Origin of the sequence: Streptomyces sp. NPDC013455 (assembly GCF_040632975.1) — a bacterium.
Taxonomy (GTDB): Bacteria; Actinomycetota; Actinomycetes; order Streptomycetales; family Streptomycetaceae; genus Streptomyces.
In genome coordinates this window covers 44,711-100,414 of sequence record NZ_JBEYCX010000014.1, presented here as the reverse complement: position 1 = coordinate 100,414, position 55,704 = coordinate 44,711, and the positions used below count along the sequence as shown (strand labels likewise).

At 72.1% G+C, this 55,704-nt stretch carries 54 protein-coding genes (1 of these 54 running past the window's edge); 33 read left to right on the top strand and 21 right to left on the bottom strand.

From position 1 onward, the window contains the following. Window positions 1-772, bottom strand: partial view of a D-aminoacylase gene (locus tag ABZ576_RS22755; protein WP_360743623.1) — the beginning only. It extends 839 nt beyond the left edge of the window; only the first 772 of its 1,611 coding nucleotides appear in the window; its start codon is at window positions 770-772; the stop codon falls past the left edge of the window. A gap of 9 nt (window positions 773-781) precedes the next feature. After that, the gene (locus ABZ576_RS22750) at window positions 782-2,077 is read right to left on the bottom strand and encodes an amino acid deaminase (RefSeq protein ID WP_360743620.1); all 1,296 of its coding nucleotides are present in this window, start codon (window positions 2,075-2,077) and stop codon (window positions 782-784) included. Window positions 2,078-2,251: 174 nt separating this feature from the next. Between ABZ576_RS22750 and ABZ576_RS22745 the strand changes: the two genes are divergently transcribed. From ABZ576_RS22745 to ABZ576_RS22725, 5 genes are all read left to right on the top strand, one after another. Further along, a complete protein-coding gene (locus ABZ576_RS22745) occupies window positions 2,252-3,382 on the top strand; it encodes a sugar kinase (RefSeq protein WP_360743617.1) in 1,131 nt (376 codons plus the stop codon). After that, window positions 3,379-4,140, top strand: a complete 762-nt coding sequence (locus ABZ576_RS22740) for an IclR family transcriptional regulator (RefSeq protein ID WP_360743614.1) — start codon at window positions 3,379-3,381, stop codon at window positions 4,138-4,140. Before ABZ576_RS22745 ends, ABZ576_RS22740 begins: the two co-directional genes overlap by 4 nt. A 10-nt stretch (window positions 4,141-4,150) precedes the next feature. After that, window positions 4,151-4,561: a RidA family protein gene (locus tag ABZ576_RS22735; protein WP_360743611.1), complete on the top strand. Its 411-nt coding sequence runs from the start codon at window positions 4,151-4,153 to the stop codon at window positions 4,559-4,561. A gap of 107 nt (window positions 4,562-4,668) precedes the next feature. After that, entirely contained in the window at window positions 4,669-6,189 is a 1,521-nt protein-coding gene (locus ABZ576_RS22730) for a gluconate:H+ symporter (protein ID WP_360743608.1), read from the top strand. A 129-nt stretch (window positions 6,190-6,318) separates the two neighbouring features. Then, entirely contained in the window at window positions 6,319-6,864 is a 546-nt protein-coding gene (locus ABZ576_RS22725) for a hypothetical protein (RefSeq protein ID WP_360743606.1), read from the top strand. A 3-nt stretch (window positions 6,865-6,867) separates the two neighbouring features. Here the strand turns inward: ABZ576_RS22725 and ABZ576_RS22720 are convergent, their stop codons facing one another. After that, complete coding sequence (locus ABZ576_RS22720) at window positions 6,868-8,211, bottom strand: M14 family metallopeptidase (protein ID WP_360743603.1); 1,344 nt, start codon at window positions 8,209-8,211, stop codon at window positions 6,868-6,870. 172 nt (window positions 8,212-8,383) lie between these two features. Further along, on the bottom strand, window positions 8,384-9,640 hold the full coding sequence (locus ABZ576_RS22715) for a DUF1266 domain-containing protein (RefSeq protein ID WP_360743600.1): 1,257 nt from the start codon (window positions 9,638-9,640) through the stop codon (window positions 8,384-8,386). A 352-nt stretch (window positions 9,641-9,992) separates the two neighbouring features. Between ABZ576_RS22715 and ABZ576_RS22710 the strand changes: the two genes are divergently transcribed. Both ABZ576_RS22710 and ABZ576_RS22705 read left to right on the top strand, forming a co-directional pair. Then, window positions 9,993-10,661: a hypothetical protein gene (locus ABZ576_RS22710; protein WP_360743597.1), complete on the top strand. Its 669-nt coding sequence runs from the start codon at window positions 9,993-9,995 to the stop codon at window positions 10,659-10,661. 98 nt (window positions 10,662-10,759) lie between these two features. Beyond that, window positions 10,760-11,068, top strand: a complete 309-nt coding sequence (locus ABZ576_RS22705; protein ID WP_360743594.1) for a hypothetical protein — start codon at window positions 10,760-10,762, stop codon at window positions 11,066-11,068. Between the two features lie 204 nt (window positions 11,069-11,272). Here the strand turns inward: ABZ576_RS22705 and ABZ576_RS22700 are convergent, their stop codons facing one another. Then, window positions 11,273-12,997 (bottom strand): glycoside hydrolase family 18 protein, encoded by a 1,725-nt coding sequence (locus ABZ576_RS22700; RefSeq protein WP_360743591.1) that lies wholly within the window; start codon window positions 12,995-12,997, stop codon window positions 11,273-11,275. A gap of 336 nt (window positions 12,998-13,333) precedes the next feature. On the opposite strand from ABZ576_RS22700, the gene ABZ576_RS22695 reads away from it, so the two are divergent. From ABZ576_RS22695 to ABZ576_RS22630, 14 genes are all read left to right on the top strand, one after another. Next, entirely contained in the window at window positions 13,334-14,161 is an 828-nt protein-coding gene (locus ABZ576_RS22695) for a hypothetical protein (protein WP_360743875.1), read from the top strand. 60 nt (window positions 14,162-14,221) lie between these two features. Beyond that, window positions 14,222-14,926: a Flp pilus assembly protein CpaB gene (gene cpaB, locus ABZ576_RS22690; protein WP_360743588.1), complete on the top strand. Its 705-nt coding sequence runs from the start codon at window positions 14,222-14,224 to the stop codon at window positions 14,924-14,926. Between the two features lie 12 nt (window positions 14,927-14,938). Further along, window positions 14,939-16,177 carry an AAA family ATPase gene (locus ABZ576_RS22685; protein ID WP_360743585.1) on the top strand — a complete coding sequence of 413 codons (1,239 nt, stop codon included), beginning with the start codon at window positions 14,939-14,941 and terminating at the stop codon, window positions 16,175-16,177. A 7-nt stretch (window positions 16,178-16,184) separates the two neighbouring features. Further along, window positions 16,185-16,565 carry a pilus assembly protein gene (locus ABZ576_RS22680; RefSeq protein WP_360743583.1) on the top strand — a complete coding sequence of 127 codons (381 nt, stop codon included), beginning with the start codon at window positions 16,185-16,187 and terminating at the stop codon, window positions 16,563-16,565. 1 nt (window position 16,566) lies between these two features. Beyond that, a complete protein-coding gene (locus ABZ576_RS22675) occupies window positions 16,567-16,908 on the top strand; it encodes a TadE/TadG family type IV pilus assembly protein (RefSeq protein WP_360743580.1) in 342 nt (113 codons plus the stop codon). An 18-nt stretch (window positions 16,909-16,926) separates the two neighbouring features. Next, the gene (locus ABZ576_RS22670) at window positions 16,927-18,264 is read left to right on the top strand and encodes a CpaF family protein (RefSeq protein WP_360743577.1); all 1,338 of its coding nucleotides are present in this window, start codon (window positions 16,927-16,929) and stop codon (window positions 18,262-18,264) included. Window positions 18,265-18,275: 11 nt separating this feature from the next. Then, window positions 18,276-19,220 (top strand): type II secretion system F family protein, encoded by a 945-nt coding sequence (locus ABZ576_RS22665; protein ID WP_360743574.1) that lies wholly within the window; start codon window positions 18,276-18,278, stop codon window positions 19,218-19,220. 13 nt (window positions 19,221-19,233) lie between these two features. Beyond that, a complete protein-coding gene (locus ABZ576_RS22660; protein ID WP_360743571.1) occupies window positions 19,234-20,121 on the top strand; it encodes a DUF5936 domain-containing protein in 888 nt (295 codons plus the stop codon). Between the two features lie 284 nt (window positions 20,122-20,405). After that, entirely contained in the window at window positions 20,406-21,653 is a 1,248-nt protein-coding gene (locus tag ABZ576_RS22655; RefSeq protein ID WP_360743872.1) for a histidine kinase, read from the top strand. A gap of 14 nt (window positions 21,654-21,667) precedes the next feature. Next, window positions 21,668-22,432, top strand: coding sequence for a response regulator transcription factor (locus ABZ576_RS22650; RefSeq protein WP_360743568.1), 765 nt, complete (start codon window positions 21,668-21,670; stop codon window positions 22,430-22,432). A 125-nt stretch (window positions 22,433-22,557) separates the two neighbouring features. Beyond that, window positions 22,558-22,755, top strand: coding sequence for a hypothetical protein (locus ABZ576_RS22645; RefSeq protein ID WP_360743565.1), 198 nt, complete (start codon window positions 22,558-22,560; stop codon window positions 22,753-22,755). Next, window positions 22,752-23,339 (top strand): pilus assembly protein TadG-related protein, encoded by a 588-nt coding sequence (locus ABZ576_RS22640; RefSeq protein ID WP_360743869.1) that lies wholly within the window; start codon window positions 22,752-22,754, stop codon window positions 23,337-23,339. Before ABZ576_RS22645 ends, ABZ576_RS22640 begins: the two co-directional genes overlap by 4 nt. Window positions 23,340-23,377: 38 nt before the next feature. Next, window positions 23,378-23,959 (top strand): hypothetical protein, encoded by a 582-nt coding sequence (locus tag ABZ576_RS22635; RefSeq protein ID WP_360743562.1) that lies wholly within the window; start codon window positions 23,378-23,380, stop codon window positions 23,957-23,959. Window positions 23,960-24,023: 64 nt separating this feature from the next. Then, the gene (locus ABZ576_RS22630; protein ID WP_360743866.1) at window positions 24,024-24,590 is read left to right on the top strand and encodes an OmpA family protein; all 567 of its coding nucleotides are present in this window, start codon (window positions 24,024-24,026) and stop codon (window positions 24,588-24,590) included. Window positions 24,591-24,640: 50 nt separating this feature from the next. On the opposite strand, the gene ABZ576_RS22625 is transcribed toward ABZ576_RS22630, so the two are convergent. Beyond that, window positions 24,641-25,021 carry a DUF192 domain-containing protein gene (locus tag ABZ576_RS22625; RefSeq protein WP_360743559.1) on the bottom strand — a complete coding sequence of 127 codons (381 nt, stop codon included), beginning with the start codon at window positions 25,019-25,021 and terminating at the stop codon, window positions 24,641-24,643. Between the two features lie 50 nt (window positions 25,022-25,071). On the opposite strand from ABZ576_RS22625, the gene ABZ576_RS22620 reads away from it, so the two are divergent. From ABZ576_RS22620 to ABZ576_RS22590, 7 genes are all read left to right on the top strand, one after another. Then, window positions 25,072-25,977, top strand: a complete 906-nt coding sequence (locus ABZ576_RS22620) for an LLM class flavin-dependent oxidoreductase (protein WP_360743557.1) — start codon at window positions 25,072-25,074, stop codon at window positions 25,975-25,977. A 107-nt stretch (window positions 25,978-26,084) separates the two neighbouring features. Further along, window positions 26,085-26,600: a GNAT family N-acetyltransferase gene (locus ABZ576_RS22615; protein ID WP_360743863.1), complete on the top strand. Its 516-nt coding sequence runs from the start codon at window positions 26,085-26,087 to the stop codon at window positions 26,598-26,600. A gap of 4 nt (window positions 26,601-26,604) precedes the next feature. Beyond that, window positions 26,605-27,390 (top strand): class I SAM-dependent methyltransferase, encoded by a 786-nt coding sequence (locus ABZ576_RS22610; protein WP_360743554.1) that lies wholly within the window; start codon window positions 26,605-26,607, stop codon window positions 27,388-27,390. Window positions 27,391-28,233: 843 nt separating this feature from the next. Next, on the top strand, window positions 28,234-29,007 hold the full coding sequence (locus ABZ576_RS22605) for an isoprenyl transferase (protein ID WP_360743551.1): 774 nt from the start codon (window positions 28,234-28,236) through the stop codon (window positions 29,005-29,007). A gap of 348 nt (window positions 29,008-29,355) precedes the next feature. Beyond that, a complete protein-coding gene (locus ABZ576_RS22600) occupies window positions 29,356-30,681 on the top strand; it encodes a PhoH family protein (RefSeq protein WP_360743548.1) in 1,326 nt (441 codons plus the stop codon). Window positions 30,682-31,063: 382 nt separating this feature from the next. Then, window positions 31,064-31,795: a transglycosylase SLT domain-containing protein gene (locus ABZ576_RS22595; protein WP_360743545.1), complete on the top strand. Its 732-nt coding sequence runs from the start codon at window positions 31,064-31,066 to the stop codon at window positions 31,793-31,795. A 137-nt stretch (window positions 31,796-31,932) separates the two neighbouring features. Continuing rightward, window positions 31,933-33,354, top strand: coding sequence for an AI-2E family transporter (locus tag ABZ576_RS22590; protein ID WP_360743543.1), 1,422 nt, complete (start codon window positions 31,933-31,935; stop codon window positions 33,352-33,354). A 21-nt stretch (window positions 33,355-33,375) separates the two neighbouring features. Here the strand turns inward: ABZ576_RS22590 and ABZ576_RS22585 are convergent, their stop codons facing one another. Both ABZ576_RS22585 and ABZ576_RS22580 read right to left on the bottom strand, forming a co-directional pair. Next, the gene (locus ABZ576_RS22585; protein ID WP_360743540.1) at window positions 33,376-33,909 is read right to left on the bottom strand and encodes an alkyl hydroperoxide reductase; all 534 of its coding nucleotides are present in this window, start codon (window positions 33,907-33,909) and stop codon (window positions 33,376-33,378) included. 3 nt (window positions 33,910-33,912) lie between these two features. After that, window positions 33,913-34,467 carry a peroxiredoxin gene (locus ABZ576_RS22580; protein ID WP_360743538.1) on the bottom strand — a complete coding sequence of 185 codons (555 nt, stop codon included), beginning with the start codon at window positions 34,465-34,467 and terminating at the stop codon, window positions 33,913-33,915. Between the two features lie 138 nt (window positions 34,468-34,605). On the opposite strand from ABZ576_RS22580, the gene ABZ576_RS22575 reads away from it, so the two are divergent. Continuing rightward, the gene (locus ABZ576_RS22575; protein WP_360743860.1) at window positions 34,606-35,607 is read left to right on the top strand and encodes a LysR substrate-binding domain-containing protein; all 1,002 of its coding nucleotides are present in this window, start codon (window positions 34,606-34,608) and stop codon (window positions 35,605-35,607) included. On the opposite strand, the gene ABZ576_RS22570 is transcribed toward ABZ576_RS22575, so the two are convergent. The 5 genes from ABZ576_RS22570 to ABZ576_RS22550 all read right to left on the bottom strand — a co-directional run bounded on the left by ABZ576_RS22570 (window position 35,567) and on the right by ABZ576_RS22550 (window position 40,461). Beyond that, complete coding sequence (locus ABZ576_RS22570; RefSeq protein WP_360743536.1) at window positions 35,567-37,912, bottom strand: FtsX-like permease family protein; 2,346 nt, start codon at window positions 37,910-37,912, stop codon at window positions 35,567-35,569. The two genes, ABZ576_RS22575 and ABZ576_RS22570, sit on opposite strands and share 41 nt — an antisense overlap. Then, complete coding sequence (locus tag ABZ576_RS22565; RefSeq protein ID WP_360743533.1) at window positions 37,909-38,598, bottom strand: ABC transporter ATP-binding protein; 690 nt, start codon at window positions 38,596-38,598, stop codon at window positions 37,909-37,911. Before ABZ576_RS22565 ends, ABZ576_RS22570 begins: the two co-directional genes overlap by 4 nt. Then, complete coding sequence (locus ABZ576_RS22560) at window positions 38,595-39,119, bottom strand: PadR family transcriptional regulator (protein WP_360743530.1); 525 nt, start codon at window positions 39,117-39,119, stop codon at window positions 38,595-38,597. Before ABZ576_RS22560 ends, ABZ576_RS22565 begins: the two co-directional genes overlap by 4 nt. 197 nt (window positions 39,120-39,316) lie before the next feature. Then, window positions 39,317-39,553 carry a hypothetical protein gene (locus ABZ576_RS22555; protein WP_360743527.1) on the bottom strand — a complete coding sequence of 79 codons (237 nt, stop codon included), beginning with the start codon at window positions 39,551-39,553 and terminating at the stop codon, window positions 39,317-39,319. After that, a complete protein-coding gene (locus tag ABZ576_RS22550) occupies window positions 39,550-40,461 on the bottom strand; it encodes an SPFH domain-containing protein (protein WP_360743524.1) in 912 nt (303 codons plus the stop codon). Before ABZ576_RS22550 ends, ABZ576_RS22555 begins: the two co-directional genes overlap by 4 nt. Window positions 40,462-40,678: 217 nt before the next feature. Between ABZ576_RS22550 and ABZ576_RS22545 the strand changes: the two genes are divergently transcribed. Further along, complete coding sequence (locus tag ABZ576_RS22545; protein ID WP_360743521.1) at window positions 40,679-43,039, top strand: transglycosylase domain-containing protein; 2,361 nt, start codon at window positions 40,679-40,681, stop codon at window positions 43,037-43,039. A 67-nt stretch (window positions 43,040-43,106) separates the two neighbouring features. On the opposite strand, the gene ABZ576_RS22540 is transcribed toward ABZ576_RS22545, so the two are convergent. The 4 genes from ABZ576_RS22540 to ABZ576_RS22525 form a co-directional block, all read right to left on the bottom strand. Continuing rightward, window positions 43,107-45,236, bottom strand: a complete 2,130-nt coding sequence (locus ABZ576_RS22540) for a SpoIIE family protein phosphatase (protein ID WP_360743518.1) — start codon at window positions 45,234-45,236, stop codon at window positions 43,107-43,109. Window positions 45,237-45,540: 304 nt separating this feature from the next. After that, window positions 45,541-46,230: a DUF402 domain-containing protein gene (locus tag ABZ576_RS22535; protein WP_360743515.1), complete on the bottom strand. Its 690-nt coding sequence runs from the start codon at window positions 46,228-46,230 to the stop codon at window positions 45,541-45,543. Between the two features lie 83 nt (window positions 46,231-46,313). Next, entirely contained in the window at window positions 46,314-47,711 is a 1,398-nt protein-coding gene (locus ABZ576_RS22530) for a class II fumarate hydratase (RefSeq protein ID WP_360743512.1), read from the bottom strand. Window positions 47,712-47,975: 264 nt separating this feature from the next. Beyond that, window positions 47,976-49,646: a fumarate hydratase gene (locus tag ABZ576_RS22525; protein ID WP_360743509.1), complete on the bottom strand. Its 1,671-nt coding sequence runs from the start codon at window positions 49,644-49,646 to the stop codon at window positions 47,976-47,978. A 145-nt stretch (window positions 49,647-49,791) separates the two neighbouring features. Between ABZ576_RS22525 and ABZ576_RS22520 the strand changes: the two genes are divergently transcribed. After that, window positions 49,792-50,493: a DUF1707 domain-containing protein gene (locus ABZ576_RS22520; RefSeq protein ID WP_360743506.1), complete on the top strand. Its 702-nt coding sequence runs from the start codon at window positions 49,792-49,794 to the stop codon at window positions 50,491-50,493. A gap of 220 nt (window positions 50,494-50,713) precedes the next feature. Continuing rightward, window positions 50,714-51,088, top strand: a complete 375-nt coding sequence (locus tag ABZ576_RS22515; RefSeq protein WP_360743503.1) for a WhiB family transcriptional regulator — start codon at window positions 50,714-50,716, stop codon at window positions 51,086-51,088. Between the two features lie 77 nt (window positions 51,089-51,165). Here ABZ576_RS22515 and glpX read toward each other — a convergent pair whose 3' ends face one another. After that, on the bottom strand, window positions 51,166-52,200 hold the full coding sequence (glpX, locus tag ABZ576_RS22510; protein WP_360743500.1) for a class II fructose-bisphosphatase: 1,035 nt from the start codon (window positions 52,198-52,200) through the stop codon (window positions 51,166-51,168). A gap of 128 nt (window positions 52,201-52,328) precedes the next feature. Between glpX and ABZ576_RS22505 the strand changes: the two genes are divergently transcribed. After that, window positions 52,329-52,856, top strand: coding sequence for a DUF4245 domain-containing protein (locus ABZ576_RS22505; protein ID WP_360743497.1), 528 nt, complete (start codon window positions 52,329-52,331; stop codon window positions 52,854-52,856). A gap of 82 nt (window positions 52,857-52,938) precedes the next feature. Here the strand turns inward: ABZ576_RS22505 and ABZ576_RS22500 are convergent, their stop codons facing one another. From ABZ576_RS22500 to xseA, 3 genes are all read right to left on the bottom strand, one after another. Continuing rightward, entirely contained in the window at window positions 52,939-53,529 is a 591-nt protein-coding gene (locus ABZ576_RS22500) for a malonic semialdehyde reductase (protein WP_360743494.1), read from the bottom strand. 351 nt (window positions 53,530-53,880) lie between these two features. Further along, on the bottom strand, window positions 53,881-54,105 hold the full coding sequence (locus tag ABZ576_RS22495; protein WP_360743491.1) for an exodeoxyribonuclease VII small subunit: 225 nt from the start codon (window positions 54,103-54,105) through the stop codon (window positions 53,881-53,883). Continuing rightward, window positions 54,102-55,310: an exodeoxyribonuclease VII large subunit gene (gene xseA, locus ABZ576_RS22490; protein WP_360743486.1), complete on the bottom strand. Its 1,209-nt coding sequence runs from the start codon at window positions 55,308-55,310 to the stop codon at window positions 54,102-54,104. Before xseA ends, ABZ576_RS22495 begins: the two co-directional genes overlap by 4 nt. Window positions 55,311-55,704: the final 394 nt, after the last annotated feature.

The window sequence follows — 55,704 nt, the reverse complement described above, 5'->3', positions numbered from 1 at the left end:
TCGTCGCGTGAGCCAGGTGCAGCGGACAGCCCGCCTCCCGGGCGAGGGCGACCATCTCGGCGTACGCCTCCAGTGCGCCGGCGCCGTAGGAGCGGTGGTGGGGGCAGTAGTAGCCGCCGTACGAGGCCACCACCCGGCACAGCTCGGTCAGTTCCGCGTCGCCGGCGTACATGCCGGGGGTGTACGTCAGCCCCGAGGACATGCCCACCGCGCCCTGCCGCAGCCCCTCCGCCACCAGCTCCCGCATCCGGTCCAGCTCCCCGGCGGTGGCCGCGCGGTCCTCCCAGCCCACGACGAGCGCCCGGACGGTGCCCTGCGGGATCAGGTAGGCCGCGTTCACGGCGATGCCCCGGTCGAGCCGGTCGAGGTACTCGCCGACGCTGCGCCAGTCGAAGTCGACGTCGTCGCCGTACCCGTTCCAGCCGGTGATCGCCCGGCGCACCTCCTCCAGCGTGCGCTCGTCCACCGGCGCGTACGACAGGCCGTCCTGCCCGAGCACCTCCAGCGTGACCCCCTGCGCGGCCTTCGCGCTGTGGTCGGGGTCGCGCAGCAGGGCCAGGTCCGAGTGGGCGTGCATGTCGATGAAGCCGGGGGAGAGGACCAGGCCCTCCGCGTCCAGTTCGCGCACCGCGCGCGGCCGCTGGCAGCCCGCCGCGGCGGCCTCCTTGACGATCGAGACGATCCGCCCGCCGTCGACGACCACGTCGGCGCGGTAGGAGTCCGCACCGCTGCCGTCGACGACGTCCGCGTCCCGGATGACGAGCTGCTCCACGCGGTCCTCCTAGAAGAACGTACGGATGTAGTCGACGACCGTCCCGTCCGCCTGGGCCACCGGGATCAGCTGCCACTTGTCGAAGGACGTGCACGGGTGGGACAGGCCGAAGCCGATCCAGTCGCCGACCTCGACGTCGGCGCCGGGGCCGGTGCGCAGCCACAGGTGCTGGTCGGACAGGGCGGTCACCTCGACGTCCGTCGCCGGACGCTCGGTGCCGTCCCGGCGTACCACGTGCGCCACCGGCCGGTCGAGGTCGTAGGCCGCGTCCCGCTTGCCCGCGTTGACGAACGCCTCCGCCTCCGACGGCCGGGACACCACCTGCGCCCACAGCCGGAACGCGGGCTCCAGTGCGCCCTCCTCGGGCACCCGGTTGAACGGCGTCAGCCTGCGGTAGTGCAGGTCGTCGTGCGAGACGTAGGCACCGGAGCGCAGCAGCCGCAGCACCGGCAGCGAGAGATCGGGGACGCCGGCGAAGACGTCGGCGACCGCGTCGAACCACTCGCTGCCGCCGGCGCTCACCACGATCTCGTCCGCCCCGGCGAAGCGCCCGGCCCCGTCGAGCCGCACGGCGAGGGCGACCAGCCGCCGGAGCCACTCGCGCACCCGCTCCGGGGAGGCGTCCGGCACCTGGGCCTCGTACCCCGCCACGCCGACGAGCCGCAGCGTCCGCGTGCCGGCCACGGCCTCGGCCACGGCCAGGGCCTGCGCCTCGGTGCGCACACCGGTCCGGGCCCCGTCCCCCGCCCCCAGTTCGATCACGACGTCCACGGGCCGGGCGGCGCCCCGCAGGGCCGCGTCCATCAGCTCCACCCCGCGCACCGAGTCGACGTAGCAGACGAGACGGAACCCCGGGTCGGCGGCCAGTTCGGCGGCGGCCCAGCGCAGGGCGGAGGCGTCCACCAGCTCGTTGGCGAGGAAGATCCGCCGGATGCCGAACGCCCTGGCGACGCGCACCTGGTGGGGCACCGCCAGCGTGATCCCCCAGGCGCCGTGCTCGATCTGCCGGTGGAAGAGACGCGGGGCCATGGAGGTCTTGCCGTGCGGGGCGAAGGCCAGACCGTGCCGGGCGGTGTACGTCTCCATCAGCGCGAGGTTGTGCTCCAGACGCTCCGCGGACAGCACGAGCAGCGGTGTGGTGAATCCGTCCCCGTCCCGGAAGAGGTTGCGGCGCTGGGCGGTCAGCTCGGCGACGGTGAGGCCGTCGGCGTCCGGCGGGAGGCCCTTGAAGCGGTGGTCGACGCGTTCCTCGGCCAGGCGGGCGAGACGTTGCGCGGCCTGGCGCGCCAGCGCTTCGGTGCTCATGGAGCCACCTCTCTCAGCTGTTGCGCTATGTGCAACAGCCATTGCATGCAGTGCTTATTGGTGTCTAGCATCTCGCCGAACGCCGGGTCAACGACAGCGGCCACCCGGCCATCGACAGGAGCCATCATCGACGACGCTGCTTACGCCCCGGCCGTTGCGCGGGCGGAGGACCTCATGGACGTGGTGACGCTCGGCGAGACCATGGTCGCCTTCCTGCCCGGCCGGCCGGGCCGCCTCGCCGACGTGCCCACCTTCCACCGGGCCGTCGGCGGCGCGGAGTCCAACGTCGCGTGCGCCCTGGCCGCCTTCGGGCACACCGTGCGCTGGGTCAGCCGGGTCGGTGCCGACGGCTTCGGCGACCACCTGCTGGAGCGGATCGCCGGGTACGGCGTCGACGTCTCCGCCGTCCGCCGGGACCCCCTGCGGCCCACCGGCGTGTACTTCCGCACCGCCGGGGACCGGGGCACGGGCGCGCACGAGGTGGCGTACTACCGCTCGGGTTCGGCCGCTTCGGCGATGTCCGTGACGAACGTGGACCTGGCGGCGGTACGGGCCGGGCGGGTGCTGCACCTGTCCGGGATCACGGCCGCGCTGTCCGCGGACTGCCGCGAGCTGCTGCGCGAGGTGACGGCCGACCGCCCGGGCCGGCCCGTGCTGTCCTTCGACGTGAACCACCGGCCCGGGCTGTGGTCCGCCGCCGAGGGTCCGCGGGTCCTGCTCGAACTGGCGCGCCGGGCCGACATCGTGTTCGTGGGGGAGGACGAGGCGGAGCAGGTGTGGGCCGTCACGGGCGGACCCGGGGCGATCCGCCAGGCTCTGCCCGAACCGGGGCTGCTGGTGGTCAAGCAAGGGGCGCGGGGCGCCACGGTGTTCGCGCGCGACGGCGAGGAGGGCGCCGGCCCGGGGCGTGCGGGGTTCGCGTGGTGCGGCGAGGAGGGCGCCGGCCCGGGGCGTGCGGGGTTCGCGTGGTGCGGCGAGGAGGGCGCCGGCCCGGGGCGTGCGGCACCCCCGTCGTTCGTCCCCGCCCCCGCTGTGGACGTCGAGGCTGCCACCGGTGCCGGAGACGCCTTCGCCGCCGGCTTCCTCTCCGCCACCCTGCGCGGCCTGCCCCTGAAGACCCGGCTCAGGCACGGTCACCTCTTCGCCGCCGCCGCCCTCACCACCCCCGGCGACCTCGCCGCACCCCCCGCCCGCGGCCACGCCGACCGCCTCGCCGCCCTCGACGACCACGCATGGGGGAGACTTCGTCTCGGCCCCGGCTGGACGCAGGCCGATCGGGCCCCGGAGGAGGCGAACACCCCATGAGTCAGACCGTCGACCGCGCCCTGAGCATCCTGCCGCTGCTCGCCGAGGGCCCCGCCGATCTCGGGCAGGTCGCCGACCGCCTGGGCGTGCACAAGTCCACCGCCCTCCGCCTCCTGCGCACCCTGCACGAACACGGCCTGGTCTACCGCCAGTCCGACCAGCGCTACCGGCTCGGCGCCCGCCTGTTCGCCCTCGCCCAGGAGGCGATGGAGAACCTGGACGTCCGCGAGATCGCCCACCCCCACCTCGTACGGCTCAACGAACAGTGCGGGCACACCGTCCACCTCGCCGTCCACGAGGACGACGAGGTGCTGTACATCGACAAGGTGGACAGCCGCTACCCCGTGCGCATGTACTCGCGGATCGGCAAGCCCGTGGCCATCACCGTGGCGGCCGTGGCCAAGCTGCTCCTGGCCGACCTGCCCGAACCCGAGCGCCGCGCCCTCGCCGAGCAGCTCGACTACCCCGCGTACACACCCCGTTCGACACCGAACGCCGAGGCGTTCCTGAAGGAACTCGCCACGGTGCGCGAACAGGGCTGGGCCACCGACCTCGGTGGCCACGAGGAGTCCATCAACTGCGTCGCCGCCCCCGTGCGCGGTGCCGACGGCCGGGTGGTCGCCGCGATGTCGGTGTCCGCGCCGAACGTGGTCGTCACCGCCGAGGAACTCCTCACCCTCCTGCCGCTGGTGCGCCGTACGGCGGACGCGATCAGCGGCGAGTACTCCGGCAGAACACCCGTGACAGACCATCGGTGAAGGGACCCGCATGACGGAGAAGACCGCGCTCACGCCCAAGACGCACACCGCGCCGCCCGCGAAGTTCTCGCACGGCGTGCGCAAGGGCAACATCCTCCAGGTCGCCGGCCAGGTCGGCTTCCTGCCGGCCGTGGCGGGCGAGCCCCCGACGCCCGCCGGACCCTCCCTGCGCGAGCAGACCCTCCAGACCCTCGCCAACGTCAAGGCGATCCTGGAGGAGGGCGGCGCGAGCTGGGACGACGTGATGATGATCCGCGTCTACCTCACGGACGTGGACCACTTCGCCGAGATGAACGAGATCTACAACGCCTACTTCGAGGAGCAGGGCCTCACCCAGCCGCCCGCAGCCCGCACGACGGTCTACGTCGGTCTGCCGGCCGGCCTCCTCGTCGAGATCGACGCGCTCGCCGTCCTCGGCTGATCCGCCCCGACCCCCACACGGCGTACCCACGGCACGGCACCGTCACGGTGCCGTGCCGCGATCCCCCCTGCCCGAAAGCTGTATGCACTCACGTAGAGGACCCCCCCATGTCCGGTCCGCTCGTCGCATCCGCCCCCGCCGCCGCAGCCCCACCCCACACCGGCGGACTGCTCCTCCTCGTCGACGGCACCGCGGGGCTGCTCACCGTCGCCGCCCTCGGCATCGCCCTGCTGCTCTTCCTGATCATCAAGGTCCGGCTCCAGCCGTTCGTCGCGCTGCTCGCCGTCTCCATAGCCGTCGGCCTGCTCGCCGGACTGTCGGTCACCGAACTCCTCGGCACCGTCCAGCGCTCCGACGCCGTCTCCACCGTCGAGTCCGGCATGGGCGGCATACTCGGCCATGTCGCGATCATCATCGGCCTGGGCACCATGCTCGGCGCGATCCTCGAAGTCAGCGGCGGCGCCGAGGTGCTGGCGTCCCGGCTGCTGAACCTCTTCGGAGAGAAGCGGGCCCCGCTCGCCATGGGCGTCACCGGTGTCGTCTTCGGCATTCCCGTCTTCTTCGACGTCGGCATCTTCGTGCTCGCACCGATCGTCTACGCCGCCGCCAAGCTCCCCCAGGACCGCGACGAGCTCCGTCCCGGGGAGACCCCCACCGGCAGGTCGATCCTGCCGTACTGCCTGCCGATGCTGGCGGGTCTGTCGATGACGCACGCCTTCCTGCCCCCGCACCCCGGCCCGGTGGCCGCGGCCGGACTGCTCCACGTGGACCTCGGCTGGGTCCTCCTCATGGGCGCGGTCTGCGGCATCCCGGCCGTGCTGGCCGCCTGGGCGTTCTCCGCCCGTATCGGCAGCCGCGTCTTCGTCGCCGTACCGCAGACCATGGTCGAGGCGGCCGAGGCGGCCGAGGAGGCCGGGCGGGCGGTGGCGCGGGAGCGGAGCGAGCCGCGTGAACAGCCGGTCGCCCTCGGCACGGTGCTCGCCGTCATCGGTACGCCGCTGGTCCTGATCCTCGCCGCCACCTTCTCCTCGGTCGCGCTCGACCCCTCCACCCCGCGCTCGGTCATCGAGTTCTTCGGGCACCCCTTCGTGGCCCTGACCATCGCGCTGCTCCTCGCCTACCACGTCCTCGGCATCCGGCGCGGCTGGTCCCGCAGGTCCCTGGAGACCGTCTCCACGTCCTCCCTGAAGCCGGTCGGCAACATCCTGCTGGTGGTCGGCGCGGGCGGTGTCTTCGGCGCCGTCCTGAAGGCGAGCGGGGTGGCGCAGGCGCTGTCGGACACCTTCCACGACGTGGGCCTGCCCGTGATCGTCCTGTCCTACCTGGTCTCGCTCGTGCTGCGGGTCGCCCAGGGCTCGGCGACGGTCGCGATCGTCACGACGGCGGGGATCGTGGCACCCCTGCTGGCCGGGGGCCACCACTCGCAGGCCTTCACGGCCCTGGTCATCACGGCCATCTCGGCGGGCTCCATCTTCGCCTCGCACGTCAACGACGGCGGCTTCTGGATGGTGGCCAAGTACTTCGGCATCAGCGAGCGGGACACGCTGCGCACCTGGACGGTGCTGGAGTCGGTGCTGTCGGTGGCGGGGTTCGCGGTGGCCGGGCTGGTGAGCGTGTTCGTGAGCTGACGGCCTCGCACGAGCCGGCGTGCCCGGCGGGTCGGCCGGCGTGCCCGATGGGCCGAACGGTCCCCGTGGGCTGACCGGTTCTCGTGAGCTGACTGGTTACGGCACAGGGAAGTCGTCCATACTGCCGCCGTGGAGCAGCGCATAGGATCGAGCAGCAAGCCGTCGGAGGCCGAGCCGTTGAAGGCCGAGCCCGTGACGGGCGCCGGTTTCGACCCGGCCTTCATCCCGGGCATCACGGGTCCGAAACCGGGCGAGCCGGTCGCGAAGGAGCCGGGAGCCGCGGTGGCGGAGTCCGCGGGGCCCGCCTCCGAGGAGGCGACGGAGCGGGTCCCGGCCACCGAGGACGCCGCGCGCCCCGCCGAGGAGCCGGCGGACGACGACGAGACGCCCGCGGACGGCCCGGTCTTCGAGGCGTCCGACCGCCGGGCGCGGATAGTCGCCGACCGCAGGGGCGTCCGCCTCAGCCTGGACGAGGAGGCCTGCGAGTTCCGCTGGGACGAGATCGCCGCGGTCGAGACGGAGTCCCCGCGCTTCGGCAAGCGGTACACGATCACCGTGCACACCCCGGACCGCCGCTGGTACCCGATCGAGATCGAGGCGACGGCCAGGGCGCGCTTCACGGAGTGGGACGAGCAGCTGGACGCGGTGCTCGACGCCTACTTCGAGGAGGCGTAGCCGCTAACGGCAGTACTGGTCGGCCTTGCCGATCGACCGGTACATGCAGTCCGCGTTCTCCAGCAGCTGCAGCACGGCGTCCTTGTTCCGGGAGGTCTCCCGCTCGATGACTTCGTCGGGCGGGTAGAACCCGCCGCCGCCGCTCGACGCCGGATACATCTCGAAGGTGTAGGCGAAGATGCGGTGCACGCCCCAGAGGTAGTCGTCGATGGACCCGTCGGTGATGTACAGGTCACTGGACTGCTCCGGGGTGTAGCCGTTGCTCGCGGCCATCTTCCGCCCCACCGCCTTGAACGCGGCGGCGTCGTCCGCGGTCATCCCGGTGGCCGTGTCGCCGTACGTCCACCCGAACGGCCACAGCACCAGCTCGCTGTAGGTGTGGAAGTCGATCCCGGCCTTGATCTGCTGCGTGCCCCCGACCACCCGGCCGCGCACGAAGTCGGAGACCACCTTCACCTCGGGCGCGGACTCGGGGGCGGTGCCGCGGTAGGTTTCCGAGGACGTGGACCCGGAGGAGCCGCCGCAGCAGCCCCACTTGTAGTTCCAGTTCCGGTTCAGGTCGGTCCCCACGTACGACGACCCGGAGTTGGGCTGCCGGTTCTTCCGCCACGACCGGTACGACCCGGAGGCGATGTCGTACTCCCCGCCGTCCGGGTTCAGGTCCGGGACGATCCATATCTCCCGGCTGTCGACCACGTTCGTGACGCGCGGGTCGGACCCGTATCCGGCGCCGAGCTCCCGCAGCAGGTAGAGGGCCATCTCCACGGTCAGGTGCTCGCGCGCGTGCTGGTGGGCGGTGAACAGCACCTCGGGCTCGTTCTCGTCGGTGCCCACGTTGTCGCTGACCTTGATGGCGACGATGTCCCGCCCCTGGTACGACTTCCCGATCACCCGCTTGCTCATGATGTTTGGGTGCGCGGCCAGCCGCTGCTCGATCTCGGCGGTCATCTCGGCGTGGTTGTGGTACTTCGCGTCGGCGCCCGGGAAGTCGTACAGCCGGGCACCGGAGCGTCGCGGGGCGGCGCCCAGCGGGCTGACCTCGTAGCCCAGCCGCCGCAGCTGCCGGATCTGCCCGGCCCGCCCGGAGACGACGACGCTCTCCTCGTCGGCTTCGTCGACGCTGACACCGGCCGCCTGCAGGGCCGTACGCGTCACGGGGGTCGTGCTCTGGTGGATCTCGTACTGCCGGATCTCGTCGTCGGCGGACGTGACGGTGCCCACGCCGTCGGCGCTGGCCCGGCCGGCGGTGGCCGAGAGGGGCGCGGCGAGGGCGAGGGCCAGGAGCGCACCGAGGGTGGCGGTACGTCTGCTGCCGCGCGCGCCGGAGCCGCGGATGCGAAGTCGCATGAACTCTCCTAGGGGTGGAGGTGGGGGTGTTCCAGTGCGACGTGCGGGGGTGGACCCGCCGGGGCCTGCGGTGGGGTGTCCCTGTGGGTCCGCTGTGCGGGTTGGCGCTCATGGTGAAACGTTGGCATGATCAGGTCAATAGCTGCGGTGGTGATGGCGTGAACCGGGTCCCTCACCGGAACGCGACGGTGCGCCACGGGCTCCCGGGGTCGGACATCAGCACCCGGTGGACGTCGACCATGTCCGTGTACCAGCTGCCGAACTCCTCGTCGTCGAAGTGCAGGCAGCGCCCCAGGATGTAGCCGGCGGCGAAGTCCTGCCAGGACTTGTAGGACCGCGCGGAGGCCCGGCCGGCCTCGATCACGGCGGACTCGGCCTCCGCCAGGGAGCAGTAGCGGGCCCCCAGCCCCCAGCGGGCCATGCCGGAGGCCCGCCCGAAGTTCCAGGCGTCCACGGAGCCGACGAACCGGTTCCCGTCGAGGATGCCGTCGGCCCGGAACCGCGCCTCGTACCGGGTGATGCGCCCGACGAGCTGCTGCACACCCTTGATCCGCGCCTCCGTCTCCGCCTCCGGCACCGTGGGCGTGGTGGTGACCCCGTCCGGGGTGAGCACGGTCTCGCCGCCCGCCCGGGCCCGCAGCACCCGGGCGACCGCGTCACGCCAGTACGAGGTGTCGACGTGGCCGCCGAAGTCGCGGGCGATGGTGCGCCGCAGGCTCAGGGCGAACTCCCAGACCGGGTTGGCGCCGTCGGGGTCGAGCAGCTCCCGCTGCCGGGCCTGCCACTCCTCGCGGCCGGTGACACCCCACCACTCCCGGAGCAGCCGCCGCTCCGCCGGATACCCGTTGCCGTGGTACGCCATCGCGTTCCAGGCCAGCCCGTCGCGCACGAACAGCAGCGCGCCGCAGGCCAGTCCCCGCGCCACCGGCCCGTCCAGCGGGCCGCCCACCCGCAGCGTCAGCACCCGGGCCCGCTCCAGCGGGGCGTCCTGCCGCTCGGCGGCTTGCGCCCACACGGCGGACTGCGGCGGCGCGGAGGGCAGGAACGCCTCGCACGGACTGCCCGGATCGACCACGATCACCGCCGGATCGCTGGGCGCCCAGACCCGGGCGAACCAGCCGAGGCTCTGCCAGTCGAACACCCGGTACGGATCCGGCGCCGGCAGCATCCCCTCGGTGTACACCGCCCAGATCCGCCCGCCGGCGACCCGGGGGTCGTGCGTGAACACCGGGTTGACCCGGCCAGGTTCGGTGTCCGCCTTGTCGCGCCGTATCTCGAAGTACAGGCGGCTGTCCGCCAGGGTGGCGAAGTAGGCCGCCCAGTCCCCGCGCGCCTTGGCCTCCCAGAGTGCCTGCTCGATCCTCGTCGGCGGGTTCCAGGCGGGCGGCGCGGCAGGCCGGAACCCGGCGGGCGGCGGACCGAACGACATGACGGAACCCTTCTCAACTTGTCAGCGTCTGGCACCACTTGAGGCGCCTGATCATGCTATGCGACGGAAGGAGGGCCGCTACGGCGAGGCCCCGCCAGCCACTTGGGCACCAGGGGAACGCCGGCCCGCCCCCCTCCCATCCGCCGGTGCCGTACGCCCCCGGGGGCCACCGAAGGCCCGGCACGCCCCGTCCCCACCCGCCCCCCTCGCATGATGATCCGTACCCCGTGACGGCACTGTCCGGAGTCGGTGACAAGCAGGGTCCGGCCGGTGCGGCTCGGGCAGGACGTTGTTACGGTCCGGATCCGGGTGCGGCCGGTCGGGCCGCCCGTGAACAGGGGGGACGTCCCACATGAACACGCATCGCCTCAGACCCGCCGTCCTCGCGTGCGCGGCCGTCGCGCTGGCCGCCGCGCTCACCGGCTGCCAGGGCGACGGCTCGGGCGCGGCGGCCGACGGCACACCGGGCTCCGCCGCCACGGCGAGCGCGGCGCCCGGCGCCTCCGGCGGACAGGGCGGGGTGACGGCGGGCAAGGGGACCACTGGCGGCGCGCCGGACAAGGCGGCGGCGACGGGAGGCGCCGGCACGCCGGCGGCGGAGCCCGCGTCCAGGACCGGCGGAACGGGTGACACCGCGGCACCGGCCGCCGGCTGCGCCACCGAGGCGCCGGACCCGGACCACGTCGACCCGGACGAGATCGTCGTCAACCGTGTCGAGGAACTGCCCGCGAGCACCGGGAAGGTGAACCTCGTCATCCGGCACGGGGCATGGGGGTGCCCCGGTGGGGACACCGACGGCAGGCAGTTCCTCACGGACGGCGAGGACAGCCGCTGGGCCATGGACCAGGCCGCGTACGTCACCGCCACCACGCCCATCACCGACAGCGCCGGAAGCCGGCGCATCGGTGTCCAGGAACTGATCGACTGGCTGGAGGCGCACCCCGACGCCGGCCTGGTGTTCCGGTACGGGACGGGCGACGACGGGGCCATCCACAGCCTGCGGCAGGTGTACACGCCGTAGCCGGGGCGTGTCGCAGCGGGGGGTGCGGTTACCGGTCAGTAGCATTGCTTTGTAGACTCCACCCCGACCAACTCACGCTCCACCTGGGGGACATACCCATGACCAACCGCATTTCCGCCCTGGCCGTCTCCGTGGCCATCGCCGGCGGTCTCCTCGTCACGTCGGCGCCCGCGCACGCCACCATGCCGGCCGGCCGGCACGCGGTGGTGGCCAAGGCCTCCATCACGTGCAACAAGACCGAGCTGCGCCGGCAGATCGCCGCCCTCAAGGACAAGGCCGCCAAGCTGAAGCAGCTGGGCGAGACGGAGGCGGCCAGGAGGGCCCTCGCGGACGCCAACGCCCTCCAGCGCAAGCTCGACGCGTGCATCAAGGCGGAGAACGACCAGAGCAAGCCGTTCCCCGGCTGACACTCCGACACCCCACCGCGGCGCCGCCCACCCCACACCAGGGGCGGGACGGCGCCGCGCCTGTGTCCACGCCGGCCCTGGTGTGAAGGGTGCGCCCTAGACCGGTGCTGAGCCGCGTCGTGCTCCGCGGGACGGCGGCGCTCGGACGCGTGACGGCGCCCGGGCCGTCGGGGCCCGGGCGCCGTCGGGGGTGTGGTGGTCAGGTCACGGGAGTGCGTGTACGTGGGCTCCCACCGCGTTGGACCAGGCGTTGCCGGACGCCGCGTCCCAGTTCGTGGACCAGGTCATCGCGCCCCGCAGGCCGGGGTAGGTCCTGGAGGGCTTGAAGGTGCCGCAGTTGGTGCCGGCCGTCAGGCAGTCCAGGGCGTTGTTCACCACCGTGGGCGAGACGTAGCCGCCGCCCGCCGCCCGGGTGGAGGCCGGGACGCCGAGGCCGACCTGGGACGGGGCCAGGCCGCCCTCCAGCTGGATGCAGGCCAGGGCGGTGAGGAAGTCGACCGTGCCCTGGCTGTACACCTTGCCGTCGCAGCCGAGCATGGAACCGCTGTTGTAGTACTGCATGTTGACGACCGTGAGGATGTCCTTCACGTTGAGCGCCGTCTGGAAGTAGGCGTTCGACGTCGACTGCATGTCGATCGTCTGGGGGGCCATGGTGATGATCAGGGACGAGCCCGCCTTGGCCGACAGGGCGCGCAGCGCCTGCGTCATGTACGTCGCGTTCAGACCGTTCTCCAGGTCGATGTCGACGCCGTCGAAGCCGTACGTCTGCATCAGCGCGTAGACGGAGTTCGCGAAGTTCGTGGCGGAGGTCGCGTCGTTCACCGACACGGTGCCCTTCTCGCCGCCGATCGAGATGACGACCTTCTTGCCGGCCGCCTGCTTGGCCTTGATGTCCGCCTTGAACTGGTCGACCGTGTAGCCGCGCAGGCCGGCGGAGTCCAGGGTGAAGGACACCGCTCCCGGGGTGGAGGTCGCGTCCGCGAAGGACACGGCGATGATGTCGTAGGCCGAGGGCACGTCGGACAGCTTCTGCACCGTCGCGCCGTTGTCGAAGTTCTGCCAGTAGCCGGTCACCGCGTGCTTGGGGAGCGTCCCGCCCCCGCCCCCGCCGCCGCCCGAGCCGGAGGCCGTCGTGGCCGTCACCGCCGCCGACTTCGCCGACTCGCCCGCCGCGTTGGTGGCGGTGACCTGGAACGAGTACGACGTGGCGGCCGCGAGGCCGGTCACCGTCGCCGACGTGCCCGTCACCGCCGTCACCTTGGTGCCGTTCCGGTAGACGTTGTAGCCGGTCGCGCCCGACACCGCGGACCAGGCCAGGGAGACCGAGGAGGAGGTCGTGCCGGAGACGCCGAGGCCGGCGGGTGCCGCCGGGACCGTCGGGGCCGGGTCGCCGCCCCCGCCGCCGTCGGGGCCGAAGACCGAGACGTCGTCGGCGTAGTAGGCCGCCTGGCCGTACCAGCCGTGGGTGTAGACCGTGACGGACGTCGTCGACGCGCCCGTGGTGAAGGTCGTCGACAGCTGCTTCCAGGACGTCGTGTCGGGGGTCCAGGTGGAGACGTCCGTGGTGCCGGTGCCGGTCACGCCGAGGTAGGAGTAACCGCCCTGCACCCAGGCGCTCAGGGTGTACGTCGCATTGGGTTTGACCGCCACCGACTGGCTGCACCGGGCGTTGTCCTGGGCCGCCGGGGTCGCCTTCAGGGCGCTGGAGCCGCCGTGCGCCGGGGAGGAGACCGTCGTGCCGCTGCCGGCCGAACAGGTCCAGTCGGTCAGGCCCGACTCGAAGCCCGCGTTGCGGACGTTGTTGACGTCCGCCGCGGACGCGGGGCCGGCCGCCGCGAGGCCCGCCACCGACAGGGCCAGGGCGGTGGCGGCGGACCACGCCGCGAGTCGCCGTCTGCGGGGTGCGGGTATGCCTTCTGCGCGGTCCACTGGGACCTCCGTGGGGAGTTGGCGGGGAGGAGAGGAGAGGGCGGTGGCCACCGCTTGCGCCTAAGTTGGTCCAGACCAATCCGGGTGTCAAGAGGTACAGACCAAAACCGTTTGCTGTTGCCGGCTCAACCTGTCCGGGTTTGGCGGGACTTGCGCCGGGAGAGTTCCACACCGGCTTCCCGAACGCTGTTCTCCGGTCATACGGCCGTGGATACAGTGCTCAGGTAGTCACGCAATGAAGTCGCCCGTGTGCCCGGGAGTCACCCCGGCGGACCGGCGGGTGTGAAGAGCGGGGAGCTGCGCGTGCCAACTGCCATTGCCGTGACCAGTGCCGACATGGCACTGCCGGCGCAGGACGAACGGACCATGCCCGCCGTCGTGCTGGACGGCCTCGACCGCAAGCCGCTGGACCAGGCCCTCACCGAACTCAACGCGCTCACCGAGCAGTACGGACACGTCGTCGTCGTGTGCTCGCAGGCCACCCCGGAGCCGATCGTCCGGCGGCTGTACACCCTGCGCTCGCTGCTGGAGAGCGACCGCATCGCGCTGTTCCGCCCGGAACTGCCGCCGCTCGGCATCGCCGTCCTCGCCCGGCAGCTGCGCCAGCTCGCCTCCTGCGACCTGGGCCCGGGGGTGCTCGCCTCCGCCGGACGGCTGCTCACCCACTACATCCACGCCGGCGCCGTCCTCGGCTCCGTCGCCAGGCTCGACCGGGTCCCCGTCGGCCTGAAGGCGCACGCCAGGTCCTGGGTGCCGGGCAGCCAGTTCGCCGTCCTCGCCCACCCCGAGCCCCAGCTCGTCAAGGTCACGCCGGACGCCACCCTCAAGGGGCCCGACTTCAGCACCTGGCTGCTGCTCGCCAAGGGGCAGCTGCCCGGCGACTGGGCCGCCGGCCTCGGCACCCGGTGGGGCGTGCACGGGCTGCGCGAGACGGCGCTGCCCGCCGAGTCCGCGGTGTGGTGGGGGACCGGCCGCATGGTCGAGTTCTGCGGCTACCTCGCCGACCTCTCGGTCCTCTACCACCTGGTCACCTCCGTACGGCAGACCAGCTGTCACTGGTGCGGCATCGACGTCATCGGCGACCGCTGCGTCTTCTGCTCCGCCGGGCCGCCCGCGTACGAACCGCCGGCCCCCCGCGCCCTCGAAGCGCGGACGCCCGCCTGACCCCGACGCACGTGGCCCCCGCCCCGCCCGACCGATCCCCCCGATGAGGTTGCACGGCTCATGAACTCCCGTCAGCGCCGCGGCGTGATACTCCTGATCCTGTCGGCCCTGTGCGCCCTGGGCGCGTTCGCCGGCGTGCTCTCCGTCGTCCACGACGTGAACACCAAGGTGGGGCCCGAGGTCACCGCATACCGGGTCAGGTCCGAGGTGCGGCCGTACACCGCGCTGAGCACGGACCAGTTCGAGAAGACGAGGATGCCCAGGCGGTGGCTGTCCGGCAACGCCGTGACCGACCTCCGGCAGATCCGCGGCAAGATCGCCGTGACCACCCTCCACCCCGGCTCCCTGCTCCAGACCGACATGATCGTGGACCGGCCCGCCCTCCAGGCCGGCCAGCAGGAGGTCGCCATCATGATCGACGCGGCGACCGGTGTCGCCGGAAAGATCACCCCCGGCTCCCGCGTCAACGTCTACGCCACCTTCGAGGGCGAGAAGGAGGGCGACCCCGACCAGTCGAAGATCATCGTGACCAACGCCCGGGTCCTGGACGTCGGCCGCATCACCGCCCTGGAGCCCGACGACGACAACCGCCGCCAGACCGCCGAAGCCGTCCCCATCACCTTCGCGCTGTCCACCATCGACGCCCAGCGCGTCACCTACGCCGAGTCCTTCGCCCAGCGCGTCCGGCTCGCGCTCGTGGCCCCCGGCAGCCAGACCGGCGTCCCCGACGAGGACCGCACCTACGAACTCGCGACGGACAAGTGAGAGGCGGCCCGCATGCCCACCAGGATCCTCCCGGCCGGCGCGGACCCGGACGCCGTCCGCTCCCTCACCACCCTGCTCAGCCAGCTCCCGGACGCCGAACCGCAGCCCCCGCTCACCGACTCCACCCAGCTGGCCGACACCCTCGCCCGGCTCGCCGCCGAGTCGGTCGACGAACTCCCCGAGGTCGTCGTCGTCCACGAACGCATCGGCCCGGTCCCGGCCCTCGAGCTGATCCGCGAGGTCGCCCTGCGCTTCCCGGCCGTCGGCGTCATCCTCGTCACCACGGACACGAGCCCCGGCCTGTTCGCCGCCGCCATGGACGCCGGCGCCCGCGGCCTGGTCGCGCTCCCGCTGTCGTACGAGGAACTCGCCCACCGCGTCCAGGCCGTCGCCCAGTGGTCGACGGGCGTACGACGGCACCTCGGCCACGGCGCCGACGTGTTCGGCGGGGCCGGCGGCACGGTCGTCACCGTCAGCGGCGCCAAGGGAGGCACCGGCGCCACCCTGACCGCCCTCCAGCTGGCCCTCGCCGCCCAGGCCTCCGGCCGGCCCACCGCGCTGGTCGACCTCGACCTCCAGACCGGTGACATCGCCTCCTACCTGGACGTCCAGTTCCGCCGCTCGGTGGCCGACCTGGCCGCCATCACCGACATCTCGCCGCGCGTCCTGGCCGACGCCGTGTTCCGGCACGACACCGGCCTCGCGCTGCTCCTCGCGCCCGGCGAGGGCGAACGCGGCGAAGAGGTCACCGACCGCGCGGCCCGCCAGCTGCTCGGCGCGCTGCGCTCGCGCTACGAGGTCGTCGTCATCGACTGCGGCGCCCAGCTGAGCGGGGCGGGCGCCGCGGCCGTGGAGGCGGCCGACACGGCCCTGCTCGTCACCACCCCGGACGTCATCTCCGTACGCGCGGCCAAGCGGACGGTACGGATGTGGGACCGGCTCCAGATCCGCAAGGCCGAGGAGACGACCGTGGTCGTCAACCGGCACACCCGCGCTACGGAGATCCAGCCCGCGCTGGTGCAGCGGATCACCGGCACGGCACTGGCGCGGACCACCGTCCCCGCCAACTTCAAGGAGCTCCAGGGCGTCGTGGACGCCGGCCGGGTCCACGAACTGGACGCCCGGAGCACCGTGCGGCAGGCGCTGTGGGCGCTCGCCGGCGAGCTGGGGCTGGTCAAGGGCGAGGCCGAGGGCGGCTCCCACCGGGGAGCCGCGCGGGGACCGGCGGTCTTCCGGCGGCGGAAGGAGTGAGCGCGCCATGAAACGGCCGGACGGGGACCGGGGGCAGGTCAGTGTCGAACTGCTCGGCATGACCCCGCTGATCGTCCTGACACTGGTGCTGATGTGGCAGGCCGTACTCGTGGGGTACGCCTTCACGCTCGCGGGGAATGCTGCGGACGAGGGGGTGCGGGCCGGGACGGCGGTGCCGCCGGGAGAGCGGTTCGCGGTGTGCGAGCAGGCGGCGCTGGAGCATCTGTCGGGTGCGTGGCGAGGGGGTGCCGGCGTGGAACGGTGCGGCGGGTCCGGTTATGTGACGGCCGACGTGTCCCTCAAGGTCCCCGTGCTCTTCCCCGGCTTCATCGACTTTCCGGTCACCGTGCACGGGCACGCCGGTGCGGTGGAGGAGGCGAAGCGCTGACATGTCGTACCGCCGTGGACGCGACCGGGGCCAGGTCGCCATCGAGTACCTGGGGTTCGTCCCGGTCCTGCTGATCGCCGGGCTGGCCGGGATCCAGATAGGGGCGGTCGCGTACGCGGCCGAGCAGGCGGCTACGGCGGCCCGGGCGGGGGCGCGCGCGGCGTCGCTGGAGCAGTCGTACACGCGGGCGTGCGCGGACGCGGTGAGCGGCGGGATCCAGGTGGCGTGCTCGGCCGGCGGCGGAGGCGACTCCGTGACCGTCACCGCGACCGTCCACATCCCCACCATCGTCTGGGACCTCGGCACCGCCACCAAGTCCGCCACCATGCCGCTCGACCACTGACCGAGGAGAACCCAGCCCATGAGTCTGCGGGCACGCATCAGCACCCCGGAGGAGCACGGCAGCCGGGGCGAGGACGGGCATCTGGTCGCCTCCTACCGGGCCAAGCTGCTGGAGGAGATCGACCTCGCGGAGATGAGTTCGCTCGCGGCGGCCGAACGCCGGGCGCGGCTGGAACGGGTGCTCGGGCACATCATCAGCCGCGAGGGCCCGGTGCTGTCGACGGTGGAGCGGTCGCAGCTGATCCGCCGGGTGGTGGACGAGGCGCTCGGCCTCGGCATCCTGGAACCGCTGCTGGAGGACGCCTCGATCACCGAGATCATGGTCAACGGACCGGACGCGATCTTCGTGGAACGCGGCGGCCGCGTCGAGCAGCTGCCCCTGCGGTTCGTCTCCGCCGACCAGCTGATGCAGACCATCGAGCGGATCGTGTCCACGGTCAACCGCCGGGTGGACGAGTCCAACCCGATGGTGGACGCCCGCCTCCCCTCCGGCGAGCGCGTCAACGTCATCATCCCGCCGCTGTCCCTCACCGGGCCCATCCTCACCATCCGCCGCTTCCCGCGCTCCTTCACCCTCCAGGAGCTGATCGGCTTCGGCTCGCTCGACGAGCACATGGTGTACCTGCTGGCGGGCCTGGTACAGGCCAAGTTCAACATCATCGTCTCGGGCGCCACCGGCACCGGGAAGACGACCCTGCTGAACGCCCTGTCCGGGCTGATCCCGCCGCACGAGCGCATCATCACCATCGAGGACTCCGCCGAACTCCAGCTCCAGCAGACGCACGTGGTCCGCCTGGAGTCCCGCCCGCCGAACGTGGAGGGCAAGGGCCAGGTCACCATCCGCGACCTGGTCCGCAACTCCCTGCGCATGCGCCCCGACCGGATCGTGGTCGGCGAGGTCCGCGGCGGCGAGTCCCTCGACATGCTCCAGGCGATGTCCACCGGCCACGACGGCTCCCTGGCGACCGTGCACGCCAACAGCGCCGAGGACGCCCTCACCCGGCTCCAGACCCTCGCCTCCATGTCGGACGTCGAAGTCCCCTTCGTCGCGCTGCACGACCAGATCAACAGCGCCGTCGACGTCCTCGTCCAGCTCACCCGGTTCGCCGACGGCGCCCGCCGGATCACCGAGATCGCACTGCTCGACAGCCACGGCGGGGAGCCGTACCGGCTGGCCACCGTGGCCCGCTTCGAAGCCCGGCCCATGACCCCCGACGGCCGGGTGCACGGCGCCTTCCGGTACTTCCCGCTGCCCCGCCGCACCGCCGACCGCCTCTACATGGCGAGCCAGCCCGTCCCGCCGGCCTTCGGCGTCGCCCGCACCGCCGACCAGCTGGCCACCCGAGAAGCCAGGTAGGACCCAGGACCATGGAACTGCACACCCTCGTCCAGCTCACCACCGGCGTGGCGCTGCTGACCTGCGTCCTGGCGGTGGCCGGCGTGCACGCCTACGCCTCCGGCCGGGCCCGGCGCGCCGCCCTCGTGGACCGCCTCGCGCACAGCGGAGCGCCGCCGGGGGCCGGCCGGAGGCGGCGCTTTCCCGCCCTGGACCGGCGGCTGCGCCGTACCCGGCCGGGCCGGTGGCTGGAGCTGCGGCTGGCGGCGACCGGCCTCGACGTCACACCGGGCGAGTTCTTCGCCGCCCTGCTCGCCACGGTCGCCGCGCTCTGGCTGATCGGCCAGGCCGCCCTGGCGCCCTTCTTCGGCCCGATCGCCGGACTGCTCGGCGTCGGGGCGGCCGTCCAGTTCCTCAACTGGCAGCGGCAGAAACGCATCGAGCGTTTCATCAACCAGCTCCCCGAGCTGGCCCGCATCCTGGCCAACGCCACCCAGGCCGGACTCGCCCTGCGCACCGCGATCGGCATGGCCGCGGAGGAGCTGGAGGCCCCGGCCGGCCAGGAACTGGCCAAGGTCGCCGACCAGCTGGCCATCGGGCACTCGCTGGACGACGCGCTCGGGGAACTGGCCGACCGCCTGCCCTCACGCGAACTGGTCGTCCTCGTCACGACGCTGGTGCTGTCCAACCGGGCGGGCGGCCAGGTGGTCTCCGCCCTGCGCAACCTCACCGAGACCCTGGAGGAGCGCAAGGAGACCCGCCGCGAGATCCGCACCCAGCTCTCCCAGGTGACCATGACGTCGTACGCCGTCCCGGTCCTGGGTGTCGGCGCGCTGTTCCTGATGAACGGCGTCAAGGACGGCGCCCTGGACCGGATGACCGGCTCACCGGTCGGCCAGGCGTGCGTGATCATCGCATTCGCCATGTACGCCGTCGGTTTCGTCCTGATCCGGCGCCTGAGCCGGATCGACGTGTGAGGGCCGGGCCGTGATGGAACTCCTCCTCGCGCTGCTGATGGGCCTCGGCGTCTGGGGCGTCTTCGCCGGCATCCGCATGTACCGCGCGGACGCCCGGCTCCCCGCCGACCTCGCCGTCGCCCTGGAGGTCGGCGCCACCCGCACCGGCGCGGTCGGCTCGGTCGTCGACCGCATGGGCATGCGCTACGCCCCCGCCGTGCTGCGCCTGATGGGCCCGCGCCTGGTCGCCAGGTACCGCAGGAGGATCGACCTGGCGGGCAACCCCGGCGGCCTGACCATCGACCGCTACGCGGCCCGCCGCGCGGTCTACGGCGCGCTCGGCGCCGTCGGCTGCCTGGTCTTCCTGCTCCGCGGCCAGTGGTTCGTCGCGCTGCTCCTGCTGCTCTTCGGCGCGTTCTGGACGGAGGTCGGCATCTGGTCGGCGATCCGGGTCCGCAAGGACGTCATCGAGCGCACCCTGCCCGACTTCCTGGACGTGCTGGCGGTGGTGGTCAGCGCGGGCCTCGGCTTCCGCCAGGCCCTGGACCGGGTCGCCTCCCGCTACGAGGGCCCGTGGGCCGACGAACTGCGCATCACCCTGCGCCAGATGGACCTCGGCATGAGCCGCCGTCAGGCCTTCGCGGAACTGCGCCGGCGCAACGACTCCGAACAGGTGGCCATGTTCGTCACGGCCCTTCAGCAGGGCGAGGAGCTGGGCGCGCCCATCGTGGACACCCTGGTCTCCCTGGCCAGGGACATGCGCCGCACCGACGCCCAGAACGCCCGCCGCAAGGCCGCCCGCGCGGTGCCCAAGGCCACGCTGATGATCACCACCTTCATGGTCCCGGCGACGATGCTCCTGCTGGGCGCGGGCCTGCTCCTCGGCTCCGGCGTGGACTTCGGCTCGCTCACGGGGAAGTGAGGACGGCCATGACGGCGACGGGCCTGACGGGACGCGGCGAGCGCGCGCGAGGACACCGCCTCGCCACCCGGCTCCGGGAGACCGGCGCCCGCCTCGCCCACCGGCCGGGGGGAACGCGGCACGGGGCGACGGACCGGGAGCGCGGCGGGGCGGGGCCCACCGGGGACGGGGCGGCCGGGCAGGGGCCGGTGCGCAGGGAGCGGGGAAGGCGTACGGCCCGGGCGGCGGCCGCGGCTCCGCTCACCGAGCCCTCCGAGAAGCTGCAGATCAGTGCCCTCCAGGCCATGTGCCGCCAGGTCTTCGGTTTCCGCCTGGCGATGATCGTCCTGTCGGCCCCCGCCGCCCTCCTCAACGCCGCCCCCGGCCTGGGCGCGCGCCTGGTCGGCGCGGCCGTGGTCGTCACCTTCATGGTGTCCTACGTCCTCTTCCGCGACTGGGAACGCTTCGGCCCGCTCCTGCTGCGCCACCCCAGCCTGCTGGCCGCCGACACTCTCTTCGGTGCCTTCCTGCTGATCTCGGCGGGCCCGGACACCACCCTCGCCTACGTCGGCGTCTGCACCCCGCTGCTGGCCGGCCTGGTCTACAGCTGGCGCGGCGCGGCCGGCTTCGCCTCCTTGCAGGCCCTGATCCTGCTCCTGGTCCACACCACCCTGAAGGCGGACCGGCACGCGCCCGTCGCCGAGGCCCTGCTCCTGCCCGGCCTGTGCGTCATCGCCGGCGCCATGGGCTCGACCCTGCGCAACCTGATGCTCCGCTTCGGCGCCGCGACCCAGGCCCTGACGGCCGTCCAGGCCCGCCTGGCGGCGGCGGAGGCGGTGAGCGCGGAACGCGCCCGGCTGGCCCGCGAGATGCACGACTCCGTGGCCAAGACCCTGTACGGCGTCGCCCTCGCGGCGGACGGACTGGCGGCCACGGCCGCCGCGGCGGAGCCCGACCCGTCCCGCGTGCGCGAACAGGCGGAGCTGGTGTCCCGCTCGGCGCGCAGGGCGGCGGCGGAATCCCGCGAACTGCTGACGGACCTGCGGCGGGACCAGCCGGAGACCGGGGTCCTGCCCCCGTTCTGGCGGGACCTGCCGGGCCGGGCGGCCGACTTCACGCGCCGCACGGGACTGCCGGTGATCTGCCACTGGGATGCCGGGGCCCCCGCCGGCCTGCCGCCCGTGCCACCCCCCGTGGCCCGCCTCCTCCTCTCGATCACCACGGAGGCCCTGGAGAACGCCCACCGGCACGCGTCGGCGACCCGGGTGGACGTCCGGGCGGCGGCCGACGGCCACCTGCTCCGCCTCACCATCCACGACGACGGCACCGGCCTCCCGCCCGGCACCACCCTGGAACGGCTCCGGGAGTCCGGCCACTTCGGCCTGCTCGGCATGGTCGAACGGGCGGCGCAGGCGGGCGCCCGCATCCGCGTCGGCAGGGGTGCCCACGCCCGCGGCACCGAGGTACGCCTGGACGTCCCCCTGCGGCCCCCCGCCGGCGTCGGCCCCTCGCCCCCGCCCGCGGCGTCGACGCCCCTGTCCCGGACCGCCTGAGAGGAGGAGCCGCCATGCGGTCGTCACCCGGCACGCCCCGGCCGGACTTCCCGCCCCCGCCCCCGGCCCCGCCGCCGCTGCGGCTGCTGGTCGCCGACGACAACCCGGTGGTGCGCGCCGGCCTGACGGCGCTGCTCTCGGACCGCGCGGACACCACGGTGGTGGCGGAGGCGAGGGACGGGCGCGAGGCGTACGAGGCCGCGCTGCGGCACCGGCCCGACGTCGTCCTGCTCGACGTCCGCATGCCCGGGGTCGACGGAATCTCGGCGTTGCCGCACCTGGTGCGGCTGGCTCCCGTCATGATGCTCACCTACAGCCACGAGGCGGAGACCGTGCGGGAGGCACTGCGGCTGGGGGCGGGGGGATACCTGGTGCACGGCGAGTTCACGACGGAGCAGTTGGTGCGGGCGGTGCGGGACGTCCGGGAGGGCCGGCCGCATGTGACACCGGGCGCGGCGAGAGCGTTGCTGACCACGTTACGGGAAGGTGCACCTGCACACACACCGCCTCAACGTCTGGTCGACACAACGATTTCCGACCCCACAACTCTTTCGCGAATGCAACCACCTATGGGACAGTCATTCCGATCGGGGTTCCGGCTGAGCGCGAGGGAGGCGGAGATCATGGACCTCATCGCGTCCGGCATGACCAACCAGCAGATCGCCGCCGCCTGCTTCATCAGCGAAAAGACCGTCAAGAACCACATCAACCGCATCTTCGCCAAGCTCCACAGCACAACGAGGTCCCAGGCGACGGCGAAGTGGCTGGGGGTGGCCTGACATGCGGTGGCGGAAAGAAAGCAACAGCATCGAATGGGCCTGGGGTTGGGCCCTGGGGCCCTCTGGTAACCGGACCGAGCCGCCGTACGCTCCCGGGATCCGAGGCGAAGCTGGAGGGGAAGACCGTGGGCAAATGGTTCAATACCACCGTCGCGTATCTGCAGGCTCGTGCCGCTCGCGACGACCGGGGACAGACGGCGGTGGAGTACCTCGGCATCATCGCGGTGGTCGTGGCGATCGTACTGGCGATCACCGGTACGAGTATCGGTCAGTCCATCTACGACGCGATCACCCAGAAGATTTCCGAGGTCACCGGCGGCTGATTCCTCCCCGCCGAGACGCAGGGCAGGCCTTCCCCATCTACATCACGGTGGTGGCAGGCCTGCTCTTTCTTGCGCTCGCGTACCTTGCCGTCGGCCAGGCCGCGGTGAACCGGGAAGGAACACAGACGGCTGCTGACGCGGCAGCGCTTGCGGCGGCTCAGAACGCTCGCGATCAACTTACGGACCAGTGGGTGGAAGTACTCCTCGACCCGACGAAATGGCAGGACATCTTCGAGGGCAAGGCAAGGGTCGAGGACCCGTGCTGGCGGGCCGAACAACTCGCGGCGCAGAACAACGCTCATGTGAACGCGTGCTTCTCCCCGGAAATGCTGGAGTACCGGGTCGACGTGAAGACCGACAAGTCCGTCGGCCGCTCGGTCGTACCCGGAACGAAGGACTTCAAGTCGACTGCCTCCGCAACCGCTGTCATCGAGCCGCTCTGCGACTTCGACCCCTCCGGCGAGGGAGCCGAGGACGGAGCGCTGCCGCAACTCACCTGTAAAGACAAGGCCTGGGAACTGAACCCGGACAAGCCGTCGGATCTCCCGAAAGCCGAAGACCTGTTCGAAGTCCACCTGGGCTGACCGACAAGCTGACGATGAGTGACGAAGGAAGCGGAGCGATGAGCATTCGGTGCGCTGCGAAGGTCCGCAGAGGTGTGGTCGCACTGTCCGTTGCGGCCGGTCTGGTCGTCGGTGCGGCCGGCTGCGGGGGCAGCGGTGACGACGGCAAGAAGCAGGAGAGCTCGGCGTCCGCCTCCAGAGCAGACGGGTCCGGGCCAAGCGCTCAGGAGGGACAGTCGGACGAGCCACTCGCCGAGCTCAAGGGCTCGGACGGCCTGCTTCTCCAAGTCACGTCGGCTCAACGGGATGCGGGCGGCTTCGTCACCGTCAACGGCACCTTGAAGAACGACGCGTCGGGCAGTGTCGTCATCCCTTCCGCCCTGAGTGGCAATGAGACCGAGATCCTGAGGAACGGCAGATCTTTGGGCGGCGCCACGCTCGTCGACCCGCAGGGCAAGAAGCGGTACTACGTTCTGCGGGACACCGAGGGCCGCCCACTGACGACCACCGGTTTCTCGACACTGAGGGCCGGTGACACCCTGACGGTCTTCATGCAGTTCCCGGCACCCCCGGCGAACGTGACCGAGGTGGCCTTCCAACTGCCGACGTTCTCGTCTGCCACCATCAAGATCTCCGGGTGAGGCCCCAGTGATCACCGAACCCCGCCTCGTCCTGACCGCCGCCGTTCTCCTGGCCGTCGTGGGTATGCCCGGGACCGTGGCCGTCGCCGACGACGGCGGTCCCAGTGAACCGCCCGGTACGGAACCCACCGCCACCGCCCCGGTGCGAGTGGACGCGACGGACCCCGACCTGAAACTCCCGGAGGGGGCCACGCTCGCCGAGGCCAAGGTGCTGGACATCAAGTCGGTCGTGGAGGACCAGAGCGGAGACGAGCGGCGTGAGGACACCAACGCCGATGTGACCTTCGCGCTCCAGGCCGAGGTCCTGTTCGCCAAGGACAGCGCGAAGATCGGCGCGGAGGCCGAGGCCCGCATCACCGGCATCGCCGAGGAGATCAGGAAACAGAACGCCACCCGTGTCCGCGTCTTCGGCTTCACCGACGACCTCGGCTCCTCCGCCCACGGCGACACCCTCTCCAAGCAGCGCGCCAACGCCGTACAGGCGGTACTGGACCAGGTGCTGAACAGCCCGGGCATCACCTTCGACGTCCGCGGCTACGGCGAGCAGTACCCGATCGCCGACAACTCCACCGAGGCCGGGCGCAAGAAGAACCGCCGGGTCGAGGTCACCTTCCCCCGTACCCGTCAGTGAGCCCCGCGAGCCGCCCGGACCGCCCCCGCACCGCCCCCCGCCCCGCCCCGTCACGGCGCCGTCCCCTCCTCCACGGCCACCTGGACACCCGCCCGCAGCCCCCACCCCGCCATCGCCCCCGCCTCCGCCTCCAGTACGTGCCGTGCCCGTGGGCGCGGCAGGCCCAGGCGGCCCGGGGGCATCGTGCGGACGGCGATGACGGTCAGACGGCGGTCCAGGTAGGCGACATCGATCGGGATGCGCATGCCGAACGTGTGCACTCCGCTCGCCGGCGACAGCAGCATCGCCCCGTCGACCGAGTCCCGGCCCAGCAGACCCCGCGTCCGCGCCCGGTAGGAGGCGGCGATCTCCAGGGGAACGAGGGCGGCCGGAGCCTCTCCCGTGCCCGTCCGTACGACCAGCCGTCCCCGCCCGTCCCGCCAGCGCCCCATGCCCTGCCCTCCCCTTCCGCGGCCGTCAACTCGCCGGGCCCTTAAATGCGTTGTCCTTTCCCGTCCTCCCCACTAGGAAGGGCGCCATGACAGGACTCGGCGTCGTATTCCGTCCCCAGCTCCCTCCCGAGCGGCTGCGCGCCGTCGCCCGTGCCGCGGACGCCGCGGGGCTCGAAGAACTGTGGCTGTGGGAGGACTGCTTCCTGGAGGGCGGCGTCTCCACGGCCGCCGCCGCGCTCGCCTGGACCGAGCGGGTGCGGGTCGGGATCGGGTTGCTGCCCGTCCCCCTCAGGAACGTCGCCGTCACCGCCATGGAAGCCGCCTCGCTGGAGCGCATGTTCCCCGGCCGGGCCGTCCTGACCGTGGGGCACGGGGTGCAGGACTGGATGGAGCAGGTCGGTGCCCGCGCCGCCTCCCCGCTCGGCCTCCTCGGTGAGCACCTCGACGCCCTGCGCGCCCTGCTGCGCGGGGAGCGGGTGAGCGTGCGCGGGCGGTACGTCCGGTTGGACGACGTAGCCCTCGACTGGCCCCCCGAGCGCCCGGTCGACGTCCTCGCGGGCGCCACCGGACCCCGCACGCTCCGGCTCTCCGGCGAGAAGGCGGACGGCACCCTCCTCACCGCCGCCACCTCGGCGGACGGCGTACGGCGTGCCCGGGAGCTGGTGGCGGAGGGACGGCGGGCGGCCGGACGCGGTGGCCCGCACCGGATCGTCGTCTACCTCCTGGCCGCCACGGGGGCCGGTGCCGGCGACCGGCTGCGGGCCGAACTCGCCGCCGAGGGACAGGCGTCGGCGGACGTGGGGGTCGCCGGGGACGCGGTCGCGGTCGCCGAGGCGGTACGGCGGCTGGCCGAGGCCGGTGCCGACACCGTCGTACTGCAGCCGACGGCGGACGAGCCCGACCCGGAGGGCTTCGTGCGCTTCGCCGCGGAGCGGGTCCGGCCCCTGGTGCCCTGAGGGGGCGGGGCCCAGTCGCAGGTCGGGGGGCGTTGTCAGTGGCGGGTGCCACACTGCCCGGCGTGAACGAGGAGACCGGAGACAGCGAAGAGACCGAGCCGGCCGGGGTGGCCCAGGAGGCCCGCGCGTACGGCTCGGGCGGTGCCGTGCGCCTGCGGGCCGTCACGGACGACGACCTGGAGAGCCTGTTCGCCTATGAGCACGACCCCGAGGCCGTCCGTCGGTCGAGGTTCACGCCCCGGCCGCGCGACGCCTTCTTCCGGCACTGGCGGGAGCGGGTGCTGCCCGACCCCGACTGCCTGGTCCGGACGGTCACCGTCGGCGGTGAGGTCGCCGGGAGCGTCGTGTCCTGGACGCAGGGCGGGCGCCGGTTCGTCGGTTACTGGCTCGGGCGGCCGTACTGGGGCCGTGGCGTCGGCACCCGCGCGCTCGGCCTGTTCCTGCGGCTGGATCCGGTACGTCCGCTGTACGCCGACCCCCACGCCGGCAACCCCGCGTCCGTGCGGCTGCTGGAGAGACACGGCTTCGAGCGCTCCGGCACGGTCGTGCACGGCACGGACGAGCACGTGCTGCTGGTGCTCGGGAAACCGGCAGGACTCCCGGCGGCTCCCTTGGGATCATGACCGTATGACTGCGAACCGTTCGTTCGAAGAGCTGGTGGCCGAGGGAGCCGCCGTACCGACCGAGGGGTGGGACTTCTCGTGGTTCGAGGGGCGGGCCAGTGAGGCGCGGCCTTCGTGGGGGTATGCCCGGTCGGCGGGGGAGCGGCTGGCGTCGGCCGAGGCCGCGCTCGACATCCAGACCGGCGGCGGGGAGGTGCTGGACTTCGCGCTGGGCCGGGCGGAGCCGGTGCGGCCGGTGCTGGTCGCGGCGACCGAGGGATGGCCGCCGAACGTGGCCAAGGCCACGGCGCTGCTGCGGCCCCGCGGGGTCGTGGTGGTCGCCGCCCCGGACGACGCACCGCTGCCGTTCGCGGACGGGGCGTTCGACCTGGTGCTCAGCCGCCATCCGGTGCGCCCGTACTGGGACGAGATCGCCCGGGTGCTGCGGCCCGGCGGGACGTACTTCGCCCAGCACGTGGGCCCGAGCAGCGTCTTCGAGCTGGTCGAGTACTTCCTCGGGCCGCAGCCGGAGGAGGTCCGCCGGGCCCGCGACCCCGAGCGGGAGCGGGCCGACGCGCAGGCGGCCGGGCTGGAGGTGGTGGATCTGCGGGCGGAGCGGCTGCGGATGGAGTTCCACGACATCGCCGCCGTCGTCCACTTCCTGCGCAAGGTGGTCTGGATGGTCCCGGGCTTCACGGTGGAGGCGTACGAGCCCCGGCTCCGGGCGCTGCACGAGCGGATCGAGGAGGAGGGGCCTTTCGTCGCGCACAGCACCCGGCAGCTGTTCGAGGTGCGCAAGACGGGCTCCTGAGGAAAGGGGCAGAACGGGCACTGCGCGTCAAAGAGCGTGCTCGTTCATCGTGTGTTCCCCCGGGTTTTCCACATCGTTATCGAACCGGGTTCACTTGAGCCACAGCCGTCACGTAAGTTCAGACCAGGGTAATTCGCGTGAGCAAAGCTGCGCGGGCGGTACCGCGCAGTGGAGGGGGCTGCGCGGTGCCGTGAGCCGGATGATCTTCGTTCGGCGCCGAAGCGGAACCGTCAAGTCACCGTTCGCTCGCCGCATCGCCCATCGGGGGGACCCCGGGCAACTCGCCGATGTGACCCCAAGACGGCGCAATCCTTGCGAATTCATGCACATCCGGCCGGTTTCCCTGGGATTCCACTGTGAAACGGCCGCCAAGCACCATCGAATCCGACTCTCCGCGGCCACCTTGGCGTTGCCGGGTGATTCCGGAGAGTAGTTGTGGCACGCCGATGCACCCACGAACCCTTACGAAGGGTTATGGTGGAAACCCCCCCTCGGGCCGGTCCGTCTCCCCCCCACGGACCGGCCCGTTTTTCGTTCCCGGGCCGGACCGCCAGGCCACGGGACCGGGATCCACCCGCCGGAGGCACCGGAGGCACCGGAGACACCGGAAGCACCAGAAGCACCGGAAGCACCAGAAGCACCGCGGGGACCGCGCGCGGCCTCCCCGTGGACGCCGTGCCGGCGCCTCGCGGCGGCGCGATCGGCCACCGCCCGCCCGCCTTCGGCGGCGAATCACCACGAAATCCGCAGGCCGGAGCCCAGGGCCTCAACCACGCCCCGGACAGCGGTAGGCTCAACGGCTCCGGCACCCCGTTTCCCGCGCCCAACCCCCGGAGGGTCTACGTGAACCTGCGCGACAAGCTGCGCGGCCTGCTCGTCAGGCTCTACGCACGCCGGGTGGAAGGCCACCTCGACCACGCTCAGGTGCCCAAGCACATCGGCGTCATCATGGACGGCAACCGCCGCTGGGCGAAGGCGTCCGGCTCCAGCACCGTCCATGGTCACCGGGCCGGCGCCGAGAAGATCGAGGAGTTCCTCGGCTGGTGCAGCGAGACCGACGTCGAGGTGGTCACGCTGTGGCTGCTGTCCACCGACAACTTCGACCGGCCGCAGGAGGAACTCGTCCCCCTGCTCGGCATCATCGAGGACGTCGTCCGCACCCTCGCCGCCGACGGCCGCTGGCGCGTGCACCACGTCGGCACGCTCGACCTGCTGCCCGCGCAGATGCAGACGGCGCTGAAGGAGGCCGAGGAGGCCACCGCCCACATCGACGGCATACTCGTCAACGTGGCCATCGGCTACGGCGGCCGGCAGGAGATCGCCGACGCCGTGCGCTCCATGCTCCTCGACGCCCACGACAAGGGTGTGCCGATGGAGGAGCTCGCCGACTCCGTGGACGTCGACATGATCGGGCGTCACCTCTACACCGGTGCCCAGCCGGACCCGGACCTGGTGATCCGCACCAGCGGGGAGCAGCGGCTGTCCGGATTCATGCTCTGGCAGACCGCGCACTCGGAGTACTACTTCTGCGAAGTCTTCTGGCCGGCCTTCCGGAAGGTCGACTTCCTGCGCGCCCTGCGCGACTACGCCGCACGTCACCGCCGTTACGGCGGCTGACCCGCCCGTACCGCCCCGTCGCCGCCCGGTGACGGGGCGTTTTCGGTTACCCCGATTCCCAAGCGCGTAACGAGGAGTTCACCGTCGCGCCGGTGGCCGCTTTTGCATGGCGGCGCTTGTTCGAGGGCATAAACCAAACAGGTCGACACCCGAACCACGGGCGTCGGATCTCAGCGGGCGGCACGGGGCCGTCCGCCCGGGAGGCCCTTTGCACCAGCCCGACCGTGCGGTCCTGGCACGGAAGCAGCCGCGGAGGGCCGGTTCACGGCCCGCCGCGCGCGGGGGCCAGACACCGGTCCAGCATCACTTCGTCGCTCCCCGACCTCAACCGAGGGGGTACGTCCTTCCGTGGTGACCAGCACAAAGCGCCACAAGCCAGACCGGCGCACGTATGTTCTCGACACCAGCGTCCTGCTGGCCGACCCGAACGCCCTGAGCCGCTTCGACGAGCACGAGGTCGTGCTCCCCATCGTGGTGGTCACGGAGTTGGAGGCCAAGCGGCACCATCCGGAACTCGGCTACTTCGCCCGCCAGGCGCTGCGCCTGCTGGACGACTACCGGGTGAAGTACGGTCGCCTCGACGCCCCCATCCCGATCGGGGAACTCGGCGGGACGATCCGTGTCGAGCTCAACCACTCGGACCCCAGCGTGCTGCCCACCGGCTACCGCCTGGGGGACAACGACTCCCGCATCCTCGCGGTGGCCCGCAACCTGCAGGCCGAGGGGTTCGACGTCACCGTCGTGTCGAAGGACCTGCCGCTGAGGATCAAGGCGTCCTCGGTCGGCCTCCTCGCCGAGGAGTACCGGGCCGAACTCGCCATCACGGAGAACTCCGGCTGGACCGGGATGTCCGAACTCACCCTGTCGGCCGAGCAGGTGGACATCCTCTTCGAGGAAGGACACGTGTACGTGCCGGAGGCGTCCGACCTCCCCGTGCACACCGGCCTGACCATCCAGTCCGAGCGCGGCAAGGCGCTCGGCCGGGTCACCGCCGAGGGCAACGTCCGGCTGGTGCGCGGCGACCGGGAGGCGTTCGGCATCAAGGGCCGCAGCGCCGAGCAGCGCGTCGCGCTCGACCTGCTGCTCGACCCGGACGTCGGCATCGTCTCGATGGGCGGCCGGGCCGGCACCGGCAAGTCGGCGCTGGCGCTGTGCGCGGGTCTGGAGGCGGTCCTGGAGCGCCGTCAGCACCAGAAGGTGATGGTCTTCCGGCCGCTGTACGCCGTCGGCGGACAGGAACTGGGCTATCTGCCGGGCACCGAGGCGGAGAAGATGAGCCCGTGGGCACAGGCCGTCTTCGACACCCTCTCGGCGGTCACCAGCCGGGAGGTCATCGAGGAGGTCACCGCGCGCGGGATGCTGGAGGTGCTTCCGCTCACCCACATCCGCGGGCGCTCGCTGCACGACGCCTTCGTGATCGTGGACGAGGCCCAGTCCCTGGAGAAGAACGTCCTGCTGACCGTTCTGTCCCGGATCGGGGCCAACTCGCGGGTGGTACTCACCCATGACGTGGCACAGCGGGACAATCTGCGCGTGGGCCGCTATGACGGCGTCGTCGCCGTCGTGGAGAAGCTGAAGGGGCATCCCCTCTTCGCCCACGTCACGCTGAATCGTTCCGAGAGGTCCCAGATCGCGGCGCTTGTGACCGAAATGCTGGAGGACGGTCACATCTGACGCCGGTGTGACGGCCGTTGGCGCCGTCCGGCAAAAGGCCATGAGCCTAGCCGGGCGGCGCCTTGGCGTGTGGAGCTTTCCTGAAATCCCCGGGGCCAAACGAGATGTGAGCTTTCACACGCAACGCAGAATTGCCACCCGGCGTCCGGTTACGGCAGAGTCTCAGTCCTGTCAGGCCCCGCATACGACACACCTGTACCGCCAGCTGTACGGCACCACAGACTTCGCACCAACTCCATAGAGTTCGTCGTATGCCGCCCGCGCACCACGCGGCGCTCCCTCCGGGGGAGTTGCCCACCGGGCCCGCGCCTCCCGTGACCCCGCAGTTGGGAGGCCAGCGTCAGGGGCACGATTGCGTCCGCCAGGGTCACCGAAGCGGGCGATGCTGGAAGGAAACCGTGTGAGCCGGATTTCGGTCCGGGGATTCGCAGTGGCCTCGGCCACCGCGGTCACCGCCGTCGGAAGCGTCGTCGGCGTTGCCTCGGGCAGCGTCGCGCAGAACAACAACGACGCCGAGGCGACGGCAGCCGACACCACGCTCCTGGCGGACATACCCGCGGGTCAGCAGGCGCAGGTGCAGACCGCGTCCCTGACGCAGCAGGCCGACGCCCAGGCCATCGCCGCGGACGTGAGCGCCAAGAAGGACGCCGAGGAAGCGGCCCGCAAGGCCGCCGCCGAGACCGCGATCGCGAAGAAGGAAGCCGCCGAGCAGGCCGCCAAGGCCGCCAAGGAGGCCAAGGAGCGCGCCGCCGAGACGAAGGCCGCGGCGGCGAGCCGCGACGACGTCCGCGACTCCTCCAGCTTCCCGGCCCAGAGCAGCTACTCGGTCGCGCAGATCCAGGCCATGGCCCGTCAGATGGTGGCGGGCGACCAGTTCCAGTGCTTCAGCAACATCGTGGACCACGAGTCCAGCTGGAACTACCGCGCGGTGAACGCCTCCTCCGGTGCCTACGGCCTCTTCCAGGCCCTGCCCGGCTCCAAGATGTCCTCCGCCGGCGCCGACTGGCAGACCAACCCGGCCACCCAGATCAAGTGGGGCCTCAGCTACATGAACGAGCGCTACGGCAGCCCCTGCCAGGCGTGGTCGTTCTGGCAGGCCAACCACTGGTACTAGGCCGCCCACCCGGCCTCCGGCCCCGCGCAGCCCCTCCCCGTCCATGGGTGAGGGGCTTTCGCCCTGTACGGTCGTACCGGACGACTCCAGGGGGGAGTGGTGGCGAACGGCCGGGACGCGGGGGAAGAGGACGGATGATGTCGCGAGTGCCAGGGTGGCTCGGCCGGCTCGGAGCCGGTCTCACCGAGATCAGCGAGCGTCTGGACCAGCGCCGCGCGGAGGCGGAGCAGGAGCCCGCCGAACCCACCGCGCCCGCCCGGCCCACCGCGCCCGCCCGGCCCGCCGGACCCGCCGCGTCCGCCGGATCCGCGCCGGCCGACGCGCCCGCCGCCGAGGCGGCCCCGACCGTCCGCAAGCCCGTGTCGCCGGCGCGCGGCCACCGGCCCGATCCGGCCGAGGCCGTGCCCTGGGGCGTCCGGGTCGCCGCCGAGGCCGGCTGGCGGCTGCTGGTGCTGGCCGGCACGGTCTGGGTGCTCATGCGGGTCATCAGCGCCGTCCAGCTGGTGGTGTTCGCCTTCGTCATCGCCCTGCTGGTCACCGCCCTGCTCCAGCCGACGGTCGCCCGTCTGACCCGGCGCGGGGTGCCCCGCGGTCCGGCCACCGCGCTCACCGCCATCAGCGGCTTCGTGGTCATCGGCCTGATGGGCTGGTTCGTGACCTGGCAGGTCATGGAGAACATCGACACGCTCTCCAGCCAGATCCAGAGCGGCATCGACGATCTGCGCAACTGGCTGCTGAAGAGCCCCTTCCACGTCACCGACAAGCAGATCAACCAGATCGCCAAGAACCTCCGCGAGGCGATCGGCGCCAACGCCGACCAGATAACGTCCGCGGGCCTGGAGGGCGTCCAGGTCATCGTGGAGGCCCTCACCGGCATCCTGCTGGTGTTCTTCTCGACCCTGTTCCTGCTCTACGACGGCAAGCGGATCTGGGAGTGGTTCCTGAAGCTGGTGCCCTCGGCCGCCCGCCCGGGCGTGGCCGGCGCCGGCCCGCGCGCCTGGCGCACCCTGACCGCCTACGTGCGCGGCACGGTCCTGGTCGCCCTCATCGACGCGATCTTCATCGGCATCGGCATCTACTTCCTGGACGTGCCGATGGCCGTCCCGCTGGCCGTCTTCATCTTCCTGTTCTCCTTCATCCCGCTGGTCGGCGCGGTCGCCTCCGGCGCGCTCGCGGTCATCGTGGCGCTGGTCACCCAGGGTGTCTTCGCGGCCGTGATGACCCTCGTGGTGGTCCTCGCGGTCCAGCAGATCGAGGGCCACGTCCTCCAGCCGTTCATCCTTGGCCGCGCGGTCCGCGTCCACCCGCTGGCGGTCGTACTGACCGTGGCCGCCGGCGGCATGGTGGCCGGCATCGGCGGCGCCGTGGTGGCCGTCCCGCTGGTGGCGGTGACGAACACGGTGGTGGCGTACCTGCGGCAGTACGCCGAGGAGGTACAGCAGGAGACGGCGGACCGTCCGGCGTTCGCGGACGGAGCCGTGCACGCCGGCGGGGAGCCCGGGGACGCGGTCTCCGGTGCGGGCACCGAGGACGCCGAAAGCCCCGCCCACGAGCAGTGAGCGGGGCCTTCGGACAGCGGGTCACTCGGCGAGCAGCGCCTCGGCGTCGAGGGTGACGGCGACCGCCTGGACCACGGAAGCGATCTTGAACGCCTCCTGGACGGTCTCGCGCTCCACGCCGGCCTTGCGCAGCACCTGCTCGTGCGAGTCCAGGCACATGCCGCAGCCGTTGATCGCGGAGACCGCGAACGACCAGAGTTCGAAGTCGACCTTCTCCACGCCCGGGTTGCCGATGACGTTCATCCGCAGGCCCGCGCGCAGGGTGCCGTACTCGTGGTCGGACAGCAGGTGCCGGGTGCGGTAGAAGACGTTGTTCATCGCCATGATGGCGGCGGCCGCCTTGGCGGCCTGGTACGCCTCCGGCGAGAGGTTCGCCTTCGCCTCCGGCTCCAGCTCACGCAGCACGATCGGGGAACGCGAGGCGATCGCGGTCGCCAGCACCGTGCCCCACAGCTGCTGCGCCGGCAGCTCCGAGTTGCCGATGACCGAGCCCAGGTTGAGCTTCAGGTCCTTGGCGTAGTCCGGTACACGGGACTTGAGGGAGTCGAGCGACACGGGTCACTCACCAGCCAGCAGCGCGACCGGGTCGAGGGTCTGCTCGCCCTTGGTCCAGTTGCAGGGGCACAGCTCGTCGGTCTGCAGGGCGTCCAGGACCCGCAGGACCTCCTTGGGGTTGCGGCCCACGGAACCGGCGGTGACCATCGTGAACTGGATCTCGTGGTTCGGGTCCACGATGAAGACGGCGCGCTGGGCGTAGCCGTCCTCGCCCTCGATGCCGAGGTCGCGCATCAGCTCGTGCTTGGGGTCCGCCATCATCGGGAACGGCAGGTCGGTCAGGTCCGGGTGGTCCTTGCGCCAGGCGTGGTGGACGAACTCGGAGTCGCCCGAGAAGCCGAGGATCTGGGCGTCGCGGTCGGCGAACTCGTCGTTCAGCTTCCCGAACGCGGCGATCTCGGTCGGGCACACGAACGTGAAGTCCTTGGGCCAGGCGAAGACCACGAGCCACTTGCCCTCGTAGGACTTGTGGTTGATCTGCTCGAACTCCTTGCCCGACTCCAGCGAGACGCAGGCGGTCAGATCGAACTCGGGGAACTTGTCACCGACAGTGAGCACAGGCTCTCCTTGCAGCGAAGAAACTGCCTTTTTGGGGCGTTTCCCATGGGTTGGACGTTGTTGATGTTGGCACACGAGGCATTGATTAGGGAAATAGCTACACTAGGTCGTGTTGATCGGAGGTAGCTATCAGTGACCATGAGTAACGGCAAGCGGAAGCAGCCCAGCCTGGCGCAGCTGCGGGCGTTCGCCGCCGTGGCCGAACACCTGCACTTCCGGGACGCGGCGGCGGCCATCGGGATGAGCCAGCCCGCGCTGTCCGGCGCGGTCTCCACACTGGAGGAGACACTGGGCGTGACCCTCCTCGAGCGTACGACCCGCAAGGTGCTGCTCTCACCGGCGGGTGAGCGGCTGGCCGTACGGGCCAAGGCGGTGCTGGAGGCGGTCGGGGCGCTGCTGGAGGAGGCCGAGGCGGTCCGGGCGCCCTTCACGGGCGTGCTGCGCCTCGGGGTGATCCCGACGGTGGCGCCGTACCTGCTGCCCGCCGTCCTGCGCCTCGTCCACGAGCGCTACCCGCACCTGGACCTCCAGGTGCACGAGGAGCAGACCGCCAGCCTGATCGACGGCCTGAACTCCGGCCGGCTGGACCTGCTGCTGCTCGCGGTGCCGCTCGGGGTGCCCGGGGTCGTCGAACTGCCGCTCTTCGACGAGGACTTCGTGCTCGTCACGCCGCTCGACCACGGGCTCGGAGGGCGGGAGGGCATCCCCCGCGAGGCGCTGCGGGAGCTGAACCTGCTGCTCCTGGACGAGGGCCACTGCCTGCGCGACCAGGCGCTCGACATCTGCCGGGAGGCCGGCCGCGAGGACGCGCCGGTCACCACCACCGCCGCCGGCCTGTCCACCCTGGTCCAGCTGGTGGCCGGCGGCCTCGGCTGCACGCTGCTGCCGCGCACCGCTCTGAAGCTGGAGACCGCCCGCAGCAGCCAGCTGCTGACCGGCTACTTCGCCGAGCCCGCCCCGAGCCGCCGCGTCGCCTTCGCGATGCGGGCGGGGGCGGCCCGGGCCGGGGAGTACGCGGAGCTGGCGGCGGCGCTGCGCGACGCCCTGCGCGCACTGCCGGTCCGGGTGCTCGGCACCGCCGACCAGCCGGCCGGACCGCCTACTCGGTACGCAGCCCCTCCGGCCGCATCAGCCGGATGAGGGGCGGCAGGCTCAGCAGGGTGACCGCGAGGACCACCGCCGCGCCGGCGCCGGTCATCGACAGGACGCTCGCCCAGTCCACGGACACCCTCGTGCCCACCATCTTCAGCAGCACCGTGCCGAGCGTCAGCCCCACCACCGAGGCGAGGAGCAGGCCCAGCGCGACGGGGATCGCCGTCTGCCACAGCACCGACATGCTCAGGGTGCGCCGCCGGGTGCCGAAGGCGACCAGCGCCGACAGCAGCTTCCTGCGCTCGCGCAACTGCTCCAGCTGGGACACCAGCAGGCTGAGGCCGATCAGTGCCAGCACACAGAGCGCGCCGACCAGCGTTCCCGTCCGGATGGAGGTGAACTTGCGCGACTGCTCGGTGGACGACCACACCATCACGTTCGCCAGCGGATCCACCGCGGCCGCCGTGTTGCGGACGTACTCGTGCACGTCCGGCACCGCGTCGTCGGTCGAGACGTACACCGCCCCGCTGAACGCCACCGAGCCGCGGCCGGGTGCGGCGGCCGGGGTCAGCAGGAACCCGCCGATCCTGTTGCCGTTCGGCGAGGTGACCGAGCGGACCTTGCGCAGGCCGCCGGGCACGGTCCACACGCTCTCGGGGCGCTGGTCGAAGCCGAAGTTCAGGTCGAGGTAGAGCCGGCGGCCGGGCTCGGCCAGCTTCACCGTGTCGGCGTCCGAGACGCTGTCGGACCCGGTGGCCACGAAGACGTCCCCGTCGTGGCAGCTGGGCAGCCGTGCCACCTGGCGCAGGGCGGCGCAGTCGCCGACCGTGACGCCGGTGGAGGCGGTGGGTCCCTCGCCGCGCCAGCTGCGGTCGCCGACGTCGGCGCTGCCCAGCGCGAGGGCCTTCCGCACGCCCTCGGTGGCGCCGAACTCGGCGGCGGCCCGGGTGAAGTCGACGCCCCGGGACAGGTTGACCTGTATCTGGGCCCGGGTGGTGTCCTGCCCGGTGGCCTTGGTGTAGTCGCCCTGGACACCGGCGAACAGCATCTGCATCGCGATCGCCCCGGCCACCGCGACCGCGATGCCGTTCACCATGCGGGCCGCGGATCCGCTGCTCAGCTGCAGGCGCCGTACGGCCAGTTGCCAGGCGACCCCGCCGCGTCCGAGCCGGGCCACCACCGCCTCGACGATCCACGGCAGCAGCGCCGTCACGCCGACGAGCAGCAGCAGGACACCGCCGATCACCAGGTACTCGTTGAAGTAGCCGTTCGACGGGCCCTGCCCGACCATCGGGACGAGCAGCGCGAGGCCGCCCAGCGGCAGCAGCAGCCGCCACCACAGCCGGCGGCGCCGGGGCCTGGCCGTACGGACCACGCCCAGCGGCTCGATGACCACCCCGCGCAGCGCGAACAGGGTGACCAGCACCGCCGCCGCCGGGACGGCCACCGCGACCAGGGCGGCGAGCGCCGGCGTGGGGTCGAGGTAGCTGGGGAACACGCTGACGCCCATGACCTCGACCGAGCCCGCGAGCTGACGGCCGAGCAGGAAGAAGACGGCGCCGAAGACCAGTCCGAGCAGCGATCCGGCGAGGGCCTCGCCGGCCGCGATCCGCCGGGTCATCCGGCTGTCGGAGCCCACCAGCCGCAGCGCGGCCAGCCTGCGGTCGCGCCGCTCCCCGCCGAAGCGCACGGCCGCGGCGATGAACACGGCGACCGGCATCAGCAGCACCACGAAGACGACCAGCACCAGCAGCAGCAGGACCGGGTCCAGCCGGCTGGCCGGCGTCGGCCGCGGCGGGCCGAACTCGGTGATCCGGGCCGTCTGCCAGCCGTTGATCCGCGCCGCGAGGTTCTCCGCACCGGCGTAGTAGGCCAGTTCGTGCGAGCCGATGAGCCCCCGCTCACCGATCGTCCCGGTGATCCGGTACGGCAGCCGCTCGCGCAGCAGCCTGCCGTCCGCCGAGCCGAGCAGCTCCTTCAGCGCGGGGGAAACGACCATGTCGCCCGGTGCCGGATACGCCGACAGGCCGGGGGCGAGCGGGGCCCGCGGCCCTTCGGGCTGCACCAGCCGGCCGCGCACCTCGCTGCCGTGGAACGTCGTGTCGGCGTCGGAGATCACCAGTGTGTCGGCCGCCTTCGGCCGGTTCGGGCCGTAGGTGTAGTCCAGCCGGGCCTGGTCGCGGTCGTGCCGGACCGCCAACGCGTTCGGGATCGCCGTCGTCAGCAGCAGCAGTGCCACACCCAGGCCGACGCCGACCGCCGTGAGCACCATCCGGACCCAGCCCTCGCGCCCGCCGGTGACCGCGAACCGGACCCCCATGCCCAGGTCCCGGCTCCACCGCCCGACGTTCATATGGCCCGCTCCATGTCCCGGGACCGGCCGTCGCGTACGACGATCTCCCGGTCGGAGTAGGCGGCGACCCGGGCCTCGTGCGTGACGAGCACGACGGCCGCGTTCGTGGAGCGGGCCGCGTCCGTGAGCAGCTCCATCACCCGCTCGCCGTTGAGGGAGTCGAGCGCGCCGGTCGGTTCGTCGGCGAAGAGCACCCGGGGTCCGGTGACCAGCGCCCGCGCCACCGCGACCCGCTGGCCCTGGCCGCCGGAGACCTCGCCGGGCCGCTTGGCCCGGAGGTCGTCCACCTCCAGGCGCTCCATCCAGGCGAGCGCGGTCCGCTCGGCCTGCCTGCGGGGGGTGCCGTTCAGCCTGAGCGGCAGCGCCACGTTCTCCACGCAGGTCAGCTCCGGGACCAGCTGGCCGAACTGGAAGACGAAGCCGAACTCGCTGCGGCGCAGGGCGCTGCGCTCGCCGTCGCTCATGCCGGCCAGTTCGCGGCCGTCGTAGGTGATGGAACCGGAGTCGGGCGGCACGATGCCGGCGAGGCAGTGCAGCAGCGTCGACTTGCCCGAGCCGGAGGGACCCATCACGGCGACGACCTCGCCGGGGTGGATGGAGAACCCGGCGCCGTCCAGCGCGACGGTGGGGCCGTAGGTCTTGCGCAGGTTCTCGGCGGCGAGCAGGGAGCCGGGCGGAGGGGTCATCGGGCCACCGCCGCACGGAGCTTGTCGAGGCGCGCGGCGGTCAGTTCCAGCCAGCGCAGGTCGGCTTCCAGGTGGAACAGGGCGTGGTCGCAGATCAGCTGGTCCGCGAGATCGCCCTTGCGCTTTCGGTCGGTCAGGATCCGCATGCTGCGCAGGTGCTCGGCGCGCTGCGTGTCGAGGATGTCGGCCGCGTCGCGGTGGGTGAGGAGGGCGAGGACGACCTTGGTGTAGAGGGTCGACTGGAGGTACTCCTCGGGCTTCTCCGGGGTGGCGAGCCAGCGCTCGACGTCGGTGATGCCGGCGTCCGTGATCGCGTACCGCTTGCGCTCGGGGCCGCCGCCCGCCTCGATCCCGTCGACTTCCACGAGGCCGTGCTTCAGCAGCCGGGACATCGTGGAGTAGACCTGGCCGTAGTGCAGCGGCCGGTCGTGACCGAACTTCTCGTCGAAGGCCCGCTTGAGGTCGTAGCCGTGGCGCGGGCCGGACTCCAGGAGCCCTAGGAGGGTGTGACCGATGGACATGGCAGCACTCTACACAGGGTGTATACGCACGATGTATACGCGGAGTGTGCAGACCTCGGCGGGAGGGGGGGCCGTGCAGGTGGCGGGCGTTCGTCACGGTTTCGCGACAGCCGCCCGGCCCCGCCGGCGACCACGCCGGATCCGCCTGGCGGGTCCGGCGACCACGCCGGATCCGCCTGGCGGGCCGGGGCCGCCTGCTACGCGCCCGTGCCCCCCGGCGGCCGCCCCCGGCGCGGGAGCGGCCCGGTGTCCTTCGGCAGCCGTCCCGCCTCCGCCAGCGCCTTGCGCAGCAGGAACTCGATCTGCGCGTTGGCCGAGCGCAGTTCGTCGCCGGCCCAGCGGGCGAGCGCGTCGTACACCGACGGGTCCAGCCGCAGCAGCACCTGCTTGCGCTGCTGCGGCCGCCGCTTGGGGGTCTCCGGGGAGTCCGTCACTGGTAGAGGGTCCCGGTGTTGAGGACGGGCTGCGGGGCACGGTCCCCGCACAGCACCACCATCAGGTTGGACACCATCGCCGCCTTCCGCTCCTCGTCCAGGTCCACGATGTCCCGCTCGGCGATACGGGCGAGCGCCTCCTCGACCATGCCCACGGCGCCGTCGACTATCTGCCGCCGGGCCGCGACAACCGCCCCCGCCTGCTGCCGCTGGAGCATCGCGGAGGCGATCTCGGGAGCGTACGCGAGATGCGTGAAGCGGGACTCGATGATCCGCACTCCGGCCGCCTCCACCCGCACCTGGAGTTCGACGGCCAGCTTCTCGGTGATCTCCTCGGCGTTGCCGCGCAGCGACAGGCCGCCCTCGTCGTGGGCGTCGTAGGGGTACTCGATGGCGATGTGCCGCACGGCCGTCTCGGTCTGCGTGGCGACGAACTCCGCGAAGTCGTCCACCTCGAAGGTGGCCTGCGCGGTGTCCTGGACCTTCCAGACCACGACCGCGGCCAGCTCGATCGGGTTGCCGTAGGCGTCGTTCACCTTCAGTACGGCGGTCTCGTGGTTGCGCACCCGGGTGGAGATCCGGGTCCGGGAGGTGAAGGGGTTCACCCAGCGCAGGCCGTCCTCCCGGATCGTGCCCCGGTAGCGCCCGAAGAGCTGGACGACCCTGGCCTCACCCGGCGCGACCGTGTTCAGTCCGCGCATCGCGATGAGCGACGCGAGCAGGACGGCGACACCGGCGGCGATGAGACCGCCCTCGGCGCCGGGGGAGGAGGCCGCGCCGGACGCCCCGAACAGCGCGGCGGCGGCGCCGAGCCCGGTCAGGCCGAGCAGCAGGGCGAGCCCGCCGCCGATGCTGTGGGCGGTGAACTCCCGCACGCGCGGGGCAGGCATCTCGGGCAGATCGGACATAGGTGTCCCCCCGTTTCTCGTGGTACCTAGCTTCGAACTATCCAAGTGATATCACTTTTTCGGCGTCGGGCAACCTGTCGGCGCTCGAAACCGTCGGTTCCCTTGGGGCAGGTGCTGATTGTCACGTCCGTAAAAGAACGGATGAGGCGCCCTTTGTCATATAGGCGGGTGTTAGCTTTCGGAGCTGACCCCGAGACGGAAGCGAGCGTAGGGACCCATGGGACGAGCGGAAGAGAGACGAGCGCGACAGCGCGGTGGCCGCCGCGCGGCCCCCAAGCGCCGCCGCTCCACGCCCGCGGCGGGGACCGCACCCGCGGCGGGGACCGCGTCCACGGCGGGCACCGCGTCCACGGGCGGTGCCACCGCGAAACCGCCGAAGGGCCTTATACGCCGGCTCTTCACCTGGAAGAAGATCCTCGGCACCTTCTTCGCGACGTGCCTGCTGGTCATCGCGGCGTTCATCGGGCTCTACCTGTACGTCGACATCCCCGAGGGCAACGCCGCCGCCCAGCAGCAGAGCAACGTCTACAAGTTCAGCGACGGCACGATCCTGGCCCGCAGCGGCAAGGTCAACCGCGAGATCGTCGACCTGTCCAAGGTCCCCCGCAAGGTCCAGCTGACCTTCGTCGCCGCGGAGAACAAGAGTTTCTACCACGACGCCGGCGTCGACTTCCGGGGCACCGCCCGCGGACTGCTCAACACGCTGGCCGGCAAGGGCAAGCAGGGTGGCTCCACGATCACCCAGCAGTACGTCAAGAACTTCTACCTCAACCAGGACCAGACCGTCACCCGCAAGGTGAAGGAGCTGGTCATCGCGCTGAAGGTGGACCGCGAGAAGTCCAAGGACGACATCCTCGCCGGCTACATCAACACCAGCTACTACGGCCGCAACGCCTACGGCATCCAGGCCGCCGCCCAGGCCTACTTCCACGTCGACGCCGAGGACCTCGACGTCCAGCAGGGCGCCTACCTCGCCGCCCTGCTCCAGGCGCCCAGCCAGTACGACTGGGCGGTCGCCACCCCCACCGGCAAGAAGCTGGTCACGGAGCGCTGGAACTACGTCCTCGACAACATGGTCGAGGAGGGCTGGCTGTCCAAGGCCAAGCGGGACACTATGCACTTCCCGAAGATCGAGGAGCCCAAGGGCGCCCCCGGTCTCGGCGGACAGAAGGGCTACCTGGTCGAACTCGCCAACCAGCAGCTGGAACAGCAGCTCATGGCGGAGCAGGGCCTGACCCAGTCGCAGGCCGAGAACGCGGTCGTCGAGAAGGGCTGGACGATCACCCTCAACATCGACCGGAAGAAGCAGGCCGCGCTGGAGAAGGCCGTCAAGACCCAGCTGACCGCCAAGCTCGACAAGAAGAAGCGCAAGGTCGACGGCGACATCCAGGCCGGCGCCGTCTCCGTCGACCCCGAGACCGGCAAGATCGTCGCGCTCTACGGCGGCCAGGACTACTACCAGCACTACTACGACAACGCCACCCGCCGGGACTACCAGCCCGCCTCGACCTTCAAGCCGGTCATCCTCGCCGCCGCGCTGGAGCGCAACGCCACCACGCAGGACGGCAAGCCGATCACCGCCGACACCGTCTACGACGGAACCAGCCGGCGCCCCGTCGTGGACCACGGCACCAAGGTCGGCTTCGCCCCGCCGAACGAGGACGACATCAGCTACGACGACGTCACCGTCCAGCAGGCCATGAACAAGTCCGTCAACTCCGTCTTCGCGCAGATGGGCGTGGACGTGGGCATGGACAAGGTGATGAGCACCGCGAGCAGGCTCGGCATGGACACCAAGGGCATGCAGGCGGTGCCCGCGCAGACCCTCGGCTCGATGGGCGCCAGCCCCCTGGAGATGGCCGGGATCTACGCCACCTTCGCCAACCACGGCCACAAGGTGACCCCGACGATCATCAAGTCGGCCGAGAACAAGGGCCGTTCGGTCGACATCCCGGACGCGGTCGGCGGCTCGGTGATCAGCCGCACGGCCGCCGACACCGTCACCTCGGTGCTCACCGGCGTGGTCGACGACGGTACGGCCAAGAGGTCCGTGGCCGGCAACCCGCTGCGCGGCGGCCGCCAGGTGGCCGGCAAGACCGGTACCTCCGACGAGAACAAGTCGGCCTGGTTCACCGGTTACACCCCCGACCTGGTCACCTCCGTCGGCCTGTTCGGCGAGGACCCGAAGACCAAGGCCCACGTCTCCATGAAGGGCGCGACCGGCCTGCTCCCGCCCCCGGGCCGGATCAACGGCGGCGGCTACCCGGCGCAGATCTGGGCCGCGTACACCTTCGGCGTGACCGGCAAGGCCACGTTCGACCTGAACACCACGCAGGGCGCCGCCGTCGCACCGACCGAGACGCCGACCTGGACGCACACCCCCACCGAGACGCCGTCGCAGACGCCGTCCAGCGCACCGCCGACGTCCGCCTCGCCGTCCCAGTCGCCGTCCCGCACCCCGTCCCAGGCGCCGTCGCAGACGCCCTCCAAGACGCCGACGCAGACCCCGACCACCGGGGTGCCGACGGCTCCCGTCACGGAGGACCCGCTCGATCCCGGCGGGGAACTCGGGCAGTAGGCACGACGAGGGGCGCCCGGAGCCACACGGCTCCGGGCGCCCCTCGTCGTTCGTCACCCGCCGGGACTCAGACCCGGTTCAGCTCGAACCACACCACCTTGCCGGTGCTCAGCCGGGTCGCTCCCCAGCGCCGGGCCATCCTGTTCACCAGGTACAGGCCGCGCCCGCCCTCGTCCGTGGCCCGGGCCTGCCGCAGCCGCGGCAGCTGGGGCACGTCGTCGCCGACCTCGCAGCGCAGCACGTCCGTGCGCAGCAGCCGCAGCGTCACCGGACGCGACGCGTACCGCACCGCGTTCGTCACGACCTCGCTCACCAGCAGCTCCACCGAGTCCGTCAGGTCCTCCAGGTCCCAGCGGGCGAGCGCGCGCCGGGCCAGCCGGCGGGCCTGGCCGGGGGCCGTCTCGTCCGGCTCCAGCGTCCAGTACGCGACATCGCTCGGCGCGATCCCGTCGAACCGGGCCGCGAGCAGCGCGATGTCGTCGTCCCGGTCACCCGGGCCGAGTATGTCCAGCACCTCGTCGCACAGCGCTTCGAGGGGCGGCGGATGGTCGGGTCCGGTCAGCTGGGCGGTCGCGGCCAGCTTCTCCCGCAGCTGCTCTATGCCGGTCCACACGTCCCGCAGCCGGGACTCCACCAGCCCGTCGGTGTACAGCAGCAGGGTCGCCCCGGCGGGCGCGTCCAGCTCCACCGCCTCGAAGTCCACCCCGCCGACGCCGATCGGCGCGCCCGGCGGCACCCGCAGCACCTCCGCCCGGCCGCCCAGGTGCAGCAGCACGGGCGGCGGATGACCGGCGTTGGCGATCGTGATGCGGTGCGTGACCGGGTCGTAGACGGCGTACAGGCAGGTCGCCATGCGGTCGGTGCCCAGGCGCTGCGCCTGCTCGTCCAGGTGGTGCAGCACCTCCTGCGGCGGCAGGTCGAGCCCGGCCAGGGTCTGCGCGGTGGTACGCAGCTGCCCCATGATCGCCGCCGAGGTCATCGAATGGCCCATCACATCGCCGACGACCAGCGCGACCCGGCTGCCGGGCAGCGGGATGGCGTCGTACCAGTCACCGCCGACCCGCGCGGTCTCCGCCGCCGGCAGGTAGCGCGAGGCCAGCCGGACACCGGTCGGGCGGGGCAGGGTCTCGGGCAGCATGGTGCGCTGGAGCTCGTCGGCGATGTACGCCTCCCGGCCGTACAGCACCGCCTTGTCGATGCCCAGCGCGCTGTGCGTGGCCAGCTGCGCGGCCACCAGCAGATCGTCCGCCTCGAAGGCGAGCCGGTCCGGGCGGCGCAGGAAGAGGGCCGCGCCGATCACCCGGCGGCGGCCGCGCAGCGGCGCCAGGATCGCGTGCTGCCCGCCCGGTACGACCGCCTCGCCGCCCTCGCCGAGCAGCTCGGGCAGCGCGGCCCGGGCGGCGGGCGCGTCGGCGAACACCGGCCGCACCCCGCGCAGCACCTCGTTCAGCGCGCCACCCGGCCGCACCTCGCACAGCTCGGTGGTGAGCGACGACAGGTCCGCCAGCGCGGACGGCTCCGGCTCCGGCTCGAACGCCGGCGGCAGCAGCACCCCGTCGGTGTCCCGCTCCTCCGGTATCCGGTCGGTGCGGCGCAGCCGCAGCACCACCGGACCGGTGGGCCGTTCGTCACCGACCGGAAGCGGGTCGCGCAGATAGACCAGGATCGCGTCCGAGAACGTCGGCACGGTGGCCCGGCACAGCCCCATCACGATCTCGTCCAGGTCGAGCCCGCGGGCGATCCGCCGGGTGGCCGCGCCCACGAACCTGAGCCGGTCCCCGTCCCGCCGCATCGGCATCGGCCGCCCCGGCGGCAGTCCCCGCCCGCTGCGGCGCTCCTGGCCGCCCGGCACCCGCTCCTGCTCGGCACCGGGCTGCGCCGGGATGGTCTCCGGTGCCGGGCGCGGGCGATGGTCCTCCACGCTGGAACCCCCTCTGGTGGCGGATACCCCCATCGGGCCCTCGGAGGCGGGCTGGGAGTGCTCGGGGCCGTTGACTGGGGGCTCCTTCCCCTTGCCGTCCTTTCCCTTGCCACAGGGCGTGGCCGTGCCCGGTGCCGAGGACATCCCCTCGGTGCGGGCCTGCGCGGGTAAGGCCGGGTCGCCGAGCTGCTTCGGGGCACGCAGCAGCGCCCCGCGGCCCTCCGCGGGGTCGACGCCCGGCTGGGGGCGTTCGAAGGAGGTGGGCTGCTCCGTCACGCGTGTCGCATCCATCCGTCCGGGGCTGTGCGCCGGGTGCGCCGGGCGCGCAGTTGGTCCCGCCGAAGTGCCGATACCCGCAATACGTGTCCCAGGAACGGAATCGCCGCGGGGTCGGAGCCTGTTTCCGTGCCGTTCGCCGGGCCGCCGCGGTCCGCGGTGGCGCCGCCCTCGTACCCCTCGCTCACGTCCTGCCGCCCCTCGGTGACGATCGGTCAAGCCCGGTCCATGCTCCGGTGGTTGCACTTGCGCGCCCTTGCGGAGGACGATCCTACGTTTCATGCCCGGGGGCGCATCAAGAGTCTCACGAGGACAGGTGCGCGGGCGTGCGGTCCCAGTCCTCGGGGAGAGAAGGTACCGTCCAGGACGGGTCCGGGCGCCAGTGCGGCCACGGATCACCGAACGGCGGCCCCCACGCGCCGATCACCTCCACCGCCTCCCGGCCGGCCGCCCGCACCCGCTCCGCGGTCGCCGCGTCCATCAGCCCGTCCCGCTGGGCCTGCGCGAACTCGTCCTCGTCACGCCAGTGCCAACTCCGGTCCGGATGCACGGAGATGTCCAGGAAGTGGTCCTCTGAGTCCACCCCGCCCGCCCAACGCGCCAGCGGCTCCTCCAGATTGACGTACCAGTTCTTGAACCGCCAGCCCGGATCCCAGAACAGCCACACCGACCAGGGCCGGCCGGGCTGGGCCAGCTTCAGCACGCCCGTGCCGAACCAGCGGTCCCGCTGGACCGTGCGCGGCTTGGTGTAGCGGGACTCCAGCGGCTCCAGGTGCACCGGCGTGCCGTCGGCCAGGACCGGCTTCACGCACTCGGTGCCGGGCGCCAGCCACACCGCGAGCAGTTCCGCGTCGTCGCGTACGACGGTGACCGGGCGGGCGATGTGGAAGCGCGCGCCGCCGTTCTCCCGGTAGCGCCACAGGATCCGGGTCCCCGGGGTCCAGTGCGTCGCAGGTCCCCTCGCCACTCGTGTCACCGCCGCGTCGTCCGTCATGCACAGATATTAGGTGCCACGGGCATACGACGCTGCGGTGCACATCACGGTGGTGCCGGGTGGCCGGAAAACGTCGCCCGCGGTCAGGGCCGTGTCATCCGCAGGACGTCCAGCGCCTCGTCCAGCTGTTCCAGCGTCAGGTCGCCGCGCTCCACGTACCCGCTCTCCAGGACGACTTCACGAATCGTCTTCCGCTGCGCGAGCGACTTCTTGGCGACCTTCGCGGCCTCCTCGTAACCGATGTACTTGTTCAGCGGGGTCACCACGGACGGCGACGACTCGGCGTACTCGCGGGTCCGTTCGCGGTCGGCGGTGATGCCGTCGACGGTCCGGTCGGCCAGCAGCCGCGAGACGTTCGCCAGCAGCCGCACCGACTCCAGGACGTTCTTGGCGATGACCGGGAGCATGACGTTCAGCTCGAAGTTGCCGGCCGCACCGGCGGTGGCGATGGTGGCGTCGTTCCCGATGACCTGGGCGGCGACCATCAACACGGCCTCCGGGACGACCGGGTTGACCTTGCCCGGCATGATCGAGGAGCCGGGCTGGAGGTCGGGCAGCCGGATCTCGGCCAGACCGGTGCGCGGCCCGGAGGACATCCAGCGCAGATCGTTGGCGATCTTCGTCAGGCCGACCGCGATGGTCCGCAGCTGCCCGCTGGTCTCCACGATGCCGTCCCGGGCGCCCTGCGCCTCGAAGTGGTCGCGGGCCTCGGTGAGCGGCAGCCCGGTGGCCCGGGCCACCTCCGCGATGACGGCGGCGGAGAAGCCGGGCGGGGTGTTGATGCCCGTACCGACCGCCGTGCCGCCCAGCGGCAGCTCGGCCAGGCGCGGCAGGGAGGCCCTCAGCCGCTCGACGCCGTACCGCACCTGGGCCGCGTAGCCGCCGAACTCCTGACCGAGCGTCACCGGCGTGGCGTCCATCAGATGCGTCCGCCCGGACTTCACCACGTCGGCGAACTCCCCGGACTTGCGCTCCAGGGAAGCGGCCAGGTGCTCCAGGGCCGGGATCAGGTCGTGCGTGACGGCCGCGGTGGCCGCGATGTGGATCGAGGACGGGAAGACGTCGTTGGACGACTGCGAGGCGTTGACGTGGTCGTTGGGGTGCACGTCCCGGCCGAGCCGCTCGGTCGCCAGCGTTGCGATCACCTCGTTGGTGTTCATGTTCGACGAGGTGCCGGAGCCGGTCTGGAACACGTCCACCGGGAAGTGCTCGTCCCACCTGCCCGCGGCGACCTCCGCGGCCGCCTCCTGGATCGCCTCCGCGACCTCCTCGTCCAGGACGCCCAGCTCGGCGTTGACCTTCGCCGCCGCGGCCTTGATGCGGGCCAGCGCCTCGATGTGCGCCCGCTCGATCCGCTGCCCGGAGACCGGGAAGTTCTCCACGGCCCGCTGCGTCTGCGCGCGCCACTTGGCGTGGGCCGGGACCCGGACCTCGCCCATCGAGTCGTGCTCGATCCGGTACTGCGGCTCTTCGGTCGTCATCGTCGTACCTCCGAAAGCGTGAGCACGTGGCGCGGGACGCGTATTCCCCGTCCGATTCCCCCTCCGACCACCCACCAGTACACACCGGAGGTGCCACCGGCTTCGGGACGCGGCCACGCGGCCCCGCGTGGTGGCGCGTGGACCGGCGTGGTGGCCGGCCGGTCGTGGCGCCGCCCGGGCGGGCGCACCCGCTGCTTCCGCGCCCGCCCGCAGCAGCGGACCCCCCGGCGGGCGCCGAGGGGTCCGGGAGGTGCGGGGGGGAACTCAGGCCAGGCCGGGGCCCCGCACCGGGATCGACGTGAACGTCGGCTGCGGCGCCGGGTCCTGGAAGAAGTCGTTCCCCTTGTCGTCCACCACGATGAACGCCGGGAAGTCCTCGACCTCGATCTTCCAGACGGCCTCCATGCCCAGCTCCTCGTACTCCAGGACCTCCACCTTCTTGATGCAGTCCTGGGCGAGGCGGGCGGCCGGTCCGCCGATGGAGCCGAGGTAGAAGCCGCCGTGTGCGTTGCACGCGTCGGTGACCTGCTTGCTCCGGTTGCCCTTGGCGAGCATCACCTTGGAGCCGCCGGCGGCCTGGAACTGCTCGACGTAGGAGTCCATGCGCCCGGCCGTCGTCGGACCGAAGGAACCCGACGCGTAGCCCTCGGGGGTCTTCGCCGGACCGGCGTAGTACACCGGGTGGTCCTTCAGGTACTGCGGCATCTCCTCGCCCGCGTCCAGCCGCTCCTTGATCTTGGCGTGCGCGATGTCGCGGGCCACGACCAGCGGACCGGTCAGCGACAGCCGCGTCTTGACCGGGTACTTGGACAGCTCGGCGAGGATGGTGTCCATCGGCTGGTTCAGGTCGATCCTCACCACGTCGGACGACTCGTCGAGGTGCTCGTCCGTGGTGTCCGGCAGGAAGCGCGCCGGGTCGGTCTCCAGCTGCTCCAGGAAGACGCCCTCGGCGGTGATCTTCGCGACCGCCTGCCGGTCGGCGGAGCAGGACACGGCGATGGCGACCGGGCAGGACGCGCCGTGCCGCGGCAGCCGGACCACGCGCACGTCGTGGCAGAAGTACTTGCCGCCGAACTGCGCGCCGATGCCGATCTTCTGCGTGAGCTCGAAGACCTTCTCCTCCAGCTCCTTGTCCCGGAAACCGTGCCCGAGCGGCGAGCCCTCGGCGGGGATCTCGTCCAGGTAGTGCGCCGAGGCGTACTTCGCGGTCTTCAGCGCGTACTCGGCGCTCGTGCCGCCGACGACGATCGCCAGGTGGTACGGCGGGCAGGCGGCCGTACCGAGCGAGCGGATCTTCTCCTCCAGGAACTTCATCATGGAGGCCTCGTTCAGGACGGCCTTCGTCTCCTGGTACAGGAAGGACTTGTTGGCGGAGCCGCCGCCCTTCGCCATGAACAGGAACTTGTAGGCGCCGCCGTCGGTGGCGTACAGCTCGATCTGGGCCGGCAGGTTGGAGCCGGTGTTCTTCTCCTCCCACATGGTGAGCGGAGCCATCTGCGAGTACCGCAGGTTCAGCTTGGTGTAGGCGTCGAAGATGCCGTGCGAGAGGTGCTTCTCGTCCTCCCCGGCCGTCAGCACGTTCTGCCCGCGCTTGCCCATGACGATCGCCGTACCGGTGTCCTGGCACATCGGCAGCACGCCGGCAGCCGCGATGTTGGCGTTCTTCAGCAGGTCCAGCGCGACGAACTTGTCGTTGCCCGACGCCTCGGGGTCGTCGATGATCCGCCGGAGCTGTGCGAGGTGCGCGGGGCGCAGGTAGTGCTGGATGTCGTGGACGGCCTCCTCGGCCAGCTTGCGCAGCGCCTCCGGCTCCACCTTGAGGAACGTCCGCCCGTCGGGTCCCTCGACCGTCGAGACGCCCTCGGACGTCACCAGGCGGTAGGGGGTGGTGTCCTCTCCTTGGGGGAGTAGATCGGTGTACGCGAACTCAGGCATCTCAGCCCATTCCTCACTCTGCGGACGGCGGCCCGCCGACGCTGGCGGGCCCGTCCAGCGTAGAACCTGCCCTCGGCGGCGAGCTTGTGAGGTAGGGCTCAGTCGGGGGTGTCGCGATCTATCGTGTTTCGGTACGCTGCCCGGCGTGGACCTTCACAAGCAGACCGCACCCACAACCGCACCCACACCCGCGGCCGACCTGCGCGCCTCCGACGCCGACCGGGACCGGGTCGCCGACATCCTCCGCGAAGCCCTGGCCGAGGGCCGGCTGACGGCCGAGGAGCACGCCGAGCGCGTGGGCGGGGTGCTGGCCGCCAAGACGGTGGGGGAGCTGGAGGTCTTCGTCCGGGACCTGCCCGGCGGCCACCGCCGCCCCGCCGCCCCCGCCTACGCGCCCGTCCCGCCGCGCCCCACCCCGGGCGCGATTCCGGCGGAGGCGGACGCGAACGTGGTGGCGGTGTTCAGCAGCGCCGTGCGCCGGGGCCGCTGGCGGGCCGGCCGCCGGCTGCACGCGTACGCGGTCTTCGGCAGCGTCGAGATCGACCTCAGCGAGGCGATCTTCGAGTACCAGCAGGTGGTGATCAAGGCCGTCTCCGTCTTCGGCGAGGTCCGGATCCGCGTCCCGGAGAACATCTCCCTGCGCGGCACCGGAGGCGGTGTGCTCGGCAACTTCGAGGTGAGCCCGCTGGACTCGGTGGATCCGGACGCGCCGGTCGTCTACGTCGACGGCTGGGCCGTGTTCGGCAACGTCGAGGCGCGGCCCAGGCGGGGCAGGCTCGTGGCGGACATCCTGGACCGCGTGCAGGACAAGGTCGACCGCAAGCTCCGCAAGCACCTGGGGCACTGACGGGCGCGGCACCGGGGCACTGACGGGCGCGGCACCCGGGCGTCGACGGACGCGCGCCGGGCTGACCCCGCCGGGGTGCGCGCCCGCGGCGGAGCCCTCGTGGGGGCGTGAAAGAGCCGCCGCGCGCTCGCGGATGGGAACGCTGTGCATAGGCGCGCGCACAGCGGGTAGGCCTTGCTGCATCGTCTCTCGCTCGCGAAGCCGTCGTCAGGAGTAGACCGTGCTGCAACCGCCGCATTCGTCCCTGCAGGTCGCTGCCGTTCCGGCCCAGCGGGTGCCGACGCGAGACAGGGATCAAGACGCACCCTGGCACACCGAAGCGGTGTGCCGGCGCGACGAGGCCGGCTTGTTCTTCGCGCCGTCGAAGGAGCCGACGGCCGCGCGGCTGTCCCGCGAGGAGGCGGCCAAGCGGGTCTGCGCCCGCTGCCCGGTCATGGTCGAGTGCCGCGAACACGCCCTGCTCCAGCCGGAGCCGTACGGCGTCTGGGGCGGCCTCACGGCGGCGGAACGCCGGGTGGTGCTGGCGCGCCGCCGCCGGCGGGAAGTGGAGCTGAAGAAGGCGGCACGCGCGACGGCGAACCGCATAGCCGGCTAGCACACGTGCCGAAGGGCGCCCTCTCCGCACAGAGGGCGCCCTTTCGGTTCCCGCCGGGGCGGTGCCCCGGCGGGGTGCTACTTGGCCCGGTCGAAGTCGATGGCGCTGTAGGCCCGCAGCTTGCTGAGCCGGTGCTCGGAGTAGATCCGCCGCACGGTCCCGGACTTCGAGCGCATCACGATCGACTCGGTCAGCGCGGTCTCCGAGCGGTAGCGGACCCCGCGCAGCAGCTCGCCGTCGGTGATGCCGGTGGCGACGAAGAACACGTTCTCCCCGGACACCAGGTCGTCGGTGGTGAGCACGCGGTCGAGGTCGTGGCCGGCGTCGATGGCGCGCTGCCGCTCCTCGTCGTCCTTCGGCCACAGCTTGCCCTGGATGGTGCCGCCCAGGCACTTCACGGCGCAGGCGGAGATGATGCCCTCGGGCGTGCCGCCGATGCCGAGGAGCAGGTCGACCCCGGTGCCCTCGCGCAGCGCGTACACCGAGCCGGCCACGTCGCCGTCGGAGATCAGCTTGATCCGCGCGCCGGCCTCCCGGACCTCCCTGATCAGGTTCTGGTGCCGGGGCCGGTCGAGGATGACGACGGTGACGTCCTCCGGCGTGGCCTTCTTGGCCTTGGCGATCCGCTTGATGTTCACGGCCACGGGCGCGTCGATGTCGACGAAGTCCGCCGCCTCGGGGCCGGTGACCAGCTTGTCCATGTAGAACACCGCGGACGGGTCGAACATGGCGCCGCGCTCGGCGGCGGCGAGGACGGCGATCGCGTTCGGCATGCCCTTCGCCGTCAGCGTGGTGCCGTCGATGGGGTCGACGGCGATGTCGACCTCGGGACCGGTGCCGTCGCCCACGTGCTCCCCGTTGAAGAGCATCGGGGCCTCGTCCTTCTCGCCCTCGCCGATGACGACGACGCCGTTCATCGACACGGTGGAGACGAGGGTCCGCATGGCGCGCACCGCGGCACCGTCGGCGCCGTTCTTGTCACCGCGCCCCACCCAGCGGCCCGCTGCCATCGCGGCGGCTTCGGTCACCCGGACGAGTTCCAGGGCGAGGTTGCGGTCGGGAGCCTCGGAAGGAACATCGAGCTCGGACGGCAGGTGATGATTTTCGGTCATCGGAGCGCACCTTTCTGATACGACGACGGCCGGATGAGGGTATTGGACCCTGACTCTATCGCCGCCACGACAAAATGAGCAGGGGACCCCACGGATGAGCGCATGGGGCACCTGCGACCATAGGGGACGTGGCAGGTTCGAACGGCAAGCAGAAGACGGCCCGGGACATGATCCTCTCCCTGGCCCTGATCGGCATCGCGGCGGCGGTCGTCTACTTCCTCTCCGTCCCGCACGACGATCACGCTCCCGACCTCAAGCGGGTCGACTACCAGGTCGAGCTGGCCGGTGCCCGCCGGGCGGCGAGCTACCCGGTGGCCGCACCCGAGGGCCTGCCGAGCACCTGGAAGGCGACCTCCGTACGCTTCCAGGGTGGCGGATCCGACCGCTGGCACCTCGGCTTCCAGACCCCGGCCGGCCAGTACGTGCAGGTCGAGCAGTCCACGCGGAAGCGTTCCGAGTTCATCGACCAGGCCAGTCAGGGCGGGTCCGCCACGCAGCGGACCGAGAAGATCGACGGCCGCACCTGGACCCGCTACGCCGGCGGCCGGTACGACGCCCTGGTCCTCCAGGACACGCCCGGCTCCACGACGGTGGTGGCCGGCACCGGCTCCTTCGAGGAGCTGACCACGATGGCCGAGGCGCTGAAGATGGAATGAGTGCGCGGCGAGACGCGCACGGCGAAGAGGCCCCCGGCGGTGCTGGGGGCCTCTTCGCCGTGTGCGGGCTGCTCCGGCCGGGTCAGACGGTCGTGACGACGTCCTCGTAGGCCAGGCGGGGGGAGCGCGGGTACCAGGCGTCCGGGCCCGGCTTGCCGATGTTGACGACCATCAGCGGGGTGTGGTCGTCGTCCAGGAACTCCTTGCGGACGCCCTCGAAGTCGAGGCCGGTCATCGGGCCGGCGGCGAGGCCGGCGGCGCGGACGCCGATGATGAAGTACGCGGCCTGCAGCGCGGCGTTGAGCGCGGCGGCGCCCTCACGGGCCGGGCGCTCGCTGAAGAAGACGTCCTTGGCCTGCGGGAAGTGCGGGAAGAGGGCCGGCAGCTCCTCGTGGAACTCGTTGTCCGCGGAGAGGATGGCGACCAGCGGGGCGGCGGCGGTCTTGGGCTGGTTGCCCTCGGCCATGAGCGCCACCAGGCGCTCGCGGGCCTCGGGGGAGCGGACCAGCGTGATGCGCAGCGGGGACTGGTTGAAGGCGGTGGGGCCGTACTTGACCAGGTCGTAGATCGCCTGGACCTGCTCCTCGGTCACCGGCTCGTCGGTGAAGGTGTTCGCGGTGCGGGCCTCGCGGAACAGCAGGTCCTGGGCTGCGGGGTCAAGAACGAGAGACATGCGTGAACTTTCTGGGTGCGTCGTGTTCCGACGTACCGGACCGCGGTCCGGATCGGCTGACGGGACCGACCTTACGTCAGCTGAAGTTCAACCTTCAACAAGTGTGGGGGTGCGGTGACGCGCCTCACAACGCTGCTCGGCGCCGGCACCGCTCGTCATCCCGACCCGCCGCCCCCCGCACCGGCGCCCGTCCACCGGCCGCCCGCCGGCCCCGGACCGGCACCCGGCCACCGGCCGCCCCCGGGCCGCCGCCCGTCCACCGGCCGCCCGCCGGCCCCGGACCGGCACCCGGCCACCGGCCGCCCCCGGGCCGCCGCCCGTCCACCGGCCGTCCGCCGCTCCCGGACCGCGCTACTCGCCGTTCTCCGCCGCCTCCTCCTCGGCCAGCGCCGCGTCCAGCCGGGCCCGCGCCCCCTCCAGCCAGCGGCGGCACACCTTGGCCAGCTCCTCGCCGCGCTCCCACAGAGCCAGGGCCTCCTCCAGCGTCGTACCGCCCGCCTCCAGCCGCCGTACGACCTCGATCAGCTCGTCGCGCGCCTGCTCGTACGAGAGCGTCTCGTCCACCTTGCTCGTCATTCGCCCACCTTCACCGTGAATTCACCGTCGGCGACCCGCGCCCGCAGCGCCTCGCCCGCCGTCACCTCGGCCGGATCGCGCACCGCGTGCCCGTCGGCCCTCTGCAGCACCGCGTAGCCGCGCTGGAGCGTCGCCGCGGGGGAGAGCGCCACCACGCGCGCGTGCGTGTGCGTCAGCTCCGAGTCCGCGCGGTCCAGCAGATGCCCGAGGGTCCGCCGGCCGCGGTCGGCCAGCGAGGCCACCTGGTCGGCACGCTCGTCGATCATCCGGTGCGGGTCCTCCATCGAGGGCCGGGCCAGGGCGTGCGCCAGGCCGCGCTCCTCGCGCTCCACGAACGCGGCCATGCAGCGCCGCGTCCGGTCCCGGAGCATCCGCACCCGCTCCAGCTCCTCGCCCACGTCCGGCACGACCTTCTTGGCCGCGTCCGTCGGCGTGGAGGCGCGCAGGTCGGCGACGTGGTCCAGCAGGGGGTTGTCCGGCTCGTGCCCGATCGCGGACACGACCGGCGTACGGCACTGGGCCACGGCCCGCACCAGCTGCTCGTCGGAGAAGGGCAGCAGGTCCTCCACGCTGCCGCCGCCGCGCGCCACGATGATCACGTCCACGTCGTCGATCGCGTCGAGCTCCTTGACCGCCTGCACGACCTGGGGAACGGCGTGCACACCCTGCACCGCGACGTTGCGCACCTCGAAGCGGACCGCGGGCCACCGGTGCCGGGCGTTCTCCAGCACGTCCCGCTCCGCGGCGGAGGCCCGGCCGCACACCAGCCCGATCAGCTGCGGCAGGAACGGCAGCGGCTTCTTCCGCTCCGGCGCGAACAGGCCCTCGGCCGCCAGCGCCTTCTTCAGCTGCTCCAGCCGGGCCAGCAGCTCACCGACGCCGACGGGCTTTATCTCGGCGGCGCGCAGGGACAGCTGGCCCCGCGGCGCGTACCACTCCGGTTTCGCCAGGACGACGACCCGGGCGCCCTCGCCGACGACGTCGGCGACCGCGTCGAACACCTGGCGGTAGCAGGTGACGCTGACGGAGATGTCGTACGACGGGTCGCGCAGCGTGAGGAACACGACCCCGGCGCCGGGCCGGCGCGACAGCTGCGTGATCTGCCCTTCGACCCACACCGCGCCGAGCCGGTCGATCCATCCCCCGATCATCCGGGAGACCTCGCCCACCGGCAGGGGGGCCTCGGGGGTCGTGTGCACAGCCATGCGGCGAGCCTAACGGCCGGGACCGACAGTCCGGCCACGCACGGACCACCGGCCCCGGCCACGCCGTGGGGAGCGCGGCCGGCTTCTCCGCGCGCCTGCGTAGGGGCCGGCCGCGCGGACCCCTCGCGCCCTCGGCCGGTCGCGCCGGGCCGCGCGTACGCCGCGCCGCTCGGCTACCCGGCCGGCGCGGGCCGCCCCCGTACCCGTCCCGTACGCCGCACCCCAGCTCGGCTACCCGGCCGGTGCGGACCGCCCCCGTACCCGTCCCGTACCCGTTCCGTACGCCGCACCCCAGTTCGGCTACCCGGCCGGCGCGGGCCGCCCCCGTACCCGTCCCGTACGCCGCACCCCAGCTCGGCTACCCGGCCGGTGCGGACCGCCCCCGTACCCGTCC

Excerpts from the sequence above, each read along its gene's own strand:
- ABZ576_RS22535 (WP_360743515.1), bottom strand. The coding sequence starts at position 46,230 with ATGACGGACGACGCGGCGGTGACACGAGTGGCGAGGGGACCTGCGACG.
- ABZ576_RS22735 (WP_360743611.1), top strand. The coding sequence starts at position 4,151 with ATGACGGAGAAGACCGCGCTCACGCCCAAGACGCACACCGCGCCGCCC.
- ABZ576_RS22730 (WP_360743608.1), top strand. The coding sequence starts at position 4,669 with ATGTCCGGTCCGCTCGTCGCATCCGCCCCCGCCGCCGCAGCCCCACCC.
- ABZ576_RS22750 (WP_360743620.1), bottom strand. The coding sequence starts at position 2,077 with ATGAGCACCGAAGCGCTGGCGCGCCAGGCCGCGCAACGTCTCGCCCGC.
- ABZ576_RS22495 (WP_360743491.1), bottom strand. The coding sequence starts at position 54,105 with ATGACGAGCAAGGTGGACGAGACGCTCTCGTACGAGCAGGCGCGCGAC.
- glpX (WP_360743500.1), bottom strand. The coding sequence starts at position 52,200 with ATGACCGAAAATCATCACCTGCCGTCCGAGCTCGATGTTCCTTCCGAG.
- cpaB (WP_360743588.1), top strand. The coding sequence starts at position 14,222 with ATGAACTCCCGTCAGCGCCGCGGCGTGATACTCCTGATCCTGTCGGCC.
- ABZ576_RS22685 (WP_360743585.1), top strand. The coding sequence starts at position 14,939 with ATGCCCACCAGGATCCTCCCGGCCGGCGCGGACCCGGACGCCGTCCGC.
- ABZ576_RS22695 (WP_360743875.1), top strand. The coding sequence starts at position 13,334 with ATGGCACTGCCGGCGCAGGACGAACGGACCATGCCCGCCGTCGTGCTG.
- ABZ576_RS22635 (WP_360743562.1), top strand. The coding sequence starts at position 23,378 with ATGAGCATTCGGTGCGCTGCGAAGGTCCGCAGAGGTGTGGTCGCACTG.
- ABZ576_RS22565 (WP_360743533.1), bottom strand. The coding sequence starts at position 38,598 with ATGACCCCTCCGCCCGGCTCCCTGCTCGCCGCCGAGAACCTGCGCAAG.
- ABZ576_RS22720 (WP_360743603.1), bottom strand. The coding sequence starts at position 8,211 with ATGCGACTTCGCATCCGCGGCTCCGGCGCGCGCGGCAGCAGACGTACC.
- xseA (WP_360743486.1), bottom strand. The coding sequence starts at position 55,310 with ATGGCTGTGCACACGACCCCCGAGGCCCCCCTGCCGGTGGGCGAGGTC.
- ABZ576_RS22680 (WP_360743583.1), top strand. The coding sequence starts at position 16,185 with ATGAAACGGCCGGACGGGGACCGGGGGCAGGTCAGTGTCGAACTGCTC.
- ABZ576_RS22630 (WP_360743866.1), top strand. The coding sequence starts at position 24,024 with ATGCCCGGGACCGTGGCCGTCGCCGACGACGGCGGTCCCAGTGAACCG.
- ABZ576_RS22560 (WP_360743530.1), bottom strand. The coding sequence starts at position 39,119 with ATGTCCATCGGTCACACCCTCCTAGGGCTCCTGGAGTCCGGCCCGCGC.
- ABZ576_RS22650 (WP_360743568.1), top strand. The coding sequence starts at position 21,668 with ATGCGGTCGTCACCCGGCACGCCCCGGCCGGACTTCCCGCCCCCGCCC.
- ABZ576_RS22570 (WP_360743536.1), bottom strand. The coding sequence starts at position 37,912 with ATGAACGTCGGGCGGTGGAGCCGGGACCTGGGCATGGGGGTCCGGTTC.
- ABZ576_RS22660 (WP_360743571.1), top strand. The coding sequence starts at position 19,234 with ATGGAACTCCTCCTCGCGCTGCTGATGGGCCTCGGCGTCTGGGGCGTC.
- ABZ576_RS22625 (WP_360743559.1), bottom strand. The coding sequence starts at position 25,021 with ATGGGGCGCTGGCGGGACGGGCGGGGACGGCTGGTCGTACGGACGGGC.
- ABZ576_RS22710 (WP_360743597.1), top strand. The coding sequence starts at position 9,993 with ATGAACACGCATCGCCTCAGACCCGCCGTCCTCGCGTGCGCGGCCGTC.
- ABZ576_RS22530 (WP_360743512.1), bottom strand. The coding sequence starts at position 47,711 with ATGACGACCGAAGAGCCGCAGTACCGGATCGAGCACGACTCGATGGGC.
- ABZ576_RS22610 (WP_360743554.1), top strand. The coding sequence starts at position 26,605 with ATGACTGCGAACCGTTCGTTCGAAGAGCTGGTGGCCGAGGGAGCCGCC.
- ABZ576_RS22590 (WP_360743543.1), top strand. The coding sequence starts at position 31,933 with ATGTCGCGAGTGCCAGGGTGGCTCGGCCGGCTCGGAGCCGGTCTCACC.
- ABZ576_RS22545 (WP_360743521.1), top strand. The coding sequence starts at position 40,679 with ATGGGACGAGCGGAAGAGAGACGAGCGCGACAGCGCGGTGGCCGCCGC.
- ABZ576_RS22740 (WP_360743614.1), top strand. The coding sequence starts at position 3,379 with ATGAGTCAGACCGTCGACCGCGCCCTGAGCATCCTGCCGCTGCTCGCC.
- ABZ576_RS22655 (WP_360743872.1), top strand. The coding sequence starts at position 20,406 with ATGTGCCGCCAGGTCTTCGGTTTCCGCCTGGCGATGATCGTCCTGTCG.
- ABZ576_RS22670 (WP_360743577.1), top strand. The coding sequence starts at position 16,927 with ATGAGTCTGCGGGCACGCATCAGCACCCCGGAGGAGCACGGCAGCCGG.
- ABZ576_RS22665 (WP_360743574.1), top strand. The coding sequence starts at position 18,276 with ATGGAACTGCACACCCTCGTCCAGCTCACCACCGGCGTGGCGCTGCTG.
- ABZ576_RS22715 (WP_360743600.1), bottom strand. The coding sequence starts at position 9,640 with ATGTCGTTCGGTCCGCCGCCCGCCGGGTTCCGGCCTGCCGCGCCGCCC.
- ABZ576_RS22675 (WP_360743580.1), top strand. The coding sequence starts at position 16,567 with ATGTCGTACCGCCGTGGACGCGACCGGGGCCAGGTCGCCATCGAGTAC.
- ABZ576_RS22525 (WP_360743509.1), bottom strand. The coding sequence starts at position 49,646 with ATGCCTGAGTTCGCGTACACCGATCTACTCCCCCAAGGAGAGGACACC.
- ABZ576_RS22575 (WP_360743860.1), top strand. The coding sequence starts at position 34,606 with ATGAGTAACGGCAAGCGGAAGCAGCCCAGCCTGGCGCAGCTGCGGGCG.
- ABZ576_RS22705 (WP_360743594.1), top strand. The coding sequence starts at position 10,760 with ATGACCAACCGCATTTCCGCCCTGGCCGTCTCCGTGGCCATCGCCGGC.
- ABZ576_RS22500 (WP_360743494.1), bottom strand. The coding sequence starts at position 53,529 with ATGTCTCTCGTTCTTGACCCCGCAGCCCAGGACCTGCTGTTCCGCGAG.
- ABZ576_RS22745 (WP_360743617.1), top strand. The coding sequence starts at position 2,252 with ATGGACGTGGTGACGCTCGGCGAGACCATGGTCGCCTTCCTGCCCGGC.
- ABZ576_RS22595 (WP_360743545.1), top strand. The coding sequence starts at position 31,064 with ATGCTGGAAGGAAACCGTGTGAGCCGGATTTCGGTCCGGGGATTCGCA.
- ABZ576_RS22550 (WP_360743524.1), bottom strand. The coding sequence starts at position 40,461 with ATGTCCGATCTGCCCGAGATGCCTGCCCCGCGCGTGCGGGAGTTCACC.